The 57,432-nt window shown below is 71.6% G+C and carries 45 protein-coding genes, 2 tRNA genes and 1 other RNA gene; 15 read left to right on the plus strand and 33 right to left on the minus strand.

Annotated features, from left to right (window positions below; translation table 11 throughout):
* The 3 genes from HWD93_RS08555 to ffs form a co-directional block, all read right to left on the minus strand.
* A partial coding sequence (locus HWD93_RS08555; protein WP_261646582.1) for a DNA polymerase III subunit gamma and tau occupies window positions 1-1,248 on the minus strand: 1,248 nt, incomplete at its 3' end.
* Window positions 1,249-1,390: 142 nt separating this feature from the next.
* Complete coding sequence (locus tag HWD93_RS08560; RefSeq protein ID WP_261646583.1) at window positions 1,391-8,947, minus strand: choice-of-anchor G family protein; 7,557 nt, start codon at window positions 8,945-8,947, stop codon at window positions 1,391-1,393.
* A gap of 163 nt (window positions 8,948-9,110) precedes the next feature.
* Window positions 9,111-9,207: signal recognition particle sRNA small type (gene ffs, locus HWD93_RS08565), an RNA gene on the minus strand.
* Between the two features lie 37 nt (window positions 9,208-9,244).
* On the opposite strand from ffs, the gene HWD93_RS08570 reads away from it, so the two are divergent.
* Complete coding sequence (locus HWD93_RS08570; protein WP_261646584.1) at window positions 9,245-9,919, plus strand: SDR family oxidoreductase; 675 nt, start codon at window positions 9,245-9,247, stop codon at window positions 9,917-9,919.
* 135 nt (window positions 9,920-10,054) lie between these two features.
* Here HWD93_RS08570 and HWD93_RS08575 read toward each other — a convergent pair whose 3' ends face one another.
* Together HWD93_RS08575 and pta are read right to left on the minus strand one after the other, a co-directional pair.
* Window positions 10,055-11,251, minus strand: a complete 1,197-nt coding sequence (locus tag HWD93_RS08575; protein ID WP_261646585.1) for an acetate kinase — start codon at window positions 11,249-11,251, stop codon at window positions 10,055-10,057.
* Window positions 11,252-11,303: 52 nt separating this feature from the next.
* Window positions 11,304-13,412: a phosphate acetyltransferase gene (gene pta / locus HWD93_RS08580; RefSeq protein WP_261646586.1), complete on the minus strand. Its 2,109-nt coding sequence runs from the start codon at window positions 13,410-13,412 to the stop codon at window positions 11,304-11,306.
* A 120-nt stretch (window positions 13,413-13,532) separates the two neighbouring features.
* Between pta and HWD93_RS08585 the strand changes: the two genes are divergently transcribed.
* Together HWD93_RS08585 and HWD93_RS08590 are read left to right on the plus strand one after the other, a co-directional pair.
* Window positions 13,533-13,620 (plus strand) — tRNA-Ser (locus tag HWD93_RS08585).
* Window positions 13,621-13,940: 320 nt separating this feature from the next.
* A complete protein-coding gene (locus HWD93_RS08590; RefSeq protein WP_070418396.1) occupies window positions 13,941-14,582 on the plus strand; it encodes a hypothetical protein in 642 nt (213 codons plus the stop codon).
* A 4-nt stretch (window positions 14,583-14,586) separates the two neighbouring features.
* Here HWD93_RS08590 and HWD93_RS08595 read toward each other — a convergent pair whose 3' ends face one another.
* Both HWD93_RS08595 and HWD93_RS08600 read right to left on the minus strand, forming a co-directional pair.
* On the minus strand, window positions 14,587-16,557 hold the full coding sequence (locus tag HWD93_RS08595; protein WP_261646587.1) for a helicase HerA-like domain-containing protein: 1,971 nt from the start codon (window positions 16,555-16,557) through the stop codon (window positions 14,587-14,589).
* A 62-nt stretch (window positions 16,558-16,619) separates the two neighbouring features.
* Complete coding sequence (locus tag HWD93_RS08600; RefSeq protein WP_261646588.1) at window positions 16,620-17,876, minus strand: multidrug effflux MFS transporter; 1,257 nt, start codon at window positions 17,874-17,876, stop codon at window positions 16,620-16,622.
* Window positions 17,877-18,147: 271 nt separating this feature from the next.
* Here HWD93_RS08600 and HWD93_RS08605 point away from each other — a divergent pair, with 271 nt between their 5' ends.
* Complete coding sequence (locus HWD93_RS08605) at window positions 18,148-18,729, plus strand: TetR/AcrR family transcriptional regulator (RefSeq protein ID WP_070418395.1); 582 nt, start codon at window positions 18,148-18,150, stop codon at window positions 18,727-18,729.
* A 19-nt stretch (window positions 18,730-18,748) separates the two neighbouring features.
* Here the strand turns inward: HWD93_RS08605 and HWD93_RS08610 are convergent, their stop codons facing one another.
* The 7 genes from HWD93_RS08610 to HWD93_RS08640 all read right to left on the minus strand — a co-directional run bounded on the left by HWD93_RS08610 (window position 18,749) and on the right by HWD93_RS08640 (window position 29,097).
* Window positions 18,749-19,294, minus strand: a complete 546-nt coding sequence (locus HWD93_RS08610; protein WP_175475816.1) for a substrate-binding domain-containing protein — start codon at window positions 19,292-19,294, stop codon at window positions 18,749-18,751.
* 10 nt (window positions 19,295-19,304) lie between these two features.
* Complete coding sequence (locus HWD93_RS08615; protein WP_083403413.1) at window positions 19,305-20,693, minus strand: MFS transporter; 1,389 nt, start codon at window positions 20,691-20,693, stop codon at window positions 19,305-19,307.
* A gap of 73 nt (window positions 20,694-20,766) precedes the next feature.
* On the minus strand, window positions 20,767-21,912 hold the full coding sequence (locus HWD93_RS08620; RefSeq protein WP_071295942.1) for a cystathionine gamma-synthase: 1,146 nt from the start codon (window positions 21,910-21,912) through the stop codon (window positions 20,767-20,769).
* A gap of 47 nt (window positions 21,913-21,959) precedes the next feature.
* Window positions 21,960-23,324 carry a cystathionine beta-synthase gene (locus tag HWD93_RS08625; protein WP_070418392.1) on the minus strand — a complete coding sequence of 455 codons (1,365 nt, stop codon included), beginning with the start codon at window positions 23,322-23,324 and terminating at the stop codon, window positions 21,960-21,962.
* Window positions 23,325-23,334: 10 nt separating this feature from the next.
* The gene (locus HWD93_RS08630; protein WP_261646589.1) at window positions 23,335-24,768 is read right to left on the minus strand and encodes a mechanosensitive ion channel domain-containing protein; all 1,434 of its coding nucleotides are present in this window, start codon (window positions 24,766-24,768) and stop codon (window positions 23,335-23,337) included.
* A complete protein-coding gene (locus HWD93_RS08635) occupies window positions 24,765-26,990 on the minus strand; it encodes an adenylate/guanylate cyclase domain-containing protein (RefSeq protein ID WP_261646590.1) in 2,226 nt (741 codons plus the stop codon). The genes HWD93_RS08630 and HWD93_RS08635 overlap by 4 nt, the downstream gene beginning before the upstream one ends.
* A 226-nt stretch (window positions 26,991-27,216) precedes the next feature.
* Entirely contained in the window at window positions 27,217-29,097 is a 1,881-nt protein-coding gene (locus HWD93_RS08640; RefSeq protein WP_261646598.1) for an ABC transporter ATP-binding protein, read from the minus strand.
* A gap of 92 nt (window positions 29,098-29,189) precedes the next feature.
* Here HWD93_RS08640 and HWD93_RS08645 point away from each other — a divergent pair, with 92 nt between their 5' ends.
* A complete protein-coding gene (locus tag HWD93_RS08645; RefSeq protein WP_374115153.1) occupies window positions 29,190-30,659 on the plus strand; it encodes an amino acid permease in 1,470 nt (489 codons plus the stop codon).
* Window positions 30,660-30,856: 197 nt separating this feature from the next.
* Entirely contained in the window at window positions 30,857-31,783 is a 927-nt protein-coding gene (locus HWD93_RS08650) for a hypothetical protein (RefSeq protein ID WP_261646591.1), read from the plus strand.
* Between the two features lie 151 nt (window positions 31,784-31,934).
* Here HWD93_RS08650 and rplL read toward each other — a convergent pair whose 3' ends face one another.
* The 4 genes from rplL to HWD93_RS08670 all read right to left on the minus strand — a co-directional run bounded on the left by rplL (window position 31,935) and on the right by HWD93_RS08670 (window position 35,522).
* A complete protein-coding gene (gene rplL / locus HWD93_RS08655) occupies window positions 31,935-32,318 on the minus strand; it encodes a 50S ribosomal protein L7/L12 (RefSeq protein ID WP_022907351.1) in 384 nt (127 codons plus the stop codon).
* A gap of 51 nt (window positions 32,319-32,369) precedes the next feature.
* The gene (gene rplJ / locus HWD93_RS08660; protein ID WP_070418388.1) at window positions 32,370-32,885 is read right to left on the minus strand and encodes a 50S ribosomal protein L10; all 516 of its coding nucleotides are present in this window, start codon (window positions 32,883-32,885) and stop codon (window positions 32,370-32,372) included.
* Between the two features lie 269 nt (window positions 32,886-33,154).
* Entirely contained in the window at window positions 33,155-34,771 is a 1,617-nt protein-coding gene (locus tag HWD93_RS08665; RefSeq protein ID WP_261646592.1) for a HAMP domain-containing sensor histidine kinase, read from the minus strand.
* A gap of 10 nt (window positions 34,772-34,781) precedes the next feature.
* Window positions 34,782-35,522, minus strand: a complete 741-nt coding sequence (locus HWD93_RS08670) for a response regulator transcription factor (RefSeq protein ID WP_031274250.1) — start codon at window positions 35,520-35,522, stop codon at window positions 34,782-34,784.
* Between the two features lie 105 nt (window positions 35,523-35,627).
* Here HWD93_RS08670 and HWD93_RS08675 point away from each other — a divergent pair, with 105 nt between their 5' ends.
* From HWD93_RS08675 to HWD93_RS08695, 5 genes are all read left to right on the plus strand, one after another.
* Entirely contained in the window at window positions 35,628-36,704 is a 1,077-nt protein-coding gene (locus HWD93_RS08675) for an acyl-CoA dehydrogenase (protein WP_261646593.1), read from the plus strand.
* Entirely contained in the window at window positions 36,701-38,065 is a 1,365-nt protein-coding gene (locus HWD93_RS08680) for a bifunctional PIG-L family deacetylase/class I SAM-dependent methyltransferase (RefSeq protein ID WP_229087102.1), read from the plus strand. The genes HWD93_RS08675 and HWD93_RS08680 overlap by 4 nt, the downstream gene beginning before the upstream one ends.
* Window positions 38,062-38,790 carry a glycosyltransferase family 2 protein gene (locus HWD93_RS08685; protein WP_070418384.1) on the plus strand — a complete coding sequence of 243 codons (729 nt, stop codon included), beginning with the start codon at window positions 38,062-38,064 and terminating at the stop codon, window positions 38,788-38,790. The genes HWD93_RS08680 and HWD93_RS08685 overlap by 4 nt, the downstream gene beginning before the upstream one ends.
* A gap of 87 nt (window positions 38,791-38,877) precedes the next feature.
* Window positions 38,878-40,416: an ABC transporter permease gene (locus tag HWD93_RS08690; protein WP_070418383.1), complete on the plus strand. Its 1,539-nt coding sequence runs from the start codon at window positions 38,878-38,880 to the stop codon at window positions 40,414-40,416.
* A gap of 83 nt (window positions 40,417-40,499) precedes the next feature.
* Complete coding sequence (locus HWD93_RS08695) at window positions 40,500-41,231, plus strand: ABC transporter ATP-binding protein (protein ID WP_229087103.1); 732 nt, start codon at window positions 40,500-40,502, stop codon at window positions 41,229-41,231.
* Window positions 41,232-41,378: 147 nt separating this feature from the next.
* On the opposite strand, the gene HWD93_RS08700 is transcribed toward HWD93_RS08695, so the two are convergent.
* From HWD93_RS08700 to HWD93_RS08725, 6 genes are all read right to left on the minus strand, one after another.
* Entirely contained in the window at window positions 41,379-42,311 is a 933-nt protein-coding gene (locus HWD93_RS08700; protein WP_261646594.1) for a biopolymer transporter Tol, read from the minus strand.
* 210 nt (window positions 42,312-42,521) lie between these two features.
* On the minus strand, window positions 42,522-43,361 hold the full coding sequence (locus HWD93_RS08705; RefSeq protein WP_070418381.1) for a carbohydrate ABC transporter permease: 840 nt from the start codon (window positions 43,359-43,361) through the stop codon (window positions 42,522-42,524).
* Entirely contained in the window at window positions 43,354-44,349 is a 996-nt protein-coding gene (locus HWD93_RS08710) for a carbohydrate ABC transporter permease (protein WP_261646595.1), read from the minus strand. Before HWD93_RS08710 ends, HWD93_RS08705 begins: the two co-directional genes overlap by 8 nt.
* A gap of 215 nt (window positions 44,350-44,564) precedes the next feature.
* The gene (locus HWD93_RS08715; protein WP_070418380.1) at window positions 44,565-45,866 is read right to left on the minus strand and encodes an ABC transporter substrate-binding protein; all 1,302 of its coding nucleotides are present in this window, start codon (window positions 45,864-45,866) and stop codon (window positions 44,565-44,567) included.
* 92 nt (window positions 45,867-45,958) lie between these two features.
* Window positions 45,959-47,116 (minus strand): Gfo/Idh/MocA family protein, encoded by a 1,158-nt coding sequence (locus tag HWD93_RS08720; RefSeq protein ID WP_070418379.1) that lies wholly within the window; start codon window positions 47,114-47,116, stop codon window positions 45,959-45,961.
* The gene (locus HWD93_RS08725; RefSeq protein ID WP_092386363.1) at window positions 47,113-47,859 is read right to left on the minus strand and encodes a sugar phosphate isomerase/epimerase; all 747 of its coding nucleotides are present in this window, start codon (window positions 47,857-47,859) and stop codon (window positions 47,113-47,115) included. Before HWD93_RS08725 ends, HWD93_RS08720 begins: the two co-directional genes overlap by 4 nt.
* 145 nt (window positions 47,860-48,004) lie before the next feature.
* Between HWD93_RS08725 and HWD93_RS08730 the strand changes: the two genes are divergently transcribed.
* Both HWD93_RS08730 and HWD93_RS08735 read left to right on the plus strand, forming a co-directional pair.
* Window positions 48,005-49,216 (plus strand): ROK family transcriptional regulator, encoded by a 1,212-nt coding sequence (locus HWD93_RS08730; RefSeq protein ID WP_071302604.1) that lies wholly within the window; start codon window positions 48,005-48,007, stop codon window positions 49,214-49,216.
* Window positions 49,217-49,326: 110 nt separating this feature from the next.
* A complete protein-coding gene (locus HWD93_RS08735; protein ID WP_261646596.1) occupies window positions 49,327-50,016 on the plus strand; it encodes a YqaJ viral recombinase family protein in 690 nt (229 codons plus the stop codon).
* On the opposite strand, the gene HWD93_RS08740 is transcribed toward HWD93_RS08735, so the two are convergent.
* The 6 genes from HWD93_RS08740 to HWD93_RS08765 all read right to left on the minus strand — a co-directional run bounded on the left by HWD93_RS08740 (window position 50,013) and on the right by HWD93_RS08765 (window position 53,599).
* On the minus strand, window positions 50,013-50,621 hold the full coding sequence (locus HWD93_RS08740) for a Pr6Pr family membrane protein (RefSeq protein ID WP_092386359.1): 609 nt from the start codon (window positions 50,619-50,621) through the stop codon (window positions 50,013-50,015). The two genes, HWD93_RS08735 and HWD93_RS08740, sit on opposite strands and share 4 nt — an antisense overlap.
* Window positions 50,622-50,706: 85 nt before the next feature.
* A complete protein-coding gene (gene rplA / locus HWD93_RS08745) occupies window positions 50,707-51,396 on the minus strand; it encodes a 50S ribosomal protein L1 (protein ID WP_070418374.1) in 690 nt (229 codons plus the stop codon).
* An 88-nt stretch (window positions 51,397-51,484) separates the two neighbouring features.
* Window positions 51,485-51,916 carry a 50S ribosomal protein L11 gene (gene rplK / locus HWD93_RS08750; protein WP_022906459.1) on the minus strand — a complete coding sequence of 144 codons (432 nt, stop codon included), beginning with the start codon at window positions 51,914-51,916 and terminating at the stop codon, window positions 51,485-51,487.
* A 142-nt stretch (window positions 51,917-52,058) separates the two neighbouring features.
* Entirely contained in the window at window positions 52,059-53,108 is a 1,050-nt protein-coding gene (gene nusG / locus HWD93_RS08755) for a transcription termination/antitermination protein NusG (protein ID WP_071296714.1), read from the minus strand.
* 119 nt (window positions 53,109-53,227) lie between these two features.
* Window positions 53,228-53,491 (minus strand): preprotein translocase subunit SecE, encoded by a 264-nt coding sequence (gene secE / locus HWD93_RS08760; RefSeq protein WP_370871658.1) that lies wholly within the window; start codon window positions 53,489-53,491, stop codon window positions 53,228-53,230.
* Window positions 53,492-53,526: 35 nt separating this feature from the next.
* Window positions 53,527-53,599: transfer RNA gene (locus HWD93_RS08765), tRNA-Trp, on the minus strand.
* 181 nt (window positions 53,600-53,780) lie between these two features.
* Here HWD93_RS08765 and HWD93_RS08770 point away from each other — a divergent pair.
* Entirely contained in the window at window positions 53,781-54,962 is a 1,182-nt protein-coding gene (locus tag HWD93_RS08770) for a pyridoxal phosphate-dependent aminotransferase (RefSeq protein ID WP_261646599.1), read from the plus strand.
* Window positions 54,963-55,037: 75 nt separating this feature from the next.
* Here the strand turns inward: HWD93_RS08770 and HWD93_RS08775 are convergent, their stop codons facing one another.
* From HWD93_RS08775 to HWD93_RS08785, 3 genes are read right to left on the minus strand one after another with little or no spacing between them, the layout of a single operon-like run.
* Window positions 55,038-56,066 carry a UDP-N-acetylmuramate dehydrogenase gene (locus tag HWD93_RS08775; RefSeq protein ID WP_261646597.1) on the minus strand — a complete coding sequence of 343 codons (1,029 nt, stop codon included), beginning with the start codon at window positions 56,064-56,066 and terminating at the stop codon, window positions 55,038-55,040.
* A gap of 2 nt (window positions 56,067-56,068) precedes the next feature.
* The gene (locus tag HWD93_RS08780; RefSeq protein ID WP_071296734.1) at window positions 56,069-56,494 is read right to left on the minus strand and encodes a MaoC/PaaZ C-terminal domain-containing protein; all 426 of its coding nucleotides are present in this window, start codon (window positions 56,492-56,494) and stop codon (window positions 56,069-56,071) included.
* On the minus strand, window positions 56,491-56,940 hold the full coding sequence (locus HWD93_RS08785; RefSeq protein ID WP_083295268.1) for a MaoC family dehydratase N-terminal domain-containing protein: 450 nt from the start codon (window positions 56,938-56,940) through the stop codon (window positions 56,491-56,493). The genes HWD93_RS08780 and HWD93_RS08785 overlap by 4 nt, the downstream gene beginning before the upstream one ends.
* Window positions 56,941-57,057: 117 nt before the next feature.
* On the opposite strand from HWD93_RS08785, the gene HWD93_RS08790 reads away from it, so the two are divergent.
* Window positions 57,058-57,429, plus strand: coding sequence for a hypothetical protein (locus tag HWD93_RS08790; protein ID WP_071296713.1), 372 nt, complete (start codon window positions 57,058-57,060; stop codon window positions 57,427-57,429).
* Window positions 57,430-57,432: the final 3 nt, after the last annotated feature.

Below are 57,432 nucleotides of genomic sequence, written 5' to 3' on the forward strand. Positions count from 1 at the left end.
GGCCGGCTGCGTGCTCGGCGCGGGCGCGGTGGTCGACCCCGCGGCCGGGAGCGACTCCGGCCCGGCCTGGTGCCCGCCGGCGTCCCCGACGCCGATGCGTCGCTCGAGTCGCTCGACCCGGGCGAGGGCACCGCGCTGGGTGTCGTCGGCCTCGGGCACGAGCATCCGCGCGGTCATGAGTTCGAGGTGCAGCCGCGGCGAGGTCGCCCCGGTCATGTCCGTCAGCGCCCGGTTCGCGATGTCCGCCGCACGCGAGAGCCCGGTCGCACCGAAGACACCGGCCTGCCGGGTCATCGTGTCGAGCTCTTCCGGCGAGACGCCCCGGAGCACGGCCGCGGCGCTCTCGTTGGTGGCGGCCACGACGATGAGGTCACGGAGGCGCTCGAGGAGGTCCTCGACGAAGCGACGAGGGTCCTGCCCGGTCTGCACGACCCGGTCGATGGCGGCGAACGCCGATGCCGGGTCGGCCACGGCGAGCGCGTCGACCACGTCGTCGAGCAGTGCGGCGTCGGTGTAGCCGAGGAGCGCGACGGCCCGCTCGTACGCGATCGCCCCGTCCTCGCTGCCGGCCATGAGCTGGTCGAGCAGCGACAGGGTGTCACGGACGGAACCACCGCCGGCGCGGACGACCAGGGGCAGCACGCCGGGCGCGACCGAGACCGATTCCTGCTGGCAGAGCTGCTCGACGTACTCGAGCATCGCGGCCGGCGGGACGAGGCGGAACGGGTAGTGGTGGGTGCGCGACCGGATGGTGCCGATGACCTTCTCGGGCTCGGTCGTCGCGAAGATGAACTTGACGTGCTCCGGCGGTTCCTCGACCAGCTTGAGCAGCGCGTTGAAGCCCTGCGGCGTCACCATGTGCGCCTCGTCGAGGATGAAGATCTTGTAGCGGTCGCGTGCCGGGGCGAACACGGCGCGGTCGCGCAGGTCACGGGCGTCGTCGACACCGTTGTGGCTGGCGGCGTCGATCTCGATCACGTCGAGCGATCCCCCACCGCCGCGTGCCAGTTCGACGCAGCTCGGGCAGACGCCGCACGGGGTGTCGGTGGGGCCCTCGGCGCAGTTCAGGCAGCGCGCGAGGATGCGCGCTGATGTCGTCTTGCCGCAGCCGCGCGGCCCGCTGAACAGGTAGGCGTGGTTGACCCGGTTCGTGCGCAGGGCCGTCCGGAGGGGATCGGTGACCTGCGACTGTCCGATCAGCTCGGCGAAGTTCTCGGGCCGGTAACGGCGATACAGGGCGGTGACCACGCCCCAAGGGTAGCCGGGACGACCGACACCCGATGGTCGGACCGGACCACCTGTGGGAAGTGGGCGGCGGGCGCGTGACGAACCGCGCCTCCCGTCCGTGCAGACGACGGGACGGGAGGCGCGGTTCGTGCGTGCGACGGACTCAGACGCGTCCGCGGCGGCGGAGGCCGCGGGCGAGCCGCGACAGGCCCAGCAGGAGGAAGCCGAGCACCACGAGGCCACCCGCTGCCCCGGCGAGCGGCGCCACGTCGGCGCCGGTGAACGCGAGCCCACCGGACCCGGAACCGGTCCCGCTCCCGCTCCCGCTCCCGGACCCGTTGCCGCCGGTCCCGGGCGCGCCCGGCGTCCCGGGCGTCCCGGGCGTCCCGGGCGTCCCGGGCGTCCCGGGTGTCCCAGGCGTTCCGGGGCCACCCGGCACCGCGGCGTCGACCACGACCGCGACCGACTGCACGGCCGACGTCGCACCCGCCACCGTCTGCGTCACGTGGATGGTGTGCTGCCCCACCGCGAGTCGCAGGACGACCGACCAGGTGCCGTCCTCGGCCGCCGTCGTCGTGACGGGCGTGCCGTCGTCGGCGACGACCGTGACGGTCGCTCCCGGCTCGGCGGTCCCGGTGACCCGCCAGTCGACGGTCCCGGCGGCCGAGGCCGTCTGGTGCGCGCCCGGCGTGGGCGAGGTGACCGCGAGCGGCTCCACCGCGTCGACCACGATCGGGACCGGCTGCGAGACCGTCGTCGTGCCGTTGACGGACTGCGACGCCTCGATGGTCCACTCCCCCTCGGGGACGCGGTCGAACGTGACGCTCCAGTCGCCGTCGGCGTCCGCCGTCGTGGTGCGGACCTGCCCGTTCGACAGGCGCACCGTGACGAGCGCTCCCGGTGTGGCGTGCCCGGTCACGGTGAAGCTGCCGGTGTCACCGGTGCCCGTCGCGGGGATGAGCTGGCCGGGGACCGGGCTCGTGATGGTCACGTCGGTCGGCTGGGCGACCACGACCCGCACGGTGCTCGTCACCGGGTCGGAGGTCACGCCGCCGACGGTCTCGGTGACCGACACGGTGTGGGTGCCCGGCGGGACCCGGGTGACGGTGACGGTCCACGAACCGTCTCCACCCGCGGTCGTCGTCGCGGTCCGGCCGTCGATGTCGACGGAGACCGTGGCGCCCGGCTCGGCGGTGCCGCTGACCGGGATCGACGTCGTGGCACCGGTGGTCGGGACGACCTGGCCGTCGGTCGGGCTGGTGACCCGGACCGGTGCGGCCGCGGCGACGGAGAACCCGACCTGCGGGGCGTTCGTCGTTGTCCCGCCGACCGTCTGCGCGGCGGCGATCGTGTGCGGGCCGGTGCCGACGTCCGGCACGGTGACGGCCCACTCGCCGTCGCCGTCCGCCGTCGTCGTGACCGGGGCCCCGCCGTCGACGCGGACCGAGACGGCCGCGTTCGGGGCGGAGACACCGGTGACCCGGACGTCCGTGGAGCCGCCGAGCACGCGGTAGGCGGTGCCGTTCTCCGGGGAGGTGACGACGATCGTGTCCACCGCGGCGACCTCCACCGTCAGGTCGCGCTCGATCGGCGACGACGTCGTGCCGTTCACGACCTGCGTGACGACGATCGTGTGGTCGCCGGCATCGAGACCGGTGAGCTCGGTCGACCAGCGGCCGTCCGGGCCGACCGGGACCTGGACGGGGTCGCCGTCGTCGGTCACGATCCGCACGGTGCCGCCGGGCTGCCCCTGGCCGCTGACCGGGACGCTCGCGGTCGTGGTGCCGGCCGGCACGGTCACGGTGTCGCCGTCCGCCGGCGTGTCGACCGTCAGCGCTGCACCCGCGGCGACCGTGAAGGTCGTCGAGACCGGCGCCGAGGTCGATCCCTCGACCGTCTGGGTGGCACGGACGGTGTGCTCGCCGGTGCCGAGGCCCTCGAAGTCGACGGACCAGGTGCCGGCGGCGGTCGCCGTCACGGTCCGGGGGTCGCCCCCGTCGACCGCCACCCGGACGGACGCCAGCGGCTCGGCGGCGCCGTTCGCGGTCACGGTCGCGATCGAGTCCTGCTGCGCGACGCGCACGGTCGACCCGTTCGCCGGGGTGGCGATCGTGATCGGGTCCGCGACGAGCACCCGGATGCCGACGGTGACCGGGGCGGAGACGGTGTCACCGATCCGCTGCGTGACGCTGACCGTCGGGGTGCCCGCGGGCACGTCGGGCACCGAGACGCTCCAGTTGCCGTCGGTGTCCGCGGTGGTGAACTCGCTGCGTCCGCCGCCGAGGTCGACCACGACGGTCGCACCGGGCTCCGCCGTCCCGCTGACGTCGACCGTGGTGGTCGCGCCCTCGCCGGCGACGGTGTACTCCTGGCCTGCCGTCGGCTCGGCGATCTCGACCGGGGCGCCCGCCTCGATGACGAAGGTCTGCTCGACCGGGGTGGTGGAGGTGGACCCGTCGACCGTCTGCGTGACGCTGACGTCGTGCGTGTCGACGCCGAGGTCCGGCACGTCGACGCTCCACGCGCCGTCGTCACCGGCGGTGACCTCGACGGGGTCGCGGTCGTCGACGGTGACCGTGACGGTGGCGCCCGGCTGGGCGTCACCGGCGATCGTCACCGTGGTGGTGGCGTCGCCGTCCGCAACGGTGATCGGGTCCTCGCCGGGCTGGCGGACGGTCAGGTCGGCCGCGGCGACGACGGACACCGGTCGTGCGACCGCCGCGCTCGTCGTCCCGTTCACGGCCTGGGTGACCTCCGCCGTCCACGAACCGGTGGGCACGTCCTCGACCGTCGTGGCCCAGTCCCCGTCGGCGTCGACCCGTGCCGTCGCGGTCCCGCCGTCACCGAGGTCGACCGTGACGGTCGCCCCGGGCTGGCCGGTGCCGGCGAACCGCACGTCGGTCGTGGCGTCGTCGTCGGCCAGCGTCACGGAGGTGGCCCCGGCCGGGGTCGTCACCGTGAGCGGCGCACCGGCGCGGACCGACACCGCCGCGGTGACGGGTGCCGACGTCTGCCCGCCGACGACCTGCGTCGCGCGGACCGTGTAGTCGCCGACCGGGACGTCCGCGAACGTGGTCTCCCAGGTGCCGTCGGCAGCGGCGGTCACCTCGTCGGAGTCGCCGTTCGACAGCGTCACCGTGACGGTGGCCCCGCCCTGTGCCCGGCCCGCGGCCCGCACGTCGGCCGTGCCGGCCGCGTCGGCGACCGTCAGGACGGCGCCGTTCGTCGGAGCGGTCACGGAGAGCGCGGTCCCGGCACGGACGGTGACGGTCTGTGCGGGACTGGAGGCGCTGGTCCCGCCGACCGTCTGGGTCGCGGTGAGCGTCGGGTCACCGACACCGACCCCGCCGAACGTGACCGTCCAGTCGCCGTCGCCGTCCGCGGTGGTGGTCGCCTCGTCGTCGCCGAGTCGCACCGTGACCGGAGCGTTCGGCTCGGCCGTCCCGGTGACCGTGACGTCACGCGTCGCGTCGGCGTCCGGGACGAGCAGCACGGCGTCGGCGGCCGGGGTCGTCACCGTGACCGCGTCCGCGGCCTCGATCGTGACGGTGCGCGTCGCCGGGTCGGAGACGGCCGGGGACGAGACCGTCCCGGGCAGCGTCTGCGTCACCGACACCGGGTGCTCGCCGACGGCGAGGTCCGGGAAGGTCACCGACCAGGTGCCGTCCGGGGCGACCGTCGTCCGCTGGTCGTCCTCGCCGGTCGTGCTCGCGGTCACCGCGGCGCCGGGCTGGCCGGTGCCGGAGACCGTCACGTCACGTCGGACGTCGTCGCCCGCGACCGTGATCGGCGCCGTGCCGGGGGCGGTGATCGCGAGCTGCGCGGCCGTGACGACCTGGAACGTGGTCGGGATCGCGGTGGTGACCACGCCCTCGACGCTCTGGCTCGCGTTCACCGTGTACGTGCCGGTGGGTGCGAGACCGGTGGCGTCGACGCTCCACACGCCGTCGCCGTCGGCCGTGGTGGTGAACTGCGTGTCCGGGCCGAGCGAGACGGTGATGTCCGCGTCCGGCTCCGAGGTGCCGGAGATCGGGACGGTCGCGGTCGCGTCGCCGTCGACGACGACGAAGCGCGAACCGACGGCCGGCGAGTCGATCGCGACGGCGGTCCCCGGCACGACGGTGAAGTCGCGCGTCACCGTGGGTCCGGTCGTGCCGTTCACGGTCTGCACGGCGGTGACGGTGTGGTCGCCGATGCCGAGCTGCGTCGGGTCGGTCGCCCAGTTGCCGGAGCCGTCGGCGACGACGTCGACCGGGTCGCCGTCGTCGACCGTGACCCGCACGCTCGCACCCGGCTCGGCGGTGCCGCGCACGACGACGCCGATCTGGCCGCCCGCTGCTGCGGGGACCTCCTGCGCGTCCGTCGGCGACTCGATCACCAGGTCGTCGCCGACCGCGATCGCGAAGTCCCGGTCGACGGCTGCGGACGTCTGCCCGCCGACCGTCTGCGTGACGCTCGCGGTGTGGTCGCCCGTGCCGACGTCCGGCAGCGTCACCGACCACGCACCGTCGTCGCCGGCGGTCGTGGTGACCGGGTCGCCCGTCCCGTCGAGGACGACGCTGATGCCGGCGCCCGGCTGCGCGGTGCCCGAGACGACGACGTCGATCGTCGAGTCGTCGGCCGCGACGTCGGTCGTGCTGTCCTGGGTCGGCGATGTCACGGCGAGCGCCGCGCCGGCGACGACCGTCACGACCTGGCGGACGGCCGGCGAGGTGGTCCCGCCCACGGTCTGCGTCGCCTGGATCGTGTACCGGCCGACCGGGACGTCCTGGACCGTGGCGGTCCAGTCCCCGTCGCCGTTCGCGGTCGCGGTGGCGGTCAGCCCGCCGCCGAGCGAGATCGCGACGTCGGCGCCGGGCTCGGCGGTGCCGGTCACGTCGAGGTCGGTCGTCGTGTCCGCGTCGAGCACGGTGACGGTGGCACCGGGGGCCGGAGCGGTGATCGCGATCGGGTCACCGGCGGCGACGGTGAAGTCGCTCGTCACGGGGCCGGAGGTCGTCCCGCCCACGGTCTGCCGAGCGGTCGCGGTGCGGTCGCCGACCGGGACGCCCTGGAAGGTCGCCTCCCAGTCGCCGTCGCCGGTCGCGGTCACCGTCGCGGTGAAGGACCCGCCGATGCCGACCGTGACCTGCGCGTTCGGTGCGGCGGTGCCGGACACCGTGACGGGCGTGGTCGAGGTCGGGTCCGCGACGGTGATCGTGCTGCCGTCCTCGGGCGCGTCGATCGTCAGCGCCGGGGCGGCCGTGACCGTGAAGGCACGTGTCACGGGGGCACTCGTCGAGGACCCGACGGTCTGCGTCACCTGGGCGGAGTACGACCCCGCAGGGACACCCGTCACCGTCGTCGACCAGGTACCGCCGGCGTTCGCCGTGGTCGTGGCCGTGCGGCCGCCACCGAGGTCGACGTCGACCCGGGCGCCGGGCTGCGCCGAACCGGAGAACGGCACGTCCCGGGTGGTGCCGGCGAGCGGGAAGTCCTGGCCGGCCGTCGGGCTGTCGACCGTGAGGCCGGCTGCGGCGACGACCCGGAAGGCCCGGGTCACGGGCGCCGAGGTGGTGTCCCCGACGGTCTGCGTCACGCTCGCGGTCGGTTCGCCGATCGGGACGTCCGGCACCGTGATGCTCCACGCGCCGCTCGCGTTCGCCGTGCCGGTCGCGGTGAGGCCGCCACCGAGGTCGACGTCGATGCGGGCGTTCGCGGTCGCGGTGCCGGTCAGGGTCACCGGCGCGGTGGTGCCGGTGGTCGTGAAGGTCTGCCCCGCGGTCGGCGTCGAGATGGTCAGGGCCTGCTGCGCGACGACCGAGAACTGCTGCGTGGCCGAGCCCGCCGCTGCTCCCCCGACGGTCTGGGTCGCGGTCGCGGTGTACGAGCCGGTCGGCACGTTCGCCACCGAGGTGGTCCACGTCCCGTTGGCCGCCACGGTCGCGGTGCCCGTCCGGCCGCCGCCGAGGGTCACGGCGATCGTGGCTCCGGGTTCGCCGGCGCCGCTGACGGTGACGCTGCGGGTGGCGGACGCCGTCGGCACGCTGAACACCTGGTTCGCGGTCGGTGCCGTGATCGTCGGCGCGACGAAGGCCGAGGCCCGCACGGTCGACGTGGCGAGGTCGACGGTGGCGACGTTCGCCCCCGGCAGGATCGACAGCCGCAGGGCGTGCACGCTCCGCGAGCCGGGGTCGTACCCGCGGCCGTCGCGGAACCCGGTCGTGGTGTCCTGCGCGTTGACGGTGAGGTCGACGACTTGGCGGAGGAGCAGGACGACCGGCGACAGCAGCGTCGCCACGGCCGTGGTCGTGGTCGTCAGGGTGGTGCCGAGCTGCGTGAGGGCGGTCCCGCCGATGATGGGCCGGAGCGCGGTCTGCAGGGTCGGGACGACGATGCCGGAGACGACCGGCGCGAGCACGGTGCCGAGGGGCAGCGGCAGGCCGACCAGGCTCCCCGATGCGGTGACGGTCGGGTTCGCCGTCGCGGTGCCGGCCAGCGCGCCGAGGGTCGTGTCGACCTGCAGACCGATCGCGGCCGCCGACTGCCCGAGGACGGTGGCGTTGGTGGCGATGTTCACGCGCACCGCGGTGGAGTTGATCGTGTTGACCACCGCCGTCTGCAGCGTGGTGGGCAGCTGCGTGCCGAGGATCGTGGCGATGCTCTGGTTGATCGAGTCCACGGCGACCGTCGTCAGCACCGGGGTGTTCGCGGGCTGGCCGTTGAGGGCCGTGAGCTTGTCGAGGTCCACCGTGATCGTGCCCGTGGCCGGGACGATCGTCACGGCGCCGTCCGTCAGCGGCTGCTGGAGGACCTGGGTGAGGGTGCCGTCGAGGTTGAGGTTCACGTTCGCGGTGATGGTGGTACCGCTCACGTTCACCGTGCCGAGCAGCGCCTGGCGGAGGAGCGTCTGGATCTGGCCGGACACCGCTGCGGTGGTGCCCTGCAGCGCTCCCCCGGTGCCGAAGACGCCGTTCACCGAACCCGACACCGTGCGGAGCTCGTCGCGGAGCGAGGTCGTCAGCCCCTGGACGGCGGGGCTCGTCAGCGTGAGGTCGGCTCCGGCGATCCGGTAGTCGCTCGTGGTGCTGACCGTCGCGCCGCGCGTCGCGGACAGGGTCGAGGCGAGCGCCCCGACACGCAGCTGCGCGTTCGAGAGCACCGTCGTGTCGGCACCGACCCGGCTGAAGAGCGGGTTGAGGTCGAGCGTCGACGCCCCGGTGCCGATCCCGGTCCCGACGCCGATGCCGCCGTCGTTCGTCAGGAGGCCGGAGGACGCCGTCGCACCGTTCGCCGAGGTCGTCGCGTACTGGCCGGCCACCCCGAGGGTGAGGATGCCGTTCGCCCCGAGCAGGTCGATGTCGTTGCCGAGGTCCACCCCCACGGTGTTCAGGGCCTCGACGTTGAGCGGCTGGTTCGTCGTCCCGCCGCCGGTCGTCGCACCGCGTGCGGAGTAGGCGCCGCCGAGCTGGGCGATGCCGTCGACGTCCACGATGCCCGAGCCGCTGAGCAGGAGCCCCTCGGCCTCGGAGACGTCGGTCTGTGCAGCCGCAGCGGGTTGGATCGCCACGGTGGCGGCGAGGAGCGCCGTCACCGTGGCGATGACGCCGCCGCGCAGGAGGAGACGCCGATCGTCCGATGCTCGTCGTCGAGCTCGGCCGCCAGCACCGAAGATCCGTCGTGTCCAGTCGCCCGCCGTCGTGGGTACACGGGTACCCCGCAGCGACACGTGCCTGCGCATGCGTGTCTCTTTTCCTGGCGAGCGCGCTCGCCACCTGATCCGGAACTCCCCCGCTGGTGAGGCGGTGGAGGGTCAGGAGCCCTGGTTGGGGGTTCCTGAGGGCGATCTTTGCACACGATCAGGTTGCTGTCCGCAACCCGTTACGAAAGAGACACCGGGCGCACGAAAAGACTCCCCACGCACCCGCCAGAGCCCGGTTACCCTTGCTGCGTTTCCGCCCTGGGGGAGTTGGCCTGGATGGCGTCACGTGAGGAGCCGCCGAGAAGTCTACCGGACGCGACGGGCAAGATCGGACACATGAAGATCGCCATCGCCGGAGGCCACGGCCAGATCGCCCTCCTCCTCGCCCGCCAGATCACCGACGCCGGCCACGACGCCGTCGCCATCGTCCGCAACCCCGCGCACGTCACCGACGTGGAGCAGCAGGGCGGACGGGCGATCGTCGCGGACCTCGAGCAGCTCGACGACGACGAACTCGGGCTCCGGCTGCGCGGGGTCGACGCGGTGGTGTTCGCCGCCGGGGCCGGTCCGGGGAGCGGCGCCGAGCGGAAGCTCTCGGTCGACCGGGACGGGGCGATCCTCCTGGCGGACGCGGCCGAGCGCGCCGGCATCCGCCGCTACGTGATGATCTCGGCGATGGCGGCGGACTCGTACGACCCGAAGCGTGCGGTCGTGCCCGCCCGGTCGGAGGCCGATGTCTTCCAGGTGTACCTCCGCGCGAAGGCCGAGGCGGACGCGAACCTGCGGGCGCGGAGCCTCCGCTGGACGATCGTCCGACCCGGGGGTCTGCTCGACACGCCGCCCCAGGGCACGGTCGACGTCGGTGCCACGGTCCCCCGCGGCACGATCCCACGCTCGGACGTCGCGGCGGTGGTGCTCCATGCGCTCCTCGACGACACCGCGGTCGGCGTGCAGTTCGAGGTCACGAGCGGCGACACCCCGATCCCCGCGGCGGTCGCGTCGCTCGGCTGACGCCCGCCGACGGCAGCGGCGTCGAACCACGGATCCGACATCGAACCGGGCGACGACGGTGGTTCGACGTCGGATTCGTGGTTCGATCGCGGCGCCGCGCCCGCCGCGCCCGCCGCAAGCGCGCCGCGCCGCGCGTCAGAGCGCGACCGCAGCCGACTGCCGGGCGATCTCCAGTTCCTCGTTCGTGGGGATCACGAGCACCGCGACGTGCGACGTGTCCGTGGAGATGAGCCGCGCCTCCCGAGACGCCAACTCGTTGCGGTCCGCATCGATCTCGATGCCCAGGTGCTCGAGCCCGGCGAGCACGCGCCGGCGCAGCAGCGCGTTGTTCTCGCCGACGCCCGCGGTGAACACCACCGCGTCCAGCCCGCCGAGCTGCGCCGTGTAGGCGCCGACGTACCGACGGATCCGGTGCCGGTACACGGCGAGCGCCGCCTCGGCCACCTCGTCGCCGTGCAGCGCCGCGTCCTGCACGTCGCGCATGTCGCCGTTGCCGGTCAGGCCGAGCAGCCCGGACTCCTTGTTGAGCATGGTGTCGAGCTCGTCGAAGGAGAGCCCGGCCTCGCGGTGGAGGTGGATGAGGACCGCGGGGTCGAGGTCTCCGGAGCGGGTGCCCATCACGAGACCCTCGAGCGGGGTGAGCCCCATCGAGGTCTCGATCGAGCGTCCACCGTCGATCGCCGCGGCGGACGCCCCGTTGCCGAGGTGCAGCACGATCGTCTTGAGCTCAACGAGCGGACGGCCGAGGAACTCTGCCGCCTGCTCGGACACGTACTTGTGGCTCGTCCCGTGCATGCCGTAGCGGCGGATCGCGTACTTCGCGGCGAGGTCGGCCGGGATCGCGTACGTGTAGGCGTGCGGCGGCATCGTCTGGTGGAACGCGGTGTCGAACACGGCGACCTGCGGCACGTCCGAGAAGACCTGCTTCGCCGCGCGGATGCCCTCGAGGTTCGCCGGGTTGTGCAGCGGCGCGAGGCTGTTCAGCGCCTCGATCTGCTGCTCGACCTCGTCCGTCACCACGGTGGCCCGGTCGAAGGTGGTGCCGCCGTGCACGACGCGGTGGCCGACCACGGCGGGCGGGTGCTCGTCGAAGGACGGCCCGACCTTCGCGAAGGCGTCGATCATGGCCTGGAAACCGGCCGCGTGGTCGGCCACCGGGGTCGAGTCGTTCGACGAGGACTCCCCCGTGAGCGCGTTGGTGTGCTTCCACGCCCCCGTCGACTCGCCGATGCGTTCGACGAGCCCGGAGGCGAGCGTCCGCTCCCCCTCGAGCTCGATGAGCTGGTACTTGAACGAACTCGATCCGGAGTTCACGACGAGGGCTGCGGTCACGGGATGGGTCACTTTCTCGGTCGGACGGGAGGCGCGGTGCGGGTCGCGCGGGTCAGCCCGCGTCGGTCGCGGTGCCGGCCTGGATCGCGGTGATCGCGACGGTGTTGACGATGTCGCCGACGAGCGCACCGCGGGAGAGGTCGTTGATCGGCTTGCGCAGGCCTTGCAGGACCGGGCCGATCGCCACGGCACCGGCCGAGCGCTGCACGGCCTTGTACGTGTTGTTGCCCGTGTTGAGGTCGGGGAAGATGAACACCGTGGCGCGACCCGCGACGGCCGAGTCCGGCATCTTCGTCGACGCGACCGTCGGGTCGGCGGCGGCGTCGTACTGGATCGGCCCCTCGACGAGCAGGTCCGGGCGGCGCTCGCGCACGAAGGCGGTGCCGGCGCGGACCTTGTCGACGTCCGCTCCCGAGCCGCTGTCGCCCGTCGAGTAGCTGAGCATCGCCACGCGCGGGTCGATGCCGAACTGCGTCGCGGTCTCGGCGGACGAGATCGCGATGTCCGCGAGCTGCTCGCTCGTCGGGTCGGGGATGACCGCGCAGTCGCCGTAGACGAGGACCCGGTCGGCGAGGGCCATCAGGAAGACGCTCGACACGATCGAGGTGTCCGGCCGGGTCTTGATGATCTCGAACGACGGCCGGATCGTGTGCGCCGTGGTGTGCTTCGCGCCGGAGACCATGCCGTCGGCGAGCCCGAGCTGCACCATCATCGTGCCGAAGTAGGACACGTCGGTCACGGTGTCGCGGGCGAGCTCGATCGACATGCCCTTGTGCGCCCGGAGGCGGGTGTACTCCTCGGCGAAGCGCTCGCGGAGCTCGGGGTCGAACGGGGAGACGAGCTGCGCGGCGTCCAGGTCGAGGCCGAGCTCGGTCGCCCGGGTCCGGATCGCGGCGGGGTCGCCGAGGATCGTGAGCTCGCACACCTGACGCTGCAGGAGCGTGGACGCGGCGCGGAGGATGCGGTCGTCCTCGCCCTCGGGCAGGACGATGCGCTTGCCGTACCCGCGGGCCCGGTCGAGCAGTCCGTGCTCGAACATGAGCGGCGTCACGACCCCGGAGGGCGTGAGCTGCAGGCGGTCGCGGAGGGCGTCGGCGTCGACGTGCTGCTCGAACAGCGCGAGCGCGAGGTCGGCCTTGCGGGGCGAGTCCGCCGCGAGCCGTCCGCGGGTCTGGGTGATGCGGAGCGCGGTGTCGTAGGTGCCGAGGTCGTTCTGCGCGATCGGCAGCGAGCTCGACAGCCCCTCGAGCAGGCGGGAGATCTGCGGTGCCGTCTCGAACCCGCCGTTGAGGATCACCCCGGCGAGGCTCGGGAACGTCTCGGACTGGTTCGCGAGGAGCGTCGCGATGAGGACGTCGCTGCGGTCCCCCGGGACGACGACGATCCCGCCCTCGATCAGGCGCGGCAGGACGTTCTCCATGCTCATGCCGGCGACGACGGTGCCGAGGGCCTCGCGGTCGAGCAGCGCTTCGTCGCCGCGCACCAGGGTCGCCCCGGTGGCCTCGAGCAGGGCGCGGACGGTCGGGGCGACGAGGACGCGGTCCTCGGGGATGGCCCACACGGGCAGGTCGGGGTGGTCGTCGCTGACGGCCTGCCGGACGCTCGACACGACCGACGGCAGGGCGTCGGGGTCGGCACGGTTCACGACGATGCCGAACAGCTGGGCGTGCGCGGCACGGAGCTCGCTCGTCGTGACGTCGGCGACCTGGGCCATGTCCTCAGGGGTGCGGGCACCGCGTTCGGCGGCGTCGCGGCCACCGAGCACGAGCAGCACCGGAGCGCCCAGGTTGACCGCGACCTTGGCGTTGAACGACAGCTCCGTCGGGCTGCCGACGTCGGTGTAGTCCGACCCGAGCACCACGACCGCGTCGCACTGTCGCTCGACCTGGGCGAAGCGGGTGACGATCGTCGCGAGCGCCGCGTCCGGGTCGGCGTGCACGTCGTCGTAGGTGACGCCGACCGCGTCGTCGTAGGAGATGCCGACCGCGGTGTGCTGCAGCAGGAGCTCGAGCACGTAGTCCGGCTCGTCGACGGAGCGGGCGACCGGGCGGAACACCCCGACCCGTCCGACCGAGCGTGCGAGGGTCTCGAGGACACCGAGGGCGACGGTGCTCTTGCCCGTGTGTCCTTCTGCTGACGTGATGTAGATGCGGGTCGACACGCGTCCAGGGTAGTCGGCGCACACGGCACGACATCTGGGAGCCCCGGCACTTCCGACACGCGGTCGTGAGCACTCCGGAGAACCTGTACCATTGGGTGTCGTCGTCGGAAGACGGCGCCAGGAGAATTCGCCTAGTGGCCTATGGCGCACGCTTGGAAAGCGTGTTGGGTGCAAGCCCTCGGGGGTTCGAATCCCCCATTCTCCGCCAGAGCACGGAACGCCCCGGGAACCGATCGGTTCCCGGGGCGTTCGTCGTCCGGAGCACTCCGGTGCACTCCGGTGCACTCCGGCGCACTCCGGACAGGACGGTCCCCCACCCGGCGGACCCCGCCGAACCCCGTTCGCCATGGACTGGCCGGGAAACGATGCCGAGGGGTGGAACGGGCTGTCCCCGATACCCGTCGGTCGCCTAGACTGACCCAAAGGACGGCCCCGGGACGGGTCGGACACGGTGCACGGAGCGGCAGGGGCGCGCTCCCCGGGCGAGCGTCGAACGCTGCCCGGGCACCCGAGGGACGAGGAGTCCACGTGGGGGACCTGACGGCGCCGGCAGCAGCTCGGCCGAGCGCGACCGTGTACGACGTGGTCCTCCGGCCGCGTCGCTCGCTCGTGCGCTCGACGATCCTGAGCGTTGTGTTCTCGGCCGTCCCCCTCGCCGTCGCCCTCGTCTGGGTCTCCCTCCCGATGCGCCTCTGGCCGGTCGTCACGGGTGCGGTCATCCTGCTCGCGGCCGCCGTCGCCGTCGTCTTCGTGCGCCTCGGCACCGCGTTCATCGGCATCGACCCGGTGGCGATCACGGTGCGCGGCGTCCTCACGCAGAACCGTCGGGTGGACCGCGACCGCGTCCACAGCCTGGTCCTCGCCACCACGTACGGCAGCGCGGTCGAGCGAACGACGCGCGAACTCATCGCGCTCGACGCCGCCGGCGCCCACCTGTTCCGCCTCCGCGCCGACACCTGGAGCGACGCCGGCATCGACAGCATCGTGGACGCCCTCGGCGTGCAGGTCACCGACGAGACCCGGCCGATGTCGATCCGCGAGTTCGTGCGGCGCTACCCGGCGAGCCGGTCCTGGTACGAGCAGCGCGGGGCGTACGTCGCCGTCGGTGCGGTGGCGGTCCTCGCGGTCGCCGGGCTGCTCGTGGTCGAGACCACCGGCCTCCTCGGCTGACCCCTCAGCGTCGGCGGCGCAGGGTCGAGAAGATCCCCTGCACGACCTCCTTGGCGATCGTCCTGCCCAGCCCGGACCCCAGCAGGTCCGACAGCGGGTCGTCCGCCTTCCGTGACGTCGTCGTCCGGGATGACGTGCGCCCCGACCGCCGCGCTTCGGCCGCCCGCTCGGCTCGCTCGAACTCCCGCTGCGCCCGCTCGTACTCCTTCTGTGCCGCCGCTCGTTCGCGCGCCTCGGTCTTCTCCTTCGCCGCGGCCTCCTTCGCTGCGGCGGCAGCGGCGCGGGCCGCCTCCTTCTCCGCCTCGGCGGCAGCGGTCGCCGCGGCCTTCTCGGCGTCCGCGGCAGCCGCGTCCGCAGCGGCGGCCTCCATCCGGCGGGCGAGCATCTCGTACGCCGAGTCGGGATCGAGCCGCGTGCCGTAGGTGGGCAGGAGCGGCGATGCCTGCACCCGCGCCGTCATCTCGGCCGCGGGCATCGGGTCCATCGAGCCCTCGGGGGCGCGGAGGCGCGTCCAGGCCACCGGCGTCGGCGCGCCCTTCTCGTTCATCACGGTGACGATCGCCTCACCGGTGGCGAGCGAGGTCAGCACCTCCCCGAGGTCGTAGTCGCTCGTCGGGTAGGTCGACACCGTCGCGCGCAGCGCCTTCGCGTCGTCGGGGGTGTGCGCCCGCAGCTGGTGCTGGATCCGCGAGCCGAGCTGGGCGAGCACGTCGTTCGGGACGTCCTTCGGGGTCTGCGTGACGAAGAAGATCCCGACGCCCTTCGAACGGATGAGCCGGACCGTGCGGACGATCTGCTCGAGGAAGTCCGCCGACGCCCCGCTGAAGAGCAGGTGCGCCTCGTCGAAGAAGAACACGAGCTTCGGCTTGTCCTGGTCGCCCACCTCGGGGAGCTCGTTGAAGAGGTCGGCGAGGAGCCACATCAGGAACGTCGAGAAGACCTCGGGCTGGTCCTGCACGCCGGGCACCTCGAGCAGGCTGACGATCCCCCGGCCGTCGGCGGCGGTGCGGAGGAACACGGTCGTGTCGATCTCCGTCTCGCCGAAGAACTGGTCGGCGCCCTTGTCGGCGAAGGTGATCAGCTCGCGGAGGATCACCCCGGCGGTCTGCTTCGACAGCCCGCCGAGCTCGGCGAGCTCCGCCTTGCCCTGGTCGCTCACGAGGAAGGTCAGCACGCTCCGCAGGTCGGACAGGTCGACGAGCGGCAGCCCCGCCCGCTCCGCGTAGTGGAACACGAGCCCGAGCGAGGACTCCTGCGTGTCGTTCAGCCCGAGCACCTTCGACAGCAGGAGCGGTCCGAACCCGGACACGGTCGCACGGATCGGCACGCCGGTCCCCTGCCCGCCGAGGGAGTAGAGCTCCGCCTCGCTCGCCACCGCGCGCCACTCCTGGCCGATCCCGGCGGTGCGCGCGAGGAGCTTGTCGTTCGGTGTGCCCGCGACCGCCAGCCCGGACAGGTCGCCCTTGATGTCGGCGGCGAAGACGGGCACCCCGTTCGCGGCGATCTGCTCGGCGAGGACCTGCAGCGTGCGCGTCTTGCCCGTGCCGGTCGCGCCCGCGACGAGACCGTGTCGGTTGAGCATGCCGAGCGGGATCCGGACCTGCACGTCGGGCACCGCGGCGCCGTTCACGAGGGCACCGAGCTGCAGCGCGCTGCCCTCGACCTCGTAGCCGGCGCGGATCGCCGCGACGGCGTCCGCGCCGAGCGGCCCCTCGGTGATGGTCGGCTCGGGAGGCACGGTGCCGGTCGTCGACGTCGGCTCGCCCGCCGGGGCGGTCGCGTCCACCGCCGGGGCCGGGGAGTCGACGACCGCCGGCTCCGCGTCGGGCTCGAGCCGCGCCTCCTGGCCCTGCGCCACCGCGGCGGCGAGTTCCTCCGCCCGCTGCACCGCCTCGTCCGCGAGGCGCCGGGCCTCGTCGGCCGCCTGCTTCGCTGCCTCGGCCGCTGCCCGTGCCTGCGCCACCACGTCGCTCATGTCCACAGCATACGAACGGCCGGACGCTCCTGTCCGGCGCGTGCCGTGGCACCGTGCGACGGTCAGTGTGTGAGCGCCGGGACCGTCCTCGGTCGGACGACCGCCCAGAGCAGCACGATCGCGACGGCCGACGTGCACGCCATCACCACTGCCATCGGGGTCGCCGTGGTGATGCCGATCCACCCGACCACGGGCGAGATGATCCCCGCCACGCCGAAGTTCAGCGCGCCGAGGAGCGAGGCGGCGGTGCCGGCCTCCTTGCCGTGGGCGGCGAGTCCGATCACCTGGACGAGCGGGAACGAGAAGCCGCACGCGGCGATGAAGAACCAGAGCGGCACGAGCACCCCGACGAGCCCGGCGCCGAGCTGGTCGAGCACCATGATCGCGACGGCGGCGAGGAACAGGGTCGCGGTCGAGCACGCGAGGATCCACTGCGGACCAACGCGCTGCGCCAACCGCGCGGAGACCTGCACGCCGACGACGACGCCGACCGAGTTCACCGCGAACAGCAGACCGTACTGCTGCGCGTCGAGCCCGTACAGGCCCTGGAACAGGAACGGTGACGCGCTGAGGTACGAGAAGAGCCCGCTGAAGACCATCGCCCCGATGAGCGCGACCCCCACGAAGACACGGTCGGAGAAGAGCGCCCGGTACCGCTGCCCGATGGTGGAGTGTCCGGCCTCGTGCCGAGGTGCCGGCGGGAGCGTCTCGACGATGAGCAGGACCGCGGCGAGCACGACAGCGGCGCCGTAGCAGGCGAGGAAGACGAAGATCCCGTGCCAGCTCACGAACCGGAGCATCTGCGAGCCGATGAGCGGGGCGAGGATGGGCGCCAGGCCGTTCACCATCGCGAGGCGGGACAGCATCCGCACGAGCGGCTTGCCGCCGAACAGGTCGCGCACGGTCGCCATCGCCACGACGCCACCGGCCGCTGCACCCATGCCCTGCAGGACGCGGAAGAGCGCCAGCACCTCGACGTTCGGCGCCAGTGCGGCTCCGAGCGATGCTGCGACGTGCAGGCTCGTCGCGATGATGAGCGGCAGCCGGCGACCGACCTTGTCGCTCCACGGGCCGACCAGCAGCTGTCCGGCCGCGAAGCCGAGCGTCGTCGCGGTGAGGGTGAGCTGCACCGCCCCGTCGGTGATGCCGAACTCGTCCTTGAGCGACGGGAACGCCGGGAGGTAGAGGTCGATCGTGAACGGTCCGAGCGCGGTGAGGGCGCCCAGGACGAAGACGTAGACGAGTCGCTGCCGGCGGGAGAGCGCGTCTCCCGGGTGCAGGACGACACGGAGCGAACCGGTGGTGGCGGGCGCGGTCACGAGCAGGAGTCCTTCGACGGTGAGGGGTGGGGAGGTGATCGCGGCGTCGATCGAATCGATTCGTCCGCGGAACCATCCTACGGGTCCCCCGAGCGCCATCGCAGCAGTCCGGGGCGTTCTCCCGCGTGTTGCCACGGACCCCGCCCCGCTCGGACGCGGCACATGCGGTACCGTCGGACTGCTCGCCGCCGGTCGACCGCCGGCGGACGTCGTCCCGCCCGTTCCGCCGGAACACCGGCGGGGCGGAACCGGATCAGAAGGGGGTGGCGTCATGGTGGATGCCCGCATCCTGCACACGACCGCTGCCCTGCGCGAGGCCATCCTGCGACTGGCCGCCGACCGGCCGGTGTCCGAGATCACGGTCGCCGACGTCACTCGGGCGGCCGGCATCAACCGCGCCACGTTCTACTCGCACGCGGTCTCCCCCGGGTCGTTGCTCGCCGACGTCCTCACACCGGAGCTCGACCGCATCCGCGAGGACGACGCCGAGGTCCGACGCGCGGCGTTCGCCCGGGGTGCCGGCGTCGACGAGTTCGCGACGATCACCCGACGCGGCATCAACGCCGTCGTCGAGCACGTCGTCGCGCACCGCGAGATCTACGGCAAGGCGCTGCCGGACCCGAACGACGCGTCGCTGCACCGACTCCTCGTGGAGCACTTCACGGTGTCGAGCGAGCAGCACATCCGGACGCTCGAGCGCGAGCACCGGCCGGAACTCCTCGACGACGTCGCCGCGGGCTTCGTGGCGCAGGGCTTCGTCGGCGCGATCGAGGCCTGGCTCGCCGGACCGCGACGGTCGCGGAAGGCACTGGTCGACACGATCGTGCTGTCGTTCCCGTCGTGGTGGCGCTGACCGCCCTGCCCGACGGACGTCAGTCGGTCGTGGGCTTCTCGCCGCGCTGGAGCGACTCGACCACGTCGACGGCCCCGCTGACGAGGTCGGCCTGGTCGTCGCCGGCCGGCACCCGGTAGTCCGCGGAGACGCCGTCGCCACCCGTGCCGCTCGTCGGCAGCGGGTCCCCCAGCGACACCACGACGACACCGGCGTCGTGCGCCGTCTGGATGACCCCGGTCAGCGCCGAGGCGTCGACCGCCCGCACGAGCAAGGCCTTCGCGCCCGTGCGCACGAGCTGGTCCACCGCGGTGCGCTGCGCCGCGGCGGACCCGTCGGCCGGTGCGACGCGGACGTCCGCGGCGAAGCCGGCGTCGGTCAGTCCGGCCCGCAGGTCGGTACCGAGCGTGTCCTGCCCGGGTTCGAGGACCACGCCGATGACCGCGTGCCGGTCGAACCCGCCGTCGGAGCTGGTCAGGTCCGTGCTCTGCACCGGCGTGGGCGCCGCCGACGTCGTGCCCTGGCAGCCGGCCAGGGCGAGGGCCGCACCGATGACGACGGTGGCGGTGACGACGCGGAGGAGCACGACCGCCACGCTACCCGCCCACCGCGACGACGGACGGTGCCGGGACGGGGCCGAGGCGACGGACCGCGGCGACGGCGAGCACCGCGATCAGGGTCATGCCGCCGAACACGAGCGGGAACGACACCGCGGCGTCGGCACCGCCCGTCCCGATGAACAGCAGCCCGGTGACGGCGAGCCCGATCACGCTGCCCGAGGCGTCGGCGATGGTCAGGGCCGAGCTCGCGAACCCGTCGTCGCCCTCGCCGGAGAAGCGCAGCGTCAGCATCGAGGTCCGCGGGTAGATCGCCCCCATGCCCGCGCCGCCGACGAACCACCCGACGACGAGCAGCCACCACGGCAGGCCGAACGTGGCGACCGTCAGCGCCGTGAGCAGGCTGACGAGCACGAGCGCGAGACCGATCGCGAAGGTCCGGGTCGCGGTGAGCCGTTCCTCGCCCAGCCGTCCGTGCAGCCAGCTCGACCCGGCCCAGCTGAGCGCCGCGACCGTCAGTGCGAGCCCCGCCGCCGAGGCGGACAGGCCGTCCTTCGCCTGCAGCAGGAACGGCACGTACGCCTCGCTGCCGAAGAACGAGGCGGCGACGAGCCCCCGCAGCAGGATCACCGACGGCAGCCCCGGGGCGGCGCGGAAGGTGCCGGCGGGCAGCAGCGGGCGGAGTGCGAACCACGTCCCGAGGAGGCCGATGAGCACGGCGGCGACCCGCGCCCACGCGCCGAGGTCCGGGGCGACGTTGAGCAGCAGGATCGCCACCGCGGCGGCGACCGACCAGCCGATCCGGGACCGCTGCCACGCCGGACGGACCTCGGGTGCGGGTGGGTGCAGCCGGCCGAGGGTCGGGACGAGCAGGGCGAACGCGCCGACCGCGATGACGAGTGCACCGGCGAACACCCAGTGCCAGTTCCAGACGTCGGTGACGATGCCCGCGAGCGCCGGACCGACGAGCGCCGGCACCACCCACGCGGCGGCGAACCCGGCGAACACCGGGCCGTGCAGGTCGGCGGGGAAGATCCGGGCGACGAGGACGTAGAGCACGACGTCGATCGCGCCGGCACCGAAGCCCTCGACGAGCCGGCCGACGAGGAAGACCTCCATCGTCGGGGCCAGCATGACGACGGCGGTGCCGACGGCGAAGAGGCCGGCCGACACCCACGCCACGATGCGTCCACCCGCGCGGTCGGTCCAGTTGCCCGCGAGGACCATGCCCGGCACGCCGGCCGCCAGGGGTGCGGCGAAGGCCAGCGCGTAGAGGGTCTCGCCGTCGAGGTCGCGGCTGATCTCCGGCATGACGGTCGTCATCGCCAGGTTCTGGAACGCCGCGACCGCGACGATCGCGACCATGCCGACGGTGGCGAGGGCGTACGGTCCGCTGAACAGACTGGTCCTCGTCGCCGCGGTGCTCACCCGATCATCGTAGGGCCGCCCACCGACGCCGGGCGGGCCGCCGAGGTCGGGCCCGCCACCGCCGTCGAGTGGGTCAGCGCGCGAGCGCCTGCTGCAGGTCCGCCACGAGGTCGCCGGCGTCCTCGATGCCGACGGACAGGCGCACGACGTTCTCCGGCACCGCCAGCTCCGTGCCCTTCACCGACGCGTGCGTCATCTCGGACGGGTACCCGATGAGCGACTCGACCCCGCCGAGCGACTCGGCGAGCGCGAACACCTCGGTCGACTCCGCGAAGCGACGCGCCGCCTCGGGCCCGCCGCTCAGCGCGACCGAGAGCATGCCCCCGAAGCCGCGCATCTGGCGTGCCGCGACGTCGTGGCCGGGGTGCTCGGCGAGCCCCGGGTAGTACACGCGCTCGACACCCGGAGCACCGACGAGTGCCTCGGCCACCGCCTGGGCGTTCCGCGAGTGCCGCTCCATCCGGACCGCGAGGGTCTTGATGCCGCGCGTGGTGAGGAACGCGTCGAACGGCGACGAGATCGCCCCCGCGCCGAACTGCAGGAACTGCACCTTCGCGGCGAGCTCCTCGTCGGCGAGCACCACGGCGCCGCCGACGACGTCGGAGTGGCCGCCGAGGTACTTCGTCGTCGAGTACACGACGACGTCGGCGCCGAGCGACAGCGGCTGCTGCAGGTACGGCGACGCGAAGGTGTTGTCGACGACGACCACGGCACCGGCCGCGTGGCCGATCTCGGCGAGCGCGGCGATGTCGGCGATCTTCATGAGCGGGTTCGTCGGGGTCTCGACCCAGAGGACGGTCTGCGTCGGAGCACCCTCGAGCGCGGCCCGGACGCGGTCGGTGTCGCTCATGTCGACGACCACGAGCTCGACGCCCCACGGCACGTGCAACCGGCTGACCAGGCGGTGGGTCCCGCCGTACACGTCGTTGCCCATCACCACGCGGGCACCGGGGACGAGCGTGGCGCGCAGCAGGGCGTCCTCGGCGGCGAGCCCGGACGCGAACGAGTACGCCGCGACGCCGCCGTCGAGGTCCGCCAGGAGGGTCTGCAGCGAGTCGCGCGTCGGGTTGCCGGCGCGCGAGTACTCGTAGCCGTTCCGCATGCCGCCGACACCGTCCTGCACGTACGTCGACGTGAGGTGGATCGGGGGGATGACGGCGCCGGTGGGGCCGTCGGGCTCCTGGCCGGCGTGGACGGCGCGGGTGCTGAACTCGGTCATGCGGGCTTCGTTCCTCGTTGGGTCGGGGGCGTCACGCGGGACGCGGGTCACTCGGACAGGTAGGCGAGCAGGTCGTGGCGGGTCAGCACGGTGACGGGCTTGCCGTCCTCGACGACGAGCAGGGCGTCCGCCGACTCGAGCGCACGTCGCGCCGACGAGACCGACTCGCCGACACCGATGAGCGGGAGCGGGTCGCCCACGAATCCGGACAGCGCGTCCGTCATCTTCGCGGCGCCGGTGAAGACCTGCTCGAGCAGGTCCTTCTCCGCCACCGCGCCGACGACCTCGCCGATGACGACGGGCGGTTCGGCGCTGAGCACGGGCATCTGCGAGACGCCGTACTTCGTCATGATGTCGACGACCTCGCGCACGGTGTCCGCCGGGTGGGCGTGGACGAGGTCGGGCAGCCGGCCGTCCTTGCCCGCGATGAGCGACCCCACGGTGCGCTCGTCGTCGGTCTCGGCGAAGCCGTAGGAGCGCATCCACCGGTCGTTGAAGATCTTGCCGAGGTAGCCGCGGCCGCCGTCCGGCAGGAGCACCACGACCACGTCGTCCTCGGTGAGGTCGCGGGCGGCGCGGAGCGCGGCGACGACCGCCATGCCGCTCGAGCCACCGACGAGCAGTCCCTCTTCACGGGCGAGCCGACGGGTCATCGCGAACGAGTCGGCGTCCGACACGGCGATGATCTCGTCGGGGACCCCGGGGTCGTACGCGGTCGGCCAGAAGTCCTCGCCGACGCCCTCGACCAGGTACGGGCGACCGGTGCCGCCCGAGTAGACGGAGCCCTCGGGGTCGGCGCCGACGATGCGGACACGGCCGTCCGAGGCCTCCTTCAGGAAGCGTCCGGTGCCGGAGATGGTGCCGCCGGTGCCGACACCCGCGACGAAGTGCGTGATGCGCTGCTCGGTGTCGCGCCAGATCTCCGGACCGGTGGTCTCGTAGTGGCTGCGCGGGCCGTTCGGGTTGGCGTACTGGTTCGGCTTGTAGGCGCCGGGGATCTCGCGCACCAGCCGGTCGGACACCGAGTAGTACGACTCCGGGTGCTCGGGCGGGACGGCCGTCGGCGTGACGACGATCTCGGCGCCGTACGCGGTGAGCACGTTCCGCTTGTCCTCGCCGACCTTGTCGGGCAGGACGAACACGCAGCGGTAGCCGCGCTGCTGGGCGACGAGCGCGAGGCCGACACCGGTGTTGCCGGAGGTCGGCTCGACGATGGTGCCGCCGGGGCCCAGGTCGCCGGAGGCCTCGGCCGCGTCGATGATCCTGGTGGCGATCCGGTCCTTCGACGACCCACCGGGGTTGAGGTACTCGACCTTCACGAGGACGGTCGCGCGCACCCCCTCGGTCACCCGGTTGAGCTTGACGAGCGGGGTGTCGCCGACGAGGTCGACCACGGAGTTCGCGTAACGCACGCGGTCGAGTCTAGGCGGCGGACACCGTCTTCCGCTGGGATGCGACGTGGGCGGACACCGCCGCGGAGACCTCCTGCCGGCGGCGGTCGATGACCTCCCCCATGTCCCGGGCGAGCGCCGGCGTGCCGCGCACGATCTGGTCGAGCGCGGTGGCGGGCACGACCAGCACCGCGACCTCGGTGAGCGCGACGGCGGTGGTGAGCAGCGCCTCCCGGGTCAACGCCGTCTGCCCGAGGTAGTCGCCGGTCTCGACGCGCGTCGCCGGCAACTCGGCGTCCTCGAACGGGACGCGCAGGTCGACGCTGCCGGACAGGACGAACCGGACGGCGTCGGGCACCGTGCCGGCCGTGACGATCGTCTCGCCCGCGGCGTACCGCTCGAGTCGGACGAGCGGTGCCAGCGCGGCCCCGTCGTCGCCCGTCAGGTACAGCGTGGGCGCGATCGACGCCAGGGCGGCGTCCCGACGCTCGTCGGTGACGAAGTCGTCGGTCGTGTCGCCGTCGAGGCCGAGCCCTGCGCGCCGGGCGGCGTACCAGAGCCACATCCGGAACTGGGCGAGCGCGTCGCCCTCCTGCGACGGTCCGCGCACCTCGAAGGACACGGTGTACGACGATCCGCCGGTCGGCACCGCCACCGGCTGCGTGCCGGGGTACCGCTGGGGCAGGCCGGACGCGACCCGCTGCAGCAGGGCGACCACCGCTGCCGGAGGGTCGTCCGTCGTGAACGTGACGTCCGTGGCGACCGGGAACGTGCCTCCTGTCCGGCTGAGGTTCGTGAACGACGCCCCCGCCAACGAGGAGTTCGGCATGATGAGGATCCCGGCGCCCGTGTCGATGTGCACCGACCGCCAGTTCACCTCGACCACCCGGCCGCGCACGCCACCGGCGTCGAGCCAGTCCCCCAGCCGGAACGGCTGCTCGAACAGCAGGAACAGCCCGGCGATCACCGGGCCGACGGCGGACTGCAGCGCGAGGCCGATGACGAGCGAGCCGACACCGAGCACGGTGAAGATCCCGCCGACGTCCGCGCCCCAGACGATCTTGAACACCAGCGCCAGCCCGAGCGCGATGAGCACGATGCGGGCGATGTCCACGAAGATCGACGGGATCTTCTCGCGCCAGGTGCCCTTCCGGGCGTTCGTGAACAGGACGATGTTCAGCCCGTTCAGCACGAACACGATCACGAGGAACCCGAGCACGGTGCCGATGATCTGGTTCACCACGGGCTTGCCCGGGTCGACCGCGTCGGTGACCTGGACGGACAGGACGAGGATCGCGATGATCGGCACCACGGCGTTCCGCAGCAGTCCGACCACCTTGTGCAGCGAGTTGCCGCGCCGCTCGAGGTTCGACTGCAGCTCGGTCAGGACGAGCAGCAGCAGCGGCAGGCCGACGATGACGCTGATCGCCGGCCAGAACCACGGCTGCTCCCAGAACGCGGTCACGACGCCGCTCCGGTGCGCTCGAGCTTCCAGACCCGCTGCGGTCCGGCCTGCGTCTGCACCTCGCCGGCGTCCTGCACGCCCCCGCGGTCGCCGAGCTTGTCGACCACGCGCTGCGTCGCGTACACGCCCGGCGCCGGGGCGATCCCCTGCACCCGGTACGCCAGGCTGACGGCGTCGCCCCACATGTCGTAGACGATGCTCGAGCGCCCGACGAGCCCGCTCGTGACCTGGCCGGTGTCGATGCCGGCGCGCAAGCCGATCTTCGATCCGTGCTGCGCGTTGAAGCGCTCGAGCACGCCCTGCGCCTCCTCCGCCCAGTCGACGACGCGGCGGACGTTGTCCACGCGCGGCACGCTCAGGCCGCAGCTGGCGAGGTACCCGCTCCGGGTCGTGCGCACCCGCTCGACGCCGTGGCGGGTGGCCGCCTCGTCGAGGGAGCGCCAGACGTCGTTGACGAGGGACAGGGACTCCTCGGCCGTGAGGCCGGCGGCGAACTCGTCGAACCCGATGATGTCCGCGTAGACGACGGCGACGTCCTGGTGGTCGGCCGCGATTGTCTCGTCGCCCTGCTTGTAGCGACGGGCGACCTCCTCCGGCATGAGCGTCAGCAGCAGGGTGTCGTTCTGCCGCCGCTGCTCGTCGAGCAGGTCCTGCTTCACCTGCAGGCTGCGGCTCATGTCGTTGAACGCGAGTCCGAGGTCGCCGATCTCGTCGCCGGCCTTCGTCTGCACCTCGACGCCGAGGTCGCCGGACGACACCCGGTTCACCGCCGTCTGCAACCGGCGGATCGGCCGGACGAACACCTGGGCCAGCAGCAGGGACAGCAGGCTGACGAGGACGATGATCCCGACGAGCGCGAGGCCGATGTTCCGGGCGAAGTCGTTCACCGGGGCGAACGCCTCGGCCGTGTCCATCTGCGCGACGACGACCCAGCGGAGCCCGTCGACCTCGAGCGGCGCGTACGCCGCGAGCACCTCCTTCCCGCGGTAGTCGGTCGAGATCACGGTGCCGGACTTCCCCTGCAGCGCCCGTGTCACCGGCGTCGTGTTCACCTCCTGCAGGAGCACGGAGCCCTTCACCGCGACCTGGCGGGCCGCGGTCGACGGCGCCGTCCCGGCAGCGACGACGTCGCGCTGGTACTGCTTCGGGTGCTCGATGAGCTGGCGCGGGTACGACCGCATGAGGTGGTCGGCACCGACGAGGTACGACTCCCCGGTGTCCCCGAGGCCGTCGTCCTTCCACTGCTCGTTGCCCGTCATGACCTGCGTGATGAGGTCGACCGGCACCTGGACGGCCATCACCCCGATGATCTTGCCGTCCTCCCCCACCGGCGACATCACCCAGAGCGTCGGGACGTTGAGGCTCGGCACGTACCGCGCGAAGTCCGTCACCACGAAGTCGTCCGAGCTCGTCAGCTGCAGGGCCTGCTGGTACCCGGTCGCGAGGTTCGAGTCGCGGTAGGGCCCGCTCTCGAGGTCCGTGCCGAGGTCCGCGCCGGAGTACGCCGAGTACACGACGTCCCCGTCGGTGTCCATGAGCAGGAGGTCCTCGTACCCGGCGGACTCGACCGCCTGCTTGAAGTACGGCTGGTACTCGGCGTGCGCCGCCGACCACGCGCTGCCGTCACCGGCGTCGTCCTGGTCGATGGCCTTGTCGTAGTCGGTGAACGGCGCCGTGTACCGCGCCTGCAGGTAGGCCTGCGGGTCCTCGGTCGGCGCGAACTGGTCCGGGTTGGCGGTGCCGCCGTTGCGGTCGTCGAGCTGCGGGACGAAGGAGTCCCGGTACCAGTCCTCGACCTTCGTGTGGTCGTCGTCGGACACCGGCCGCGACTGCAGGTCGTCCCACCCGGACTCGAACGCCTTCGTCGCGCCGATGACGCTCTCGTTGCGGGTCTGCGCGACGACCGTCTGGGTGAACTGGCCGAACGAGCGCTGGAGTTCGGTGATCCTCGCCTCGCGCAGCGAGGTCACCTGGTTGAACGCCGCGGCCTCGAGCGAGCTCCGGCCGTTCAGGTAGCCGACGACACCCACGACCAGCGCCGCCACGATGCTCACCGCGAGGAGCATCACGAGGAGCTTGGACTGGATGTCGAGGGAGCCGCTCGTGAGGAACGCGCGGAACTTCCCCTTCTTGCGGGGCGCGTCCTCGACGACGCGTGGTGCATCGGGGGCGATCGGGCCCGTGGGCGGGATGGGGTCGGACGTCGGTGGGACTGCTGTCACTTCGGACTCCGCTCAGGGGCACGGTGCGCTTGAGTGTGGTTCCTTCACAGCTACCACACGAGCATCGTTCGTGTCCGTCGGGTCGACCGGAAAACGCCGTGGTCGCGACCCGACGACGGACGGGAGGCGCGGTGCGGGCCCGCACCGCGCCTCCCGTCCCGCCTGCGGTGCGCCTGGTGCGCGCTCGGCTGGTGCGCGCTCGCCTGGTGCGCGCTCGCTTCGTGCGTCAGCTGCCGACGGCGTCGGCGGGGGCGTTCTGCTGGTGGTGCAGCATCGCGTAGGTGCCGTCCCGCTCGAGGAGCTCCTCGTGCGTACCCTGCTCGACGATCCGCCCGTGGTCGAGCACGAAGATGACGTCGGCGTCGCGGATCGTCGAGAGCCGGTGCGCGATCGAGATCGTCGTCCGGCCCGCCGCGGCGTTGTCGAGGGCCGTCTGCACGACACGCTCGGAGATCGAGTCGAGGGCGCTCGTCGCCTCGTCGAGCACGAGCACCGGCGGGTCCTTGAGCAGCACCCGCGCGATCGCGATCCGCTGCTTCTCGCCGCCGGACAGCCGGTAGCCGCGCTCCCCGACGACCGTCTCGTAGCCGTCCGGGAACGAGGCGATCGTCTCGTGGATGTTCGCCGCGCGCGCGGCCTGCTCGATCTCGTCGTCGGTCGCGTCCGGCTTGGCGTAGCGCAGGTTGTCGCCGATGGTGGCGTGGAAGAGGTAGGTCTCCTGGCTGACGATGCCGACGTGGCGCATGAGGTCCTCGTGCGCCAGCTCGCGGACGTCCTGTCCGGCGAACCGGACCGAGCCCGCGGTCGCCTCGTACAGCCGGGGCACGAGGTACGACACGGTCGTCTTCCCCGCACCCGACGGCCCCACGAACGCGGCGAACTGACCGGGCTGGAGCTCGAAGGACACCCCGCGGAGGGTCGGCTTGTCCGCCTCGCCGTCCGGGTAGGTGAACGTCACGTCGTCGAAGGCGACGTGCCCCACCCGGGACTCGTCGACGGGCTTCGCCGTGGGCGGGTCCGTGATGGCGGGCTTGAGGTCGAGGTACTCGAAGATGCGGGCGAACAGCGCGCCGGAGGTCTGCAGGTCGAGGACGACCCGGAGCAGACCGACGGTCGGGAACAGCAGCCGGGACTGCACGGTGGTGAAGGCCACGATCGTGCCGGCCGTGATCGGGACGTCGCCGATGATGAGGTACGCGGCGACGACGTAGATGATCGCCGGGATGATGGACAGGAAGATCGACACGATCGCGAAGAACCACTGACCGGACATCTGCTGACGGACCTGCAGGCGGATCTGGTTGCGGTTCTCGTTGCCGTACCGCTGCGTCTCCGCGCGCTGCTGGTTGAAGCTCTTCGCGAGCAGGATGCCGGAGACGCTCAGGGCCTCCTGCGTGATCGCGGTCATGTCCGACAGCGACTCCTGCGTCTGCGCGGCGATCTTGGCCCGGACCTGGCCGACCCGTCGCTGCGCGATCACCAGGAGGGGCAGCAGGACGACGGCGACGAGGGTCATCTGCCAGCTGAGGAGCAGCATCGCGACGACGGCGGCGATCACCGTCACCGTGTTGCCGAGGATCGACGAGATCGTGTTGTTGAGCACGCTCGCCACGCCACCGACGTCGTTCTGCAGGCGGGACTGGATGACACCGGTCTTGGTGCGGGTGAAGAACGCGAGCTCCATGCGCTGGAGGTGTCCGAACAGCCGCATGCGCATCGCGCCCATGACCTTGTTGCCGACCGTCGCGGTGAGGTAGGTCTGCCAGACGCCGATCCCCGCGCTCGCGATCCAGAGCACCACCATGGCACCGACGAGCACGTACAGCACGGGCAGGTCCGGCCCGCCGCCGCCCTTCGGGAAGAGCCCCTCGTCGAACGCCCGCTGGGTGAGGAGCGGTGGGACGACGGAGATCGCGGCGCCGATCAGCACCAGCACGACGGTCAGGATGATCGCGTTCCGGTGCGGCACGAACAGCCCGGCGATGCGCTTGAGGAGGTTCGGGATCTTGGGCGCCTCGGCGTTGGCGGCCTTCTGCGCCTCGAAGTCGCCGCTGGAGATCCGGCCGCCACCGCGACCACCGCCGCCGCCGCGCATCCCGCCGTGCATGCTCACGACGCGTCACCCCGATCCATGCTGCAAACCTAGCCCCGGGGTGGGACATCGGGCCGCCGTGGCTCATTTGACCCCGTTCAGGGGGCATGCGACCATTTCCCGTCCCCTTCCCCGCACCACTCGAGGTCCCATTGACGTCCGCGCCCACCCGCCCCACGTCCCTCCGCGCACAGCTCGCCCGACGGAAGCCGATCGAGCAGCTGCAGGCCGAGGCCTCGGCGGGGGTGGACGGCGAGCCGCTCCGGCGGTCGCTCGGGGTCTGGCACCTCACGATGATCAGTGTCGGCGCCACGCTCGGCACCGGCATCCTCGTCGTCCTCGGGACCGCCGTGCCGCTCGCCGGTCCCGCGGTCTGGATCTCCTTCGTCGTCGCCGGTGTCGCCGCCCTCCTCTCGGCGCTGTCGTACGCCGAGATGGCGGGTGCCGTGCCGACGTCCGGGTCGAGCTACTCGTACACCTACGCCACCATGGGCGAGGGCATCGCCTGGGTGTGCGGCTGGTGCCTCGTGCTCGAGTACGCCGTCTCCGTGGCCGCCGTCGCGGTCGGCGCGAGCGAGTACGTCGACGAGACCCTGCGGGTGTTCGGGCTGCACCTGCCGACCGCACTGTCGGCGCCTCCGGGCGAGGGCGGCATGGTCAACCTGCCGGCCGCCGTCCTGGTGCTGCTCGCCACGGCGGTCCTGCTCCCGGGTGCGCGCGAGAGCGCCTGGGTGAACACGGTCATGGTCATCGTGAAGATCGCCCTGCTCGTGTTCTTCGTCATCGTGGCCTTCTCGGCGTTCCAGGCGCAGAACTTCGAGCCGCTCGCACCGATGGGTGCCGCCGGGGTCACCGCGGCCGCGTCCCGGCTGTTCTTCTCGTACATCGGGTTCGACGCCGCGTCGACCGCCGGAGAAGAGGCGAAGAACCCGCGCCGAGACCTCCCCCGCGCGATCATCGGGTCGATCGCGCTCATCACGGCGCTGTACATCCTCGTCGCGATCGCGGCCATCGGCGCCCGCTCGTGGACGTCGTTCTCGTCGACCGAGGCCTCGCTCGTGCGCATCGTCGTCGACGTCACCGGACAGCCGTGGGTCGCCCTGGTGTTCTCGATCGGCGCCGTCATCGCGATCGCGAGCGTCGTGCTCACCGTGCTCTACGGGCAGACCCGCATCCTGCTCACGATGGCCCGCGACGGACTCGTGCCGAAGGTGTTCGGCCGGGTCTCGCACCGCACCGGCACCCCCGTCTGGAACACCCTCATCATCGGGGTCGTCGTGACGATCGTCGCCGCACTGGTACCGCTCGGGGAGCTCGCGGACGCGACGAGCATCGGCACGCTCGTGGCGTTCGCCCTCGTGAACGTGTCGGTCATCGTGCTCCGTCGGACCCAGCCGTCGCTCGAGCGGTCGTACCGCGTGCCGCTGTTCCCCGTCGTGCCGATCATCGGCGCGCTCTGCTGCGTGCTGCTCGCGGTGTTCCTCGGCATCGGCACCTGGATCGCCTTCGGCATCTGGATGGTCGCCGGCGCCGCGCTCTACCTGGCCTACGGCCGCCGCCACAGCACGCTGCGCTGACGCGCCCGCCGCCCGCCCGCCCGCCCGGCTCTTCCGCCGGACTTCACGCGCTCACCGACACTTCACGCGCGCCGCAGCCCGTGAGGTGTCGCTCAGCGCGTGAACTCCTCCGTCCACAGGCGTCGCGGCAGTGGCCGCTCATCCACAGATTGCGGCCGGTCGAGTCCGGGCCGCCGGCGAACGGCCAGCCTGAGCGCATGAACTCGCCAGCACAGCGCCCCCTCCTGCTCCGAGCGACCGCGGCGGACCCGTCGCACGCCCGGCTGCTCCAGCGGCGACATGCGGCCGGGTCACTGGTGCGACTCCTCGCGGGTGTGTACATCTGCACTGCCGACTGGGATCGACTGGACCCGGTCGGCCGCCACCTCGCCAGAGCTCGGGCGGTGGCACCGCGACTGCGTCCGGGATCGGTCTTCTCCCACCTCAGCGCAGCCCTCATCCACGGCTGGCCGCTGATCGGCGATGCACCGGACCGTGTCCACGTCACCGATCGGGCGGCCCCGGTCATCCAGCACCGTGCCGGGCTCATCCGTCACCCGAGCAGCCGAACCCCCTGCACCCGAGCGCGCCCGTTCGACGGCGTCCCGGTCACGTGCACCTTGGACACCGCGTGCGCCGTCATCGCGACGGAGCCGGCGCACGTCGCCGCGGTCGCCGTCGACGCAGCCATCCGAGGCGGCACCCTGGCCTTCGCGGACCTCCGGCAGGCGGTGCCGGTGCGCCCGGCCCGGGGTTCAGTGCGCGCCGAGACGGTGCTCGCAGCGCTCCACGTGGGCCACGAGTCGGTCGGCGAGTCCTTCACCGCAATCCGCTTCGTCCAGCTCGGACTCCCACCCTGCGAACCACAGGTGGAGTTCCGCCACGCGGACGGCTCAGTGGATCGAGTCGACTTCTGGTTCCCGTCGCTCGGTGTGGTCGTCGAGTTCGACGGTCGGCAGAAGTACGTGGACCCGAGCATGCTCGACGGGCGCGACCCCGCCGACGTGCTCTGGGCGGAGAAGCGGCGGGAGGACCGGCTCCGATCGCTCCCGGCTGTCCGCTCGGTCATCCGCGTCACGTGGTGGCACCTCGTCGAACTCGATCGCCTCCGAGCGCTGTTCCGCGCACACGGCGTCTGGGTGTGACGGAGACGATCTCACGCGCTCAGCGACACCTCACGGGCGTCGGGCGGCATGAAGTGTCGCTCAGCGCGAAAAGTCCCGGCCGCAAGCCCCCCGCACGCGACGAAGGCCGCCGCCCCGAGGGGCAGCGGCCTTCGTGACCGAACGGTCGAGACTACGCGAGCTCGATCGTGGCGCCGGCGGCCTCGAGGGCCTCCTTCGCCTTGTCGGCCGTCTCCTTGTTGACACCCTCGAGGATCTTGGCGTCGGCGGTCTCGACGAGCGCCTTGGCCTCACCGAGGCCGAGCGACGTCAGGCCACGGACCTCCTTGATGACCTGGATCTTCTTGTCACCAGCGGACTTGAGGACGACGTCGAACTCCGACTTCTCCTCAGCGGCCTCGGCCGGGGCGCCGGCGGCGGCCGGAGCGGCAGCGGCGACCGGGGCGGCCGCGGTGACCTCGAAGACCTCTTCGAACTTCTTCACGAAGTCCGAGAGCTCGATGAGCGTGAGCTCCTTGAAGGCCTCGATGAGCTCGTCCTGCGAAAGCTTCGCCATGATTTTCTCCTACTACTAGCTAGATCGTGTGGTTGTGGAACGCGAGCCTGATCAGGCCGCGGACTCCTGCTTCTCGCGAAGGGCGTCCACGGTGCGGACGGCCTGCGAGAGGGGGGCCTGGAACAGGTACGCAGCACCGAACAGCGAGGCCTTGAAGGCGCCGGCGAGCTTGCCGAGCAGGACTTCACGGGACTCGAGGTCGGCGAGCTTGTCCACCTCGGTCGCGGAGAGCGGGTTACCGTCGAAGTAACCACCCTTCACCACGAGCTCGGGGTTCGCCTTGGCGAATGCACGCAGCGACTTCGCGACGGCGACGGTGTCACCGTGGACGAAGGCGAGAGCGGACGGACCGGCGAGCTCGTCGTCGAACGACGAGATGCCGGCGTTGTTCGCCGCGATCTTGGTCAGCGTGTTCTTCACCACGGCGTACGTGGCGTGCTCACGGATCGAGTTGCGGAGCTCCTTGAGCTGCGCGACCGTGAGACCGCGGTACTCGGTGAGCAGAACGGCGTTCGAGCTACGGAAGGACTCCGTGAGCTCGGCGACCGCAGCTTCCTTGTTCGCCATGGTTCTCCTTGGGGTTCTTGCCGGCAGCCCCAGGACTCCACCACATGAAAAAAGCTCCGGCGCAGAGGCTCGGAGCTGCTCCCCCGCGAACGGAAGGAGAGGTTCGGAACACCTGCGCGGGCTGCCTCATGAGTGAGGACCTTCGTTCGCGCTGCGAGCAGCACGACAACCGGCGGTCTTTGGCTTCGAGAACTGTAGCACGGCACGACGGTCGCGACCAACCGTCGGACGGGAGGCGCGGTGCCGGCCCGCACCGCGCCTCCCGTGCGTCAGTCGGTGGCGGACGGGACCGGGGTCGCCGACCAGTCGTCGGTCGCGTCCTCGGACGGGGAAGCGGAAGCGGACGCGGACGCGGACGACGCAGCAGGCGCAGCGGCCGCTGCCGACGCACCGCCAGCCGCAGCCACGGACGACGCCGCGGCCGACGCCGCGTCGGCCACCGGCCGCTCCGACGGCAGGTGCACCGTGAACACGGTGTCCCCCGGCTCGCTCGTCACGTCCACGGACCCGCCGTGCGCCTGCACGACCGCGTCCACGATGGCGAGCCCGAGCCCCGTCGACCCCGCGGTGCGCGAGCGGGAGCTGTCGGCGCGGGCGAACCGCTCGAACAGCTTCGGCAGGAACTCCGGGTCGATGCCCTGCCCGGTGTCCCGCACGGTCAGGTCCACGCCGGTCCCCGAGGCCGACGGCGCGAGCCCCACGGTGATGCGGGTGCCGTCCGGGGTGTGGGTCCGGGCGTTGGTGACGAGGTTGACGATCACCTGGTGCAGGCGCGCGGCGTCGCCCACCACCGTCACGGGGGTCGACGGGACGTCCACCTCGATCGGGTGGTCCGGCGATGCCGCGTGCGCGTCGTTCACCGCGTCGAGCACGAGCCCGGTGAGGTCCACGTCGTCGAACTGGATCTCGCGGCCCTCGTCGAGTCGGGCGAGCAGCAGCAGGTCCTCGACCATGCTCGTCATGCGCTTCGACTCGGACTCGATCCGGCTCATCGCGTACACGACGTCCTTCGGCAGGTCCGCACCCATCCGACGGGTGAGCTCGGCGTACCCGCGCACCGATGCCAGGGGCGTCCGGAGTTCGTGCGACGCGTCGGCGACGAACTGGCGGACCTTCTGCTCGGAGCGCTCGCGGGCCTGCATGGCGCCGGCGATGTGGCCGAGCATCCGGTTGAAGGCGCTGCCGACGCGGCCGACCTCGGTGCGGGGGTCGGTGTCGGGCACGCGGACGTCCTGCAGGGCGTCGCTGCGCTCGAGTGGCATGCGGGCGACGGTCGAGGCGGTCTCGGCGACCCGTTCGAGCGGCCGCAAGGACCGGCGGACGACGACCGCGGCGACGACGGACGCGGCGACGAGCGCTGCCGCGACGACGATGATCACGACGAGCAGCAGCGACCGGACGCTCTCGTACACGGGCGACATCGGGAGTCCGACCACGAGGACGGCGTTGCCGAGCACCGGGTTGTCGACCTGCACGGCGGCCACGCGGTAGCGGCCGAGCGATCCGCCGAGGTCCATCGTGGCCGGGTCGACGCCGACCTTGACGTTGCCCAGGCGGTCGAGCTGCGTCGTCGTGAGCTGCAGCCGCGAGCTGTTGTCGGTCAGGACGATCCCGCCCGCGCCGCCACCGGAGAAGTAGTACGCGGTGAGGGTGCCGGCCGCCTGGCCGAGGGGTTGCAGGGCGTCGTCGTTCGGGCGCTGCCCGTTCGGGTTCTGCTGTCCCTCGCCGAACTTCGTGCTCGCACGGTCGGTCGCCTTCGAGAGCTGGCTGTCGATCGTGCCCGTCTGGATGGACGCGAGCGCGATGATGCTCCCGGCACCGATGACCGCGCTGACGGCGACGACGAGCGCGACGATGCTCAGGACGAGCCGACGACGGAGGGTCACTGCACCGACCTCAGGACGTGGGCTTGATGACGTACCCGACGCCGCGCACGGTGTGGATCATCGGGGTCTCGCCCGCGTCGATCTTCTTGCGCAGGTAGGAGATGTAGATCTCGACGACGGAGGACTTGCCCCCGAAGTCGTAGGACCACACGCGGTCGAGGATCTGCGCCTTCGACAGCACGCGGCGCGGGTTGCGCATCAGGAAGCGGAGGAGCTCGAACTCGGTCGCGGTCAGCTCGATCGGCCGACCGGCGCGGGACACCTCGTACGACTCCTCGTCGAGCACCAGGTCGCCCACGACGATGCGCGAGTCGCCGGCCTCGGAGATCGAGATCTGGGAGCGACGGATGAGCCCGCGGAGCCTCGCCACGACCTCTTCGAGGGAGAAGGGCTTCGTGACGTAGTCGTCGCCGCCCGCGGTGAGACCGGTGACGCGGTCCTCCACGGAGTCCTTGGCGGTGAGGAACAGCACGGGGGTGTCGTCGTTGTTCTGCCGCAGCCGGCTGAGCACCTGCAGACCGTCGAGGTCCGGCATCATCACGTCGAGCACCATCGCGTCCGGCTTCCACTCGCGCGCCGTGCTCAGTGCGTCCTGGCCGCCGTTCGCGCTCTTGACGTCCCAGCCCTCGTAGCGGAGCGCCATGGACAGGAGGTCGGTGAGGCTGGCCTCGTCGTCGACGACGAGGATGCGCAACGGTGTTCCGTCGGCACGCGTGAGGCGCGGGGCTGCTGCAGGCTGGGAGATGGTCACGACTTCGAGTATCGAGAGTTTCCTATGAGCGGTCTGTGGAGCGCCCCTCGGCGCTCTGTGGATTCCCGAGCAGGCACTCGGCGTCCGCTCCGTACCGTGAGCGCCATGCTCCGATCCTCGGCCTGGCCGGCCTCCGCCCGATCCGTCGACACCGCGCGCATCGAGGAGTCCGCCCGGATCGCAGGCGGTCCCGGGAGGCGCGGCGCGACCCCGGCGGACCGGCTCGCGTTCGCCCGGTCGGTCGCCGCCACGGCCCCGCTGCTGTCCGCGGGGACGGCCGGTGGCTCCTTCGCCGCTCTGGCTGCCGTCGCGGCCGCGGACGTCGCCCTCGCGCGCACGGTCGAGCCGCACCTCGACGCGCTCGGCATCCTCGCGCAGGCCGGGGTGGACGCTCCGGAGGGTTCGACGTGGGGCGTGTTCGCCGCCGAGGGCCCGGGGCTGCGGCTCACGGCGACATCGGGCGGCTCGGACGGCTCGTTCGCGCTCGACGGCACGAAGCCGTGGTGCTCCCTCGCGTCGAGCCTCTCGAACGCGCTCGTCACCGCCCACGTCGGGGACGACCGGCAGCTGTTCGCGGTGGACCTCCGGCAGGACGGTGTGACGGTGCACGACGAGGCCTGGGTCGCCCGTGGCATGCCGGACGTGCCGAGCGGCCCGGTCGACTTCGCCGGGGTGCACGCGACGCCCGTCGGCGCTCCCGGCTGGTACCTCACGCGTCCGGGGTTCGCCTGGGGCGGGATCGGTGTCGCGGCGTGCTGGTGGGGTGGCGCGGTCGGACTCGCCCGGGTCCTCCGCTCCCTGGTGGTGTCCCGGCCCGAGTCCGAGCTGCTGCAGGCCGCCCTCGGCGCGACGGTCGCCGACCTCGCCGACGCCGAGGACGCCCTCGCCGACGCCGCGGCCCGGATCGACGGCGCGGGCACCGACTCCGGCGCCGCGTCCGCCCCGGACTCCGACGACGACTGGTCGCTGCTCGCCCAGGTCGTGCGCTCCCGGGTCCGCCGGGCCGTCGACGCCGTCCGGGAGCGGGTCGTGCGGACGATCGGCCCCGCTCCCCTGACCTCGGACCCGGCGGTCGCCGCGCGCGTCGCCGACCTCGAGCTCTACGTGCTGCAGGACCACGGCGAGCGGGACCTCGCCCGCACCGGCCGCATCGTCGTCGAGCGCGGCGGTGTCGCGTGGTGAGCTTCGACCACCGCGAGCCGGGCACCGACCCCGCCGACTGGACGCCCTTCCTGCGGTCGGTGCCCTCGCTGCCGGTGCGGCTCGACGGGGTCGCCGCGGTCGTGGTCGTCGCGCCGCACCCCGACGACGAGACCCTCGGCGCCGGCGGGCTGATCGCGTCCGCCGCGGACGCCGGTGTCCCCGTGCACGTGCTGCTCGTGTCCCGCGGCGAGGGCTCGCACCCGGACTCGCCGAGCACCTCCCCCGAGCGACTCCGGGTGATCCGGGACGCCGAGTTCCGGGCGGCGCTGGCTGCACTCGCCCCCGCGGCGAGCGCGACGGTCCTGGACGTCCCGGACGGTGGGCTCCGCGAGCACCCGGACGTGCTCCGGGCGGCGCTCACCGAGCGGGTCGGGGTCGGGCCGGTCGACGGTCCCGTGCTGGTCGTCGCGCCGTGGCGTGGGGACGGGCACCGGGACCACCGCATCGCGGGCGAGGTCGCCGCGGACGTCGTCGCGGGCACTCCGGGAGCGGAGCTGCTCGAGTACCCGATCTGGGCGTGGCACTGGGACGCCCCATCCGACCCCGCGGCGCCCTGGGACCGGGCCCGGTCGCTGGCGCTGTCGTCGGCGGTCCTGGACCGGAAGCGCGCCGCACTCGACGCCTACCCCTCGCAGACCCGGCCGCTCTCGCCGGCCCCGGGCGACGAGGCGATCGTCGACGCCCGGCACGCCGCGCACCACCTGCGGCCGACCGAGTGGTTCTTCGCCGTGTCCGCGGTGCAGTCGTCCCGCTCCCGGGAGTCCTTCGACGCCCACTACGAGCGGAAGCCGGAGGGCTGGGACTTCGAGGGCTCCTGGTACGAACGGCGGAAGCGTGCCGTGACCCTGGCGGCGCTCCCCCGCGAGCGGTACCGGTCCGCGCTCGAGCTCGGCTGCGCGACGGGGGTGCTGACGGCCGCGTTGACCGAGCGCGCCGACGCCGTGCTCGGGACCGACATCGCCGCGGCACCACTGGAACGTGCCCGGCTGCGTGCGCCGGCCGCCCGGTTCGTCCAGGCCGAGCTGCCGTCGGAGTGGCCGGACGGTCGATGGGACCTCGTCTTGTTTTCCGAGGTCGGGTACTACCTGTCGCCGGCGGACCTCGACGCCACGATCGACCGGGCGCTCGGTTCCCTCGACGACGACGGTGTCCTCGTCGCCTGTCACTGGCGGCACCCCGACGACGACGCCGTGACCTCGGGTGACGTCGTGGACGCCCGCATCGCCGAGCGGTGGCCGCGGCCCGCGCTCGTCCGGCACGTCGAGGAGGACTTCGTCCTGAGCGTCTTCCCCGGTCCGTCGGTGGTCTCCGTCGCGACGACGGAAGGGCTGACCCCGTGACGCTCCCCGCACGCGTCGACGTCGTCGTGCCGGCGCACGACGAGGAGGACGGCATCGGCGGCTGCGTCGAGGCCCTCGCCGACGCGGTCCGGGTCCTGCGGCGAGCGCACCCCACCGTCGAGGTGTCGGTCGTGGTCGTCCTGGACGGGTGCACGGACCGGACGGCGTTCGTCCTCCGGTCGGCGGCGGCCGCGGACCCGCTCTGGACCGAGGTCCCCCTCGAGGTCGTCGAGACCGCGCACCTCGGCGTCGGACGAGCACGGGCCGTCGGGACCACCCGTGCCCTCGCGACGGGACCGGAGCCGTCCGAGCGGTGGACGGCCCACACGGACGCCGACTCCCGCGTCGACCCGGGCTGGCTCGTGCAGCAGGTCGAGGCCCACGCCGACGGCGCGCACGTCCTGGTGGGGGCCGTGGTGCCGGACCCGGACGACCTCGACCCCGTGGTCCTCGCCCGGTGGACGCACGCGCACCCGCCGGGGTCGACGCTCGGCCACGTGCACGGTGCGAACCTCGGGCTGCGGGGGGACGTGTGCCTGGCGATCGGTGGCTTCGACCCGGTGCCCGAGCACGAGGACGTCCGGCTCGTCGAGCGTGCACGAGCCCTCGGGTTCGACGTGCGCGCGACGACGGACCTCCCCGTGGTGACGAGCGGCCGGTTCGACGGTCGGACACCGGGCGGCTACGCCGAGCACCTCCGCCGGACGTACGGCGACGCCAGCTGAGGCTTCATCGGAAGTTCTTGGGATCCCGCAGCGCCGCTCATCGACTGCCTCCCTACGGTCTCCTCGACCCCAACACCGAGGAGAACCATGTTCCTGACCTACCTCAGGCGCGAACTCACGAACCGCAAGAAGCAGACCGTCATCATCGCGATCGGCATGGCGCTCGCCATCGCCCTCGTGGTCATCGTGTCCTCGATCGCGGGCGGCGTGAAGGCCGCGCAGGCGAGCGTGCTGCAGTCCGTCTACGGCGTCGGTACCGACATCACCGTGACGAAGACCGAGACCCCGACCGGCTCCGCCACCGGGCGTCCGAGCTTCGACTTCGGCAGCCAGGGCAGCTCCGGCAGCGGCAGTGGGTCGACCGACCTCTCGCAGTCCCGGCTCGCCGTCTCCCGCGGGTCCAGCACGCTCAGCGCGTCGGACGTGCAGACCGTCACGAGCACGAGCGGGGTGAAGGCCGCGACCGGTGTCCTGACCCTCGAGAACAGCACGTTCTCGGGCCAGGTGCAGCAGCAGTCGGACAGCAGCAGCAGCTCGAGCGACAGCAGCGGCACCGGGACCCAGCAGGGTCCGCCGAGCGGCGGCGAGGGCGGCGGCGGCTTCGGCGGCGGATCGTTCAGCGTCGACTCGTTCACCGTCACGGGCATCCCGGTGTCCGGTGACACCGTCGGGCCGCTGACGAGCACCGAGCTCACGAAGGGTCGCGCGTTCACGTCGGCGGACGCGGGCAAGGACGTCGTCGTGCTCGACGCCGCCTACGCGAAGAGCGAGTCGAAGGCCGTCGGCGACACCGTCTCCATCGGCGGGAAGGACTTCTCGGTCATCGGCATCGTGTCGTCCACCGGCTCGTCGTCGACCACCGGTTCGAACACGTACATCCCGCTGGACACCGCGCAGGCACTGGCGGACCTGGACGGCAAGGTCACCTCGATCTACGTCTCGGCGTCGTCCTCGTCGGACGTCGGCACGATCAAGTCCGCGCTGCAGAAGCAGCTCACCAGCGCCACCGTGTCGACCGAGGCCGACCTCGCGTCGAGCGTCTCGGGCTCGCTGAGCACCGCCTCGAGCCTCGTCTCGAACCTCGGCACCTGGCTGTCGATCGTCGTGCTCGCGGCGGCGTTCCTCATCGCCATCCTCTTCACGATCTCCGGCGTCACCCGACGCACGCGGGAGTTCGGCACCCTCAAGGCGATCGGCTGGTCGAACGGCCGCATCACGCGCCAGGTCGCCGGCGAGTCCCTCGTGCAGGGCATCATCGGCGGCGTGATCGGTGCGGCCGCTGGTCTCATCGGCATCCTCGTCGTGAACGTCATCTCCCCGACGATCTCGGCGAGCGCCTCGTCCACGACGAACCGCGGCGGCATGGGCGGCGGCGGGATGCCCGGCGGCGCGGCGACGGCGGCGGCCGGCAGCGGCACGACCGGTGGTGCCCCCGCCGGTGGGTTCGGCGGCGGCGGTGCGAGCACGGCCTCGACGACCGACGTCGTCCTGCACGCCCCCGTCACCGTCGAGGTGATCCTGCTCGCGATCGGCCTCGCCGTGCTCGGCGGCCTCATCGCCGGCGCACTCGGCGGCTGGCGGGCGAGCCGGCTCCGTCCGGCCGAGGCCCTGCGGAGCGTGGCCTGATGCCCGGGCCGACCACCGGCGCGACCCCCGTCGTCGCCGGCCCCGACAGCACCGCATCGACACCGGAACCGACAGGAGCCCCCGTGACCAGCATCGACACCGCGCCCTCCGCTGCGGAGGCGAGCCGCGCCTCCAGGCCGATCTACGCCCTGAAGAACGTGAGCAAGACGTACAAGCAGAAGAACCGGACCGTCACCGCGCTGACGAACGTCGACCTGACCATCCCGCAGGGACAGCTCGTCGCGATCCAGGGGCCGACCGGCGGCGGCAAGTCGACCCTGCTGCAGATGCTCGGCGCGCTCGACCGTCCGAGTGCCGGCAGCGTGCTCCTCGGTGACCAGGACGTGGCGAAGCTCGGGGACGGGGCGCTGACGAACCTGCGGGCGACCGAGATCGGGTTCGTCTTCCAGAGCTTCAACCTCATCCCGACGTTGACGGCGCTGGAGAACGTCGAGACCGCGTTCGCCGGATCCCTCGCGAACCGGTCGCGGTCGGAGATCCGCGACCGTGCGACCGCAGCGCTCCGGGAGGTCGGCCTCGGCGAACGGCTCGACCACCTGCCCGCGGAGCTGTCCGGCGGGCAGCAGCAGCGCGTGGCCATCGCGCGGGCGCTGGTCAAGAACCCGAGCGTGCTGCTGGCGGACGAGCCGACCGGTGCGCTCGACGAGGCGACCCGTGACGAGATCATGGGGCTCATCGAGAAGCAGTGGAAGGAGCGCGGGCTCACCGTGGTCATCGTCACGCACGACTCGTGGGTGGCGAAGCGGGCCGAGCGCCGCCTGCACATCAAGCAGGGTCAGGTGCGCGAGGTGTAGGCAGGGCCGGCCGCCGGGGCCGCTGGGACCGCTGGCTCCGCCGGTGTTTCGCGCTGAGCGACAGTTCACGGGCCACCGAGCGCGTGAACTGTCGCTCAGCGCGTGAACTCGCGGCGCCGCCGCGGCGCCCGGCGGCGCCCGGCGCCCCTACGCCGCCGGGTAGTCGCAGTACGCGAACCAGCGCGAGTCCGGCGACCACGGCGGCACGTTCACGGTCCCCTGCCCGCCCTCGAGCGTGACGAGGGTCTCCGGCTGGACGGCGATCCGGGCGCCGCGCACGAGCGAGCCGGGCAGGAGCCGGAGCTCCACGCGGTGGTCAGCGGGGTGGCCCTGCACGCCGGGCTCGTACGACAGGTAGAGCAGGTGGGCGCCGTCCGGCGAGACGTGCGGGAACCAGTTCACCCGGTCGTCGTTCGTGATCCGGACCGGGTCGGTCGCCCCGGGCCAGAGGGCGACGAGCTGCGCAGTGCCCGGCGTGAACCGCTCCGAGTTCCACACGAGCATGTCGCCCGCGAACGAGACGCCGTCGTCGGGGTGCTCGTCGCGGGTCAGGAACGTCGGGTCCCCGGTGGCCGGGTCGACGAGGGCGACGTCGGTGGTCCAGACGCCCTCCTCGGTGCGCTCCCCGACGATCGCCGCGAGGGTCTCGCCGTCGGGCGCGATGCCGTGCAGGTAGAACTTCCGGACGACCGGCAGCGCGGTGGTGACGTCGGTGAGGGTCGCCGCCGCTCCCCCGGCCGGCACGGGTACCCGGTACAGGTCCCCGTCGCGGGCGCTCACCACGACGGAGTTGCCCGAGGGGTCGAGCACGTGGTCGTTGTTGATCTCGGGGACGCCGGGCATCGGGACGCGCACGAGGGCGGTCTCGTCGAGCACGGCGTCGCCGTCGGCAGGGGGCCGCAGCAGCCAGAGGTCGCCGTCCCCGTTCAGCACGAGGGTGCCGTCGGCCAGCACGTTCGGCGCCTCGACGAGCACCGAGCTCGACTCGAACACGAGCCGGCTCGTCCGGCTCTCGACGTCGTACATGTGCACCCGGCTGGTCTGTCCCGGCAGCAGTTGCCGCCCGCGTGACTCGCTCATGGTCCCATCCTGTCCGGATTCCGTCCGCCGAGTCTCGCCCCGGCGGACACCTTCGTGGCCTCGCGGACGCGAAAGCGTCCGCCCGGCCGAGTCTCGCTGCCAGCGCACGCACCCGCGCACCAGCGCACGCATGCGCGCACCAGCGCACGCACGGACGGGAGGCGCGGCGCGGGTCGGACCCGCACCGCGCCTCCCGTCAGGCGGTCCCGCCTACTTCACCGCACCGGCCGTCAGGCCGGCCACGAACTGCCGCTGCACGATGAGGAACGCGATCACGACCGGGATCGAGACGACGAGGGACGCCGCCATGATCTGGTTCCAGTACACGTTCGTCTGGGTCGAGTACTGCTGCAGACCGACCGCCAGCGTCTGCCCGTCGCCGTTCGTCATGACCGAGGCGAAGAGCACCTCGCCCCAGGCCGTCATGAACGAGTAGATGCCGACCGCGACCAGACCGGGACGCGCCGAGGGCAGGATGACCCTGAAGAGGGCACCCATCGGGCCCGAGCCGTCGACCATCGCGGCCTCGTCGAGTTCACGCGGGATGGTCTCGAAGTAGCCCGCGAGCATCCAGATCGAGAACGGGAGCGTGAACGTCAGGTAGGTGATGATCAGGCCGGTCCAGCTGCCGACGAGCTGGATGCCGAGCGCGTTCCCGAGGTTCGTGAAGATGAGGAACAGCGGGAGCAGGAACAGCACGCCGGGGAACATCTGGGTGGAGAGCACCGCGGTGGTGAAGGTGCTCTTGCCCTTGAAGTTCCAGCGCGAGACACCGTAGGCGGCGAAGGTCGCGATGATCAGCGAGAACACCGTCGCGACCGTGCAGACCACGAGCGAGTTGATGAAGTACTTGCCGAGCGGGACCGTCGACCACATGTCGATGAACGGCTGGATGGTGATGTTCGTCGGGATCCACGTGAAGTCGTTCTGCACGTCACCGAGCGGCTTGATGGCCGTGGTGATCATCACGTAGAGCGGGACGACCGTGAACAGGGTCAGGACGACCAGGGTCACGACCTTGAAGGACTTGGCGCCGAATGTCTCACGCACGGACGGACCTCCGGTTGGTCACGGCCAGGTAGATGCCGGTGACGATGAGCAGGAAGATGAGGAGCAGGACGCTCATCGCGGCACCGGAGCCGAAGTTCCAGGTGATGAAGGACGCGTTGTAGATGTGGAAGCTCAGCAGGTCCGCCGCCGGGGGCTGGGCGGTCGAGCCGAACAGCACGAACGGTGTGTTGAAGTCGTTGAACGTCCAGAGGAACATCACGAGCACGAGCGTCACGTTGACCGGGCGCACCATCGGCAGCGTGATCGAGCGCCACTGCCGGAAGGGCTTCGCGCCGTCGACCGAGGCGGCCTCGTACACGTCGTTCGGCACGGACTGCAGGCCGGCCATGAGCATGAGGAACGCGAACGGCCAGGTCTTCCAGATCGCCACGACGACGACCGAGACGAAGGCGTTCGAGCCGATCAGCCAGAACGGCCCGGTGCCGTTGAACAGGTGCAGCTGGTCCACGAGGATGTGGTTGATCGCACCGGAGTCACGCTGGAACATGAACTTCCAGGTGATGATGCCGGCGTACATCGGCAGCGCGTACGGCACGAGGAAGAGCGTGCGGAAGAGCCCGCGGCCCTTGAACGGCTTCTGCAGCGCGACCGCGGCGGCCATGCCGAAGGTCCACGAGAGCCCGACCACGAGGACCGTGAAGCCGCACGTGATGAGGAACGAGTTCAGGACGCCCTTGCCGATCGCCTGGTCGAAGTCGATGACGACCGAGTAGTTGCGCAGCCCCGCGAACGGTGCGGCACCCCAGTTGGCGATGAAGTACTTGGTGAGCTGGATGAACGAGATCCAGATGCCGGTGAGCATCGGCACGATGTGGATCAGCAGCTCGAAGAGGATGGCGGGCGCGACGAGCGCGTAGGGCAGCCAGTGTCCCTTGCGCTTCCGACCGGGCGGACGGCCCGACGTGGTCGGGCCGTTCGTGTGGGTCAGGTCGATGCGCTCGGAGTCGGGCAGGACCGAGGTGGACATGAGCGGGGGCCTTTCGGCAGGAGGGGGATCGGGTGCTTCGCGCGGACCGTGGCAGCGGTCGGGAGGCGCGGCATGCGTGAGCCGATCGGCTCACCCCCGGCGTGTGGCCGGGTGCGGAACCGCAGGTCGCGGGCTCGACGTGGGCGGGGCCGTGGACCTGAGGGGTGGAGGCCCGGGCGCGTCCTTGCGGACGCGACCCGGGCCTCCTGGGCGGATCAACCAGCGGCCTGGGACACCTGGTCCTGGGCGGTCTGGAGCGCCGACTTGATGTCGCTGTCCGAGACGGTGGAACCGGTCGCGATCTTGGCGAACATGTCGTTCATCGCCTTGCCGACCGTGGACTCGAACTGGTCCTCGGCGGGCACCAGCGGGAGCGGCTTCGCCTTGTTGTTGTAGATGTCGAGGAACGTCTTCGTCTGCTCGTCGGTGACCGAGTCAGCAGCCGCGGCGAGCACCGGCAGCGCCGAGTACGGCTTGTCGAGCGTCGTCTGCGTGTCCGCGCTCGTCATGTACTTGACGAACTTGAGCGCGCCGTCCTTGTTCTTCGTGTTCTTGAAGATCGACAGGTTGATGCCGGCCGGGAAGGACGCGATGTCCTGACCGTCAGCGGTGGTCGGGAACGGCACGACGCCGAACTCGTCCGTCTTCATGCCCTGCGACGTGATGGTCGCGTTCGCGTTGTTCTGCGTGAGCATCATCGCGGCCTTGCCGTTCGCGAAGTCCGAGACGGCCTGGGTGCCGTTGTCGTACTGCGCGTTCGACGGGTTGACGACCTTGTCGGACTGCATCAGGTCGAGGTAGCGCTTGATGCCGTCGACGTTCGCCTTCTGGGTGAAGGTCGGCTTGCCGTCCTTGTCGAACCACTCGCCGCCGTTCTGGGCGGAGGTGATGAACGCGAAGTGCGAGTTCTCGGTGTACGAGCCACCGGCGATGGTGAAGCCGTACTTGTCACCCGAGGTGAGCTTCTTCGCGTCGGCGGTGAGGTCCTCCCACGTGGTCGGCGCTTCGATGCCGGCGTCCGAGAACATCTTCTTGTTGTAGTACAGGCCGTAGGCGAGGCCGTAGAGCGGGACGCTCGTGACGGTCTTGCCGGGCGCGCCACCGGTCGAGAGCGCGACCTTGCCGAACTTGTCGGACCCGCCGATCGCCTTCATCTCCGAGTCACCGAACTCCTGGAAGGCGCCGGTGGCCTGGAGCGACGTCGCCCAGGTGTTGCCGATGTTGACGACGTCGGGGCCCTGGCCCGAGGTGACGGCGGTCTGGATCTTGTTCTGCAGGTCGTTCCAGCCGATGACCTGGAGGTCGACCTTGATCCCGGTCTCCTTGGTGAACTTCTTGAGGACGGGGGTCAGCACCTCCTTGTCGTTCTGGAGCGACGTGCCCTGGTTGGACGCCCAGTAGGTGAGCGTCTTGGAGTCGCCGGACGAACCGGAGCCTCCGGAGGAGCAGGCTGCGAGGCCGGTCACGGTGAGTGCCGCGGCCGCGGTGATGGCCAGTGCGCGGATGGCAGTGCGCATGACTCTCTACTTTCTCGTCGTTGAGATGGTGCAGGGGGTGGTACTGGTCGTGCTGTCGGGTGCTGCTGTGTGTGCGGTGCCGCTCCGGCCGGTCAGGCCAGGGTCGACGCCGCGGGGTCCCAGCCCTCGGGGAGGGTCGGGGAGGGTGCGACGGTGCTCTCCACGAGCACCGCCTCACCACGTTCGGCTGCCTCGGCGATGGAGACCATCACGTCGAGGACGTGGAAGGCGAGGGCACCGGGGACCCGGTTCTCCTCTCCTGCACGGAGCGAGCGGGCCAGGTCGACCACGCCGGTGCCGCGCGAGTAGGTGGACCCCACGGCGGGGATCGTCTCGGGTTCCTCGGAACCGAGTGCGTACAGCTCGGTGTCGCCGTCGAAGTTGTTCGGGTCGGGGAACACGACCGTGCCGGTCTCGCCCGCGATCTCGACGAAGCCGGTGCGGCCGCGGTCGGACTCGAACGAGAAGACGCTCTGCGCGCTGCCGCCGTTCTCGAACTCGATGAGGGCCGAGTGGTTCGTCGGGACCTCGACCGGGAACTCGGTGCCCGCCTTCGGGCCGGAGCCGATGGTGCGGGTCGCGCGGGACTTCGACGCGGTCGCGGTGACCTTCTTCACGGGGCCGAACGCCTGCACGAGGGTCGTGATGTAGTACGGGCCGATGTCGAACAGCGGGCCGGCGCCGTACGCGAAGAGGAACTCGGGGCTCGGGTGCCACGACTCCGGGCCGGGGCTCTGGAAGAGCGTCAGGCCGTTGAGCGGGGTGCCGATGCGACCGTCGCGGATGGTGCGCAGCGCGGTCTGGAGCCCGGCACCGAGGAACGTGTCCGGGGCGACGCTGACGGTCTTGCCGGCGGCACGGGCGGCGTCGCGCAGCTCGGCGGCGCTCGCACGGTCGAGGGCGTAGGGCTTCTCGCCCCAGACGTGCTTGCCGGCGGCGAGGGCCTGCAGGGCGACCTCGACGTGGGCGGCCGGGATCGTCAGGTTGACGACGATCTCGATGTCGTCGTTCGCGAGGAGCTCCTCCACCGTGCCGGAACCGGCGACGCCCCACTTCTCCGCCTGTGCCGCTGCGCGGGGCAGGTCGATGTCGGCGATGAAGTGGACCGTCACGTCGGGGAAGACCGTGAGGTTCGAGAGGTACTGGTCGGAGATGACCCCGGCGCCGATGACGCCGACGCCGACCGGGCCGGTGCGGGTGGTCTCGGTGGCGTCGACCTGCGTGTCGGTCGCGGTGGTGGTGTCGGTCATGCGCGGGCCCCCTCGAGGAACGTGTAGGAGTCGGTGACGGCCTGGAAGACGTCGCCCTCGTGGTCGTCGAGCTCGACGACGTGCAGCGCGTCCGGCGCCGCGGCGATGATCTCGCGGATCGGCATGACACCGTTGCCCACGGCGACCTGCTTCTTGTCGTCGTGCGAACCGTCGCCGTCCTTGACGTGCAGGAACTGGACCTTGTCGCCGTACTTGCCGATGATCGCCACCGGGTCGTCGCCGCCGACCTTCACCCAGTAGGTGTCGAGTTCGAGCACGACGTCGTCGGAGAGCGCGTCGGCGAAGACCTCGTAGGCGGAGACGCCGTCGATGCGGTTCGAGAACTCGAACGCGTGGTTGTGGTAGCCGAGAGTGAGACCGTGGTCCGCTGCGCGCGGCGCGAGGGCGCTCAGCTCGCGGGCGATGGCCTCGACGTCCTCGCGGGTGGTCCAGCGGGCCTCGTCGATGTGGGGGTCGATCAGGGTCGTGAGGCCGACGGTGACGCTCGCGTGGAAGATCTGCTCGAGGTCCTGCTCGCCGGCGTCGAGGAGCCGGGCGTGGCCGCTCGGGCTCTGCAGTCCGGCCGCGGCGAGGGCATCGCGCAGCGCCTCGGCGCGGTCGACGAAGCCGAAGGCCTCGACGTTCGTGTAGCCGATGTCGGCGATGCGCTGCAGCGTGCCGGGCAGATCGGCAGCGAGGGCGTCGCGGACTGTGTAGAGCTGGACCGAGAGCGGTTGGGTCACCAGGGGTTCTCCTCGTCGAGATGGTGTGGTCGACGTCGACCGAGCGTCACACTATGACCACTTTTGTCGGCGGTCAAGCAGAAGTTCGTGGTTCTTCGACGAACTTCGTTGCGTGGCGCGTTCGATGTGTGCTTCACTCCCCCACATGGTCGACTTGAACCGGACGGCAGCGTCGCCTCCGGTCGGGACGAGCGAGCTCTTCCAGATCCTCCGCGACGGCGTGCCGCGGACCCGGGCCGAGCTCGCCAGCCTGACGGGACTCGCGCGCTCCACGATCGGCGTGCGCCTCGATGCCCTCATCGAGGTCGGGCTCGTCGGACCCGTGGACACCGCGGCGTCCACGGGCGGACGCCCGCCTGCGCAGGTGGCGCTGATGCCCCGCGCACGCCTGGTCATCGCCGCCGACCTCGGGGCCTCGCACGGCCGCGTCGCCGTCACCGACCTCGTCGCCGAGCCGCTCGCCACCCGCGAGGCACGCATCGACATCGCGGCCGGCCCGGTCCCCACCCTGACGTGGCTCGTCGAGACGATCGACGCGCTCCTCGACGAGGTCGGCCGCGCCCGGGACGACGTCATCGCGATCGGCATCGGCGTCCCGGGGCCGGTCGAGTTCTCCACCGGACGCCCCGCGAACCCGCCGATCATGCCGGGCTGGGACGGCTTCGACGTGCCCGGATGGCTGCGCGCGCACATCGCCGCCCACGTCCTGCTCGACAACGACGTGAACATCGCGGCCCTCGGGGAGCGCGAGCACGGCTGGCCCGGTGTCGACCACCTGCTCTTCGTCAAGGTCGCCACCGGCATCGGCTCCGGGATCGTCTCGGACGGCGAGCTCCAGCGCGGCGCGCAGGGCACCGCGGGTGACATCGGTCACGTCCGGGTCTCGAGCGCCGGCGACGTGCCGTGCCACTGCGGGAACACCGGGTGCCTCGAGGCCGTCGCCTCCGGTCCGGCCATCGCCCGACGACTCCGCGCGAAGGGGCACGACGTGCACTCCAGCGCGGACGTCCTCGAACTCGTCAACCGGTCGGACCTCGACGCCATCCAGGCGGTGCGCCAGGCCGGACGTGACATCGGCGAGGTCCTCGCCACGTGCGTCTCGCTCATGAACCCGTCGGTCATCGCGCTCGGCGGATCGATCACCCAGGCCGGGGAGCACCTCCTCGCCGGGGTCCGCGAGGTCGTCTACTCCCGCTCCATGCCCCTCGCCACGGAACACCTGGTGATCGCGCAGTCGCGGGCGGGGTCGCTCGCGGCGCTCCAGGGAGCGGCGGCGCTCGCCATCGGGTACGCGCTCTCCCCCGCGGGGGTCGACGAGCTGGTGACGTTCGCCGAGGGGCGCCAGCTGGTCTCCTGACCGGTGCGTCGCGTCCGTGCGTCCGCCGGTGCGTCTGCCGGTGCGTCGCGTCCGTGGGTCCGCCGGTGCGTCGGTTTCGTCTCGTCGGTGCGTGGGGAGACAATCGTCGGGTGACGATCGTGCAGCCCACCCTGTGGGGCGACCTGGACCCCGGCCTGGAGGCGCAACCCGCCCCCGGCACGCCGGCGTCGGGACCGGTTGCGCACGACGCGTTCACCGCGCTCCGCGGGCACACCGAGCGCATCGTCGCGCACTCCTCCGACCGCGTCGCGTGGCTCCGCGCCCGCGCCATGGGCATCACCGCCACCGACGTCGCCCGGCTCGCCTCGCTGCGCGCCGTCGACGCGGTCGTCACCGACAAGCGGTACGGCTCGCGGTTCTCCGGCAACTCGTTCACGGAGCACGGCAAGGAACGCGAACCGGTCATCGCTGCCTGGGTCGCCGCGACGCACGGCATCCAGCCGTCCGCGCACCTGTTCCACGCCGCAACCAACCGTGCCCACCTCGCGACCCCGGACGGCGTCGGCGTCGACGGTTCGTCACGGGTCGTGCTCGCAGAGATCAAGACCACCGGCAAGGGGTGGCGGAGCATCCCCCGGCACTACCTCCGCCAGATCTGGTGGCAGCAGTACGTGCTCGGTGCCGACCGCACCCTGTTCGTCTGGGAACGCCACGACGGCTTCGTGCCGGTCGCCGACGAGCCCGAGTGCCGGTGGGTCGACCGCGACGACGACCAGATCCGCGGGCTGATCCAGCTCGCCGACCTCGTGCTCGACCGGCTGCGCGACTTCCGGAGCTAGACCTTCACGATCCGCAGGCGACTCATCCCGATGACGAGCACGCCGAGCAGGACGATCGACACCGCCACCCCGAGGCAGTACAGCGCGACAACGCCGTAGCCCAGGTCGGGGTTCAGGAACGGGTACGGCACCCATCCGTCCGTCGCGCCGCGGACCAGCACCACGATCGTCCAGACGGCCGGGTAGACGAGGAACCACCACACGTGGCGGAGCAGCAGCTTCGACCGGTCGGAGAACAGCAGCCAGTCCAGCACCGCGTACGCGGGGAGGACCTTGTGCAGGATGTCGTTCGACCACTGCACGTTCGCCGACACGTCGACCCCCGTGAGCAGGGTGTTGTAGACGATCCCCGTCGTCGCGATGTACACCGTCGCCGCGCCGCGGAACAGACTCACGCGCAGGTCCCCGCGCTTCCGGCGGGCCGCGGCGACGAGGGTCACGGCGAAGGCCAACGCGATGATGATGTTCGACTGGATCGTGAAGTAGCCGAAGAAGTTCCACGGGTTGTAGCTCGGGAGCTTCGAGCTGACCAGCCACTGCCCGACGATGGCGGCCACGACGGCGATGACCGCGAGCAGCCGGAGCGAGTTCACGAGGGTGCGCACCAGGCCACGCTACCGGCACACAGCCCCGGGTACGCGAAAGGACCCGCACCGGGAGCGGTGCGGGTCCTTCACTGGGTCAGATGACTCAGATGCTGTTGACGTCGAGCGGGATGCCCGGGCCGAAGGTCGTCGAGACGGCGCCCTTCATGATGTAGCGGCCCTTCGAGGCGCTCGGCTTGAGGCGGTTGATCTCCTCGAGCGCGGTCGAGATGTTCTCGTCGAGCTGCTCCGGCGTGAACGACGCCTTGCCGACGACGAAGTGCACGTTCGCGTGCTTGTCGACGCGGAACTCGATCTTGCCGCCCTTGATGTCGTTGACGGCCTGCGCCACGTTCGGGGTCACGGTGCCGGTCTTCGGGTTCGGCATGAGGCCACGCGGGCCGAGCACCTTACCGAGACGACCGACCTTGCCCATGAGCTCCGGCGTCGCGACGGCGGAGTCGAAGGCGGTGTAGCCCTCGGCGACCTTCGCGATGAGCTCGTCGCCACCGACCTCGTCGGCGCCGGCGGCGATGGCGGCCTCAGCCGCTGCGCCGACCGCGAAGACGATGACGCGGGCGGTCTTGCCCGTGCCGTGCGGCAGGATGACCGTGCCACGGACCATCTGGTCCGCCTTGCGCGGGTCGACACCGAGCTTGAGGGCGACCTCGACGGTGGAGTCGGTCTTGGTGGAACCGGTCTCCTTCGCGAGGGCGACTGCCTCGGTGGGGGTGTAGAACTTGTCGGCCTCGATCTTCGCGGCCGCGGCCTGGTAGGCCTTGGACTTCTTCGCCATGGTGTTCTCCTTGGGAGCTACGTGGTTGACGAGCCGGCGCGGCTCTCCCACGGAAGGGTGTTCGGTTGTGTGCCTGAGCAGGTGGGGCTTACGCCTCGACCGTGATGCCCATCGAGCGAGCGGTGCCGGCGATGATCTTCGCGGCCTGCTCGATGTCGTTGGCGTTCAGGTCGGCCTGCTTTGTCTCGGCGATCTGACGGACCTGGTCCATCGAGATCTTCGCGACCTTGACCGTGTGCGGGGTCGCGGAACCCTTCTGCACACCCGCGGCCTTCTTGATCAGCTCTGCCGCCGGCGGGGTCTTGAGGACGAACGTGAACGAACGGTCCTCGTAGACGGTGATCTCGACCGGCACGACGTTGCCACGCTGCGACTCGGTCGCCGCGTTGTACGCCTTGCAGAACTCCATGATGTTGACGCCGTGCTGACCGAGCGCCGGACCGATCGGCGGGGCCGGGTTGGCGGCGCCCGCGTTGATCTGCAGCTTGATCAGGCCCGTGACCTTCTTCTTCGGTGCCATGACTTGTCTTCCTCCTGGAATCGAACGCACGGGGATCCGTGCACTCTCCCGCTGGCCCGGCCGTTCCGGACCGCGGTGAAGCCCCGCACGCACGAAGCGTGCGGGGCCAAACTCGTTGAGTCTACCCGATGATCGGGTTGGACTACAGCTTGGTGACCTGGTCGAAGCTGAGCTCGACCGGGGTCTCGCGCTCGAACAGCGAGACGAGGACCGTGAGCTTGCCGCTCTCCGGCTTGATCTCGGAGATCGACCCCGGGAGACCCGCGAACGAGCCTTCCTTGATGGTGATCGTCTCGCCGATCTCGAAGTCGACCTCGGCCGCCGGCTGGGACTGTGCGCCGCCGGAGCCCTTCGCACCGCCCTTGGTCGGAGCGGCCTCGGCCACCTGGACCAGGGACTTCAGCATGCCGAACGCCTCGTCGAAGCGGAGCGGCGTCGGGTTGTGGGCGTTGCCGACGAAGCCGGTGACACCCGGGGTGTGCCGGACGACGGACCACGAGTCCTCGTTGAGGTCCATGCGGACGAGCACGTACGAGGGGATCCGGACGCGGGTGACCAGCTTGCGCTGCCCGTTCTTGATCTCGACGACGTCCTCCATCGGGACCTCGACCTGGTAGATGTAGTCCTCCATCGACATCGAGACCATGCGGTTCTCGATGTTCGACTTCACGCGGCGCTCGAAGCCCGCGTAGGAGTGGATGACGTACCACTTGCCCGGCTTCATCCGCAGCTCGGCCTTGAAGGCCTCGTACGGGTCGACCTCGGCCTCTTCTTCGGCTTCTTCAGCGTCGAGGGCCTCGTCGGCGGCGAGGGTCGCGTTGGCCTCGGCCGCGGTCTCCGCTTCCAGCTCGACCTCTTCTTCGTCCTCGACTGCCTCGACGGCGGCCTCGGCCTCGTCGGCGGTGTCGATCTCGAGCGCGTCGTCCACGACGGCGTCGGCCTCGGGGTCACGCGACTCGGCCAGCGCGGTGAGCGCCTCGTCGATGCCGGCGTCGACGGTGCCGTCGTCGGGCTCGTCGCTCAGGCCGAGGGACTCGTCGTTCTCGTCCTCGATCTCGATGGCTCGCTCTTCGGCGGACTCGGCCGAACGCTCCTCGCCGGTCTCGACGTCGCCTTCCTGGTTCTCCTCGACTTCGGAGGACTGCTCGGCAGCCGTGGCGAGGTCGATGTCGTCGCGGGAGTTGTCAGACACTGTCGAATCTTTCCGTTCGGTGATGCGGATCGGGTTGGCGGGCGGATCGGTTCACGACCGGCGCCGTCTCGGGCGACCGTACTCCTGTCCGCGAGCGGTCAGGACAGCCGGTGTCCGGCTCAGGCCGTCGGCCCGTTGCCGAACACGTACCCGACGCCGAGTCCGAACACGAAGTCGAGGACCGACACCAGGATCATCATCACGACGACGAAGACCAGGACGACGCCCGTGTAGCTGAAGAGCTCCTTGCGGGTCGGCGTGACCACCTTGCGGAGCTCGCCGAGGACCTGACGGATGAAGAGCACGATGGCAGCGAACGGACCACGGCGCTCGGCCCGGTCCTGCTTCGCCTTGGCGACGACGTCATCCGCCGTCGTCTCCATGTCTTTGCTCGCCAACTTCTACCCTTCCAGATGTGCAGGGCGGACAGGACTCGAACCTGCAACCTGCGGTTTTGGAGACCGCTGCTCTACCAATTGAGCCACCGCCCTTCGGACACGGTTCGTCACCGATCCGTGTTCCGGTGGTCGAGTGTACGGGAGTCCGTCACACGGTGTCCACTTGACGGATGCTCCGGCGTGCCGCGCCGGTAGGCTGGGCCCCGTGAGCACCGAAGCCCCAGGCCCCGAGTCCACCGCCCACCCCGCTGCCGCGACCACCGATCGGCCGCGCATCGCGTCCCGCATCGCCGCGATCGCCGAGTCCGCGACGCTCAAGGTCGATGCGAAGGCCAAGGCGCTCAAGGCCGCCGGTCGCCCGGTCATCTCGTTCGCCGCGGGCGAGCCGGACTTCGCCACGCCGCAGCACGTCGTCGACGCCGCCGTGCAGGCAGCGCAGGACCCGAAGAACCACCGGTACACGCCCGCGACCGGCCTGCCCGAGCTCAAGCAGGCGATCGCCGAGAAGACCGCCCGCGAGTCCGGCATCACCGTCGACCCCGCCCGGGTGATCGTCACGAACGGCGGCAAGCAGGCCGTCTACCAGGCGTTCCAGACGATCGTGGACGACGGCGACGAGGTCCTCCTGCCGGCGCCGTACTGGACCACCTACCCCGAGGCCATCCGGCTCGCCGGGGGCGTCCCCGTCGACGTCTTCGCCGGCAGCGACCAGGACTACCTCGTCACGGTCGACCAGCTCGAGGCCGCCCGCACCCCGAAGACCAAGGCACTGCTGTTCTGCTCGCCGTCGAACCCGACCGGCTCGGTGTACACCGCCGAGCAGACGAAGGCCATCGGCGAGTGGGCGCTCGAGCACGGCATCTGGGTCATCAGCGACGAGATCTACCAGGACCTCGTGTACGACGGTGTGCGGTTCACCGGCATCCTCGAGGCGGTCCCTGCCCTCGCCGACACGACGATCCTCGTCAACGGCGTCGCGAAGACGTACGCGATGACCGGGTGGCGTGTCGGGTGGTTCATCGGCCCGTCCGACGCGGTCAAGGCGGCGTCGAACCTGCAGTCGCACCTGTCGAGCAACGTGTCGAACGTGTCGCAGCGCGCCGCGATCGCCGCACTGACCGGCCCGCAGGAACCCGTCACGGCCATGCGCGAGGCCTTCGACCGCCGTCGTCAGGCGATCGTCGCGGGTCTGAACGCGATCCCGGGCTTCGTCACGCCGACCCCCCATGGAGCCTTCTACGTCTACCCCGACGTCACGGCGCTCCTCGGCCGCGAGTGGGCCGGCTCGACTCCGACCACGACGCTCGAACTCGCCGACCTCATCCTCGAGCACGCCGAGGTCGCGGTCGTCCCCGGTGAGGCGTTCGGCCCCTCCGGCTACCTCCGCCTGTCGTACGCGCTCGGTGACGACGACATCGCCGAGGGCGTCGCGCGGCTCGCGAAGTTCTTCGCGTAGTCACCCGGTACGCAGAACGGCCCACCTCGTCGAGGTGGGCCGTTCTGCATCGCGGGCCAGGAGGCGCGGCTCGGCTCAGGCGAGCAGGTCGCCCACCACGACGGGTTCCGGCACGAGCGAGACACCGAAGCGGTTCAGGACGGTCACCTGGACGTAGCGGGCGAGTTCGGCCACCTGGGCGGCGGTCGCTCCCCCGCGGTTCGTCAGCGCGAGCGTGTGCTTCGACGAGATCGCGGCGCGGGACCCGGGGACGGCGTACCCGCGGTGGATACCGGCGTGCTCGATGAGCCACGCGGCGCTGAGCTTGACGTCGTCGCCCGCCGGCCAGCGCGGCGCCTCGGCCGGCAGGGTCTCGGCGAAGGCGGCGGACACGATCGGGTTCGTGAAGAACGACCCCGCGCTCCACGTGTCGTGGTCGTCCGCGTCGAGGACCATGCCCTTGGACCCCCGGAGCCGCAGGACCTCGGACCGCACCGTCGCCGGCTCGACGAACGCCCCGAGCTCGACGCCGAGCGACCCGGCGAGCTGGGCGTAGCGGACCGGGACCCCGGCGCCGCTGACGGTGCCGAGCCGGAACTCGACCGTCAGCACGGCACCGCGCCGTCCGTGCTTGAGGGTCGAGGTGCGGTAGCCGAGCGCCAGCTCGGCCGCTGGGACCCACGCGCGCTCCCCCGTCGACGCGTCGAGGAACTCGATCCGGGTGAGCACGTCGGACAGCTCGACCCCGTAGGCGCCGATGTTCTGCACGGGGGCGGCGCCGACGGTGCCCGGGATGCCGCTCAGCGCCTCCAGGCCCGTCCAACCGTTCTCGACCGTCGTGGCGACGAACGCGTCCCACGGCTCGCCGGCCGCGACGCGGACGGTGACGCCGTCGTCGTCCGCGTCGTGCTCGATGCCCGTCGTGCGCACGAGCACGACGGTGCCGTCGAAGCCGTCGTCGGCGACGAGCAGGTTGCTGCCGCCACCGAGGACCAGCCACTCGTCGTCGTCCCACGCGGCGGTGACGTGCGCGACGAGCTCGTCGGTGGTCGACGCCGTGAGCAGTCGCGCCGCGGAACCACCGACGCGCAGCGTCGTGAGGTCGGCGAGCACCGACTCCGTCACGGTCAGCGGAACGCCACCGTGACCTGCGCCTTGCCGAGCACGGTCTGCCCAGCGGCGGTCACGGTGAGGTCGATGCGCTGCGGACGGCCGTCGTCGTCGACGGTACCGACCTTGGCGACGACGCCGACGGTCGCGCCCTGCTCCGGGTCGACGACCACGGGGCGGGTGAACCGGACGCCGTAGCGGACCACCCAGCCGCGGTCGCCGAGCCACTCGGAGACCGGCTGCACGGCCAGTCCCATCGTGAGCATGCCGTGCGCCAGGACACCGGGCAGGCCGACGGAGGCGGCGACGTCGTCGCGGTAGTGGATCGGGTTGAAGTCGCCGGACGCGCCGGCGTAGCGGACGAGCGAGTCGCGGGTGATGTGGACCTCGCGCTCGGCGACGACGGTGCCGACCTCGAGCGCGGTCACGGGTGCGGTGGTCATGCGTCGTCTCCTCGGACCACGAGGGTGGAGGTCGCCGTGACGACGTGCTCCCCCGCGGCGTCGTTCATCGTGCTCTCGGCGGTGACCATGGCGTTGCCGCCGAGGGTCTTCACGCTCGTCACGGTCAGGGTCGCGGTGAGCTCGTCCCCGGCGACGATCGGTCGCTCGTAGGCGAAGGCCTGCTCGCCGTGGACCACGCGGGAGAAGTCGATGCCGGCGTCGGGCTCGGCGAGGAGCTGGGCGAGCGTTGCTTCCTGCACGACGACCGCGAAGGTCGGCGGGGCGACGACGTCGTCGTAGCCGGCGGCGCGGGCGGCCTCGGGCTCGTGGTGGATCGGGTTCGTCGCGAACACGGCGCGGGAGAACTCGCGCACCTTCTCGCGACCGACCAGGTAGGGCTGGGCCGGCGGGAACGTCCTGCCGACGAGCTCGGGGTTCACAGACACGTCCGGCAGTCTAGCGACGCCCGCTCGGGGGGCCTGTGTTCATGAGTATGCATCGGCTATGCTGACCCGACGCGGTTCGGGGGAACCGACACCGATCTCCGGGGATGGGGAGGAACGATGGACCACACGACCGAGTTCGCCGTGCACACGGGCGACCGTTGCACCGCGATGGAGGCCGCCGGCGCCGCACTGCAGCAGGCGGGGCACCACGTCGAGTCGACGGGCGGGACGCTCACCGCGACGACGGGCAACCGGGTACTCACGATCCTGCTCGGGGCGCTCGTGCACCCGTCGCGGGAGTTCCGGCGGTACGAGCTCTCGACGACCGTCACGGGGACGTCGACCACGATCACGCTGCGGCACTCCGGGCACGGCACCGCGGTGTCGGGCGGGGAGATCGGTGCGAAGCGGCGGCACGATGCCTGGCGCAGCACCGCCGCGGTGATCGAGCGGGCGCTCCGTCAGGCGGGCGTGCTCAGCGCGCGCTAGCGC

The sequence above is a fragment of the Curtobacterium sp. C2H10 genome (assembly GCF_025407985.1).
Classification (GTDB): Bacteria; Actinomycetota; Actinomycetes; order Actinomycetales; family Microbacteriaceae; genus Curtobacterium.

Bases quoted from the DNA above. Each gene is read 5' to 3' on its own strand.
- HWD93_RS08710 (WP_261646595.1), bottom strand. From the start codon at position 44,349: ATGTCCACCTCGGTCCTGCCCGACTCCGAGCGCATCGACCTGACCCAC.
- HWD93_RS08650 (WP_261646591.1), top strand. From the start codon at position 30,857: ATGAACTCGCCAGCACAGCGCCCCCTCCTGCTCCGAGCGACCGCGGCG.
- HWD93_RS08620 (WP_071295942.1), bottom strand. From the start codon at position 21,912: ATGACCGAGTTCAGCACCCGCGCCGTCCACGCCGGCCAGGAGCCCGAC.
- rplJ (WP_070418388.1), bottom strand. From the start codon at position 32,885: ATGGCGAACAAGGAAGCTGCGGTCGCCGAGCTCACGGAGTCCTTCCGT.
- HWD93_RS08605 (WP_070418395.1), top strand. From the start codon at position 18,148: ATGGTGGATGCCCGCATCCTGCACACGACCGCTGCCCTGCGCGAGGCC.
- HWD93_RS08690 (WP_070418383.1), top strand. From the start codon at position 38,878: ATGTTCCTGACCTACCTCAGGCGCGAACTCACGAACCGCAAGAAGCAG.
- HWD93_RS08790 (WP_071296713.1), top strand. From the start codon at position 57,058: ATGGACCACACGACCGAGTTCGCCGTGCACACGGGCGACCGTTGCACC.
- rplA (WP_070418374.1), bottom strand. From the start codon at position 51,396: ATGGCGAAGAAGTCCAAGGCCTACCAGGCCGCGGCCGCGAAGATCGAG.
- HWD93_RS08595 (WP_261646587.1), bottom strand. From the start codon at position 16,557: ATGAGCGACGTGGTGGCGCAGGCACGGGCAGCGGCCGAGGCAGCGAAG.
- HWD93_RS08645 (WP_374115153.1), top strand. From the start codon at position 29,190: ATGCGACCATTTCCCGTCCCCTTCCCCGCACCACTCGAGGTCCCATTG.
- HWD93_RS08730 (WP_071302604.1), top strand. From the start codon at position 48,005: ATGGTCGACTTGAACCGGACGGCAGCGTCGCCTCCGGTCGGGACGAGC.
- HWD93_RS08640 (WP_261646598.1), bottom strand. From the start codon at position 29,097: ATGCACGGCGGGATGCGCGGCGGCGGCGGTGGTCGCGGTGGCGGCCGG.
- rplL (WP_022907351.1), bottom strand. From the start codon at position 32,318: ATGGCGAAGCTTTCGCAGGACGAGCTCATCGAGGCCTTCAAGGAGCTC.
- rplK (WP_022906459.1), bottom strand. From the start codon at position 51,916: ATGGCACCGAAGAAGAAGGTCACGGGCCTGATCAAGCTGCAGATCAAC.
- secE (WP_370871658.1), bottom strand. From the start codon at position 53,491: ATGGAGACGACGGCGGATGACGTCGTCGCCAAGGCGAAGCAGGACCGG.
- HWD93_RS08715 (WP_070418380.1), bottom strand. From the start codon at position 45,866: ATGCGCACTGCCATCCGCGCACTGGCCATCACCGCGGCCGCGGCACTC.
- HWD93_RS08700 (WP_261646594.1), bottom strand. From the start codon at position 42,311: ATGAGCGAGTCACGCGGGCGGCAACTGCTGCCGGGACAGACCAGCCGG.
- HWD93_RS08780 (WP_071296734.1), bottom strand. From the start codon at position 56,494: ATGACCACCGCACCCGTGACCGCGCTCGAGGTCGGCACCGTCGTCGCC.
- HWD93_RS08720 (WP_070418379.1), bottom strand. From the start codon at position 47,116: ATGACCGACACCACCACCGCGACCGACACGCAGGTCGACGCCACCGAG.
- HWD93_RS08560 (WP_261646583.1), bottom strand. From the start codon at position 8,947: ATGCGCAGGCACGTGTCGCTGCGGGGTACCCGTGTACCCACGACGGCG.
- HWD93_RS08675 (WP_261646593.1), top strand. From the start codon at position 35,628: ATGCTCCGATCCTCGGCCTGGCCGGCCTCCGCCCGATCCGTCGACACC.
- HWD93_RS08570 (WP_261646584.1), top strand. From the start codon at position 9,245: ATGAAGATCGCCATCGCCGGAGGCCACGGCCAGATCGCCCTCCTCCTC.